The sequence below is a fragment of the Geodermatophilus sp. SYSU D00742 genome (genome assembly GCF_054049935.1).
In genome coordinates this window covers 55523-113193 of the sequence record NZ_JBJGYJ010000012.1, presented here as the reverse complement: position 1 = coordinate 113193, position 57671 = coordinate 55523, and the positions used below count along the sequence as shown (strand labels likewise).

Annotated in this window: 47 protein-coding genes, 2 tRNA genes and 1 pseudogene; 19 read left to right on the top strand and 31 right to left on the bottom strand. The window is 74.2% G+C overall.

Annotated elements, in window-relative coordinates; genetic code table 11:
* The first annotated feature begins 12 nt into the window (after positions 1 to 12).
* The 6 genes from ACI78V_RS10805 to pknB all read left to right on the top strand — a co-directional run bounded on the left by ACI78V_RS10805 (position 13) and on the right by pknB (position 8598).
* Positions 13 to 474, top strand: coding sequence for an FHA domain-containing protein FhaB/FipA (locus ACI78V_RS10805; RefSeq protein ID WP_456850899.1), 462 nt, complete (start codon positions 13 to 15; stop codon positions 472 to 474).
* Positions 474 to 1886, top strand: coding sequence for a PP2C family protein-serine/threonine phosphatase (locus ACI78V_RS10800; RefSeq protein WP_456850898.1), 1413 nt, complete (start codon positions 474 to 476; stop codon positions 1884 to 1886). The genes ACI78V_RS10805 and ACI78V_RS10800 overlap by 1 nt, the downstream gene beginning before the upstream one ends.
* Positions 1883 to 3301 (top strand): FtsW/RodA/SpoVE family cell cycle protein, encoded by a 1419-nt coding sequence (locus ACI78V_RS10795; RefSeq protein ID WP_456850897.1) that lies wholly within the window; start codon positions 1883 to 1885, stop codon positions 3299 to 3301. The genes ACI78V_RS10800 and ACI78V_RS10795 overlap by 4 nt, the downstream gene beginning before the upstream one ends.
* Positions 3298 to 4743: a peptidoglycan D,D-transpeptidase FtsI family protein gene (locus ACI78V_RS10790; RefSeq protein ID WP_456850896.1), complete on the top strand. Its 1446-nt coding sequence runs from the start codon at positions 3298 to 3300 to the stop codon at positions 4741 to 4743. The genes ACI78V_RS10795 and ACI78V_RS10790 overlap by 4 nt, the downstream gene beginning before the upstream one ends.
* A complete protein-coding gene (locus ACI78V_RS10785; protein WP_456850895.1) occupies positions 4743 to 6551 on the top strand; it encodes a protein kinase domain-containing protein in 1809 nt (602 codons plus the stop codon). The genes ACI78V_RS10790 and ACI78V_RS10785 overlap by 1 nt, the downstream gene beginning before the upstream one ends.
* Before the next feature lie 133 nt (positions 6552 to 6684).
* Complete coding sequence (gene pknB, locus ACI78V_RS10780) at positions 6685 to 8598, top strand: Stk1 family PASTA domain-containing Ser/Thr kinase (RefSeq protein WP_456850894.1); 1914 nt, start codon at positions 6685 to 6687, stop codon at positions 8596 to 8598.
* Between the two features lie 69 nt (positions 8599 to 8667).
* On the opposite strand, the gene ACI78V_RS10775 is transcribed toward pknB, so the two are convergent.
* Together ACI78V_RS10775 and ACI78V_RS10770 are read right to left on the bottom strand one after the other, a co-directional pair.
* Complete coding sequence (locus tag ACI78V_RS10775) at positions 8668 to 9324, bottom strand: aminodeoxychorismate/anthranilate synthase component II (protein WP_456850893.1); 657 nt, start codon at positions 9322 to 9324, stop codon at positions 8668 to 8670.
* 72 nt (positions 9325 to 9396) lie between these two features.
* Entirely contained in the window at positions 9397 to 10164 is a 768-nt protein-coding gene (locus tag ACI78V_RS10770; RefSeq protein ID WP_456850892.1) for a DUF881 domain-containing protein, read from the bottom strand.
* A 69-nt stretch (positions 10165 to 10233) separates the two neighbouring features.
* Between ACI78V_RS10770 and crgA the strand changes: the two genes are divergently transcribed.
* A complete protein-coding gene (gene crgA, locus ACI78V_RS10765) occupies positions 10234 to 10506 on the top strand; it encodes a cell division protein CrgA (protein WP_456850891.1) in 273 nt (90 codons plus the stop codon).
* A gap of 513 nt (positions 10507 to 11019) precedes the next feature.
* On the opposite strand, the gene ACI78V_RS10760 is transcribed toward crgA, so the two are convergent.
* Positions 11020 to 12177, bottom strand: coding sequence for a thiolase family protein (locus ACI78V_RS10760; RefSeq protein WP_456850890.1), 1158 nt, complete (start codon positions 12175 to 12177; stop codon positions 11020 to 11022).
* Between the two features lie 105 nt (positions 12178 to 12282).
* Between ACI78V_RS10760 and ACI78V_RS10755 the strand changes: the two genes are divergently transcribed.
* Positions 12283 to 12684, top strand: coding sequence for a PH domain-containing protein (locus ACI78V_RS10755; RefSeq protein ID WP_456850889.1), 402 nt, complete (start codon positions 12283 to 12285; stop codon positions 12682 to 12684).
* 81 nt (positions 12685 to 12765) lie between these two features.
* On the opposite strand, the gene ACI78V_RS10750 is transcribed toward ACI78V_RS10755, so the two are convergent.
* The 4 genes and pseudogenes from ACI78V_RS10750 to ACI78V_RS10735 form a co-directional block, all read right to left on the bottom strand.
* A complete protein-coding gene (locus ACI78V_RS10750; RefSeq protein WP_456850888.1) occupies positions 12766 to 13524 on the bottom strand; it encodes a rhomboid family intramembrane serine protease in 759 nt (252 codons plus the stop codon).
* A gap of 6 nt (positions 13525 to 13530) precedes the next feature.
* Positions 13531 to 13665: pseudogene (locus ACI78V_RS10745) on the bottom strand (hypothetical protein); the annotation flags it as partial.
* On the bottom strand, positions 13662 to 14195 hold the full coding sequence (locus ACI78V_RS10740) for a peptidylprolyl isomerase (RefSeq protein WP_456850887.1): 534 nt from the start codon (positions 14193 to 14195) through the stop codon (positions 13662 to 13664). The gene ACI78V_RS10740 and the pseudogene ACI78V_RS10745, both read right to left, overlap by 4 nt.
* 61 nt (positions 14196 to 14256) lie before the next feature.
* Entirely contained in the window at positions 14257 to 14751 is a 495-nt protein-coding gene (locus ACI78V_RS10735) for a DUF1059 domain-containing protein (protein WP_456850886.1), read from the bottom strand.
* Positions 14752 to 14985: 234 nt separating this feature from the next.
* Between ACI78V_RS10735 and ACI78V_RS10730 the strand changes: the two genes are divergently transcribed.
* Complete coding sequence (locus tag ACI78V_RS10730; RefSeq protein WP_456850885.1) at positions 14986 to 17319, top strand: glycoside hydrolase family 65 protein; 2334 nt, start codon at positions 14986 to 14988, stop codon at positions 17317 to 17319.
* Between the two features lie 71 nt (positions 17320 to 17390).
* On the opposite strand, the gene ACI78V_RS10725 is transcribed toward ACI78V_RS10730, so the two are convergent.
* The 7 genes from ACI78V_RS10725 to ACI78V_RS10695 all read right to left on the bottom strand — a co-directional run bounded on the left by ACI78V_RS10725 (position 17391) and on the right by ACI78V_RS10695 (position 25216).
* Positions 17391 to 17466 (bottom strand) — tRNA-Ala (locus ACI78V_RS10725).
* Between the two features lie 25 nt (positions 17467 to 17491).
* Positions 17492 to 17635 carry a DLW-39 family protein gene (locus ACI78V_RS10720; RefSeq protein ID WP_456850884.1) on the bottom strand — a complete coding sequence of 48 codons (144 nt, stop codon included), beginning with the start codon at positions 17633 to 17635 and terminating at the stop codon, positions 17492 to 17494.
* A gap of 103 nt (positions 17636 to 17738) precedes the next feature.
* A tRNA-Ile gene (locus tag ACI78V_RS10715) sits at positions 17739 to 17812 on the bottom strand.
* A 65-nt stretch (positions 17813 to 17877) separates the two neighbouring features.
* Entirely contained in the window at positions 17878 to 18636 is a 759-nt protein-coding gene (locus ACI78V_RS10710; protein WP_456850883.1) for a DUF3566 domain-containing protein, read from the bottom strand.
* A gap of 171 nt (positions 18637 to 18807) precedes the next feature.
* Positions 18808 to 21276, bottom strand: a complete 2469-nt coding sequence (gene gyrA, locus ACI78V_RS10705) for a DNA gyrase subunit A (RefSeq protein ID WP_456850882.1) — start codon at positions 21274 to 21276, stop codon at positions 18808 to 18810.
* A gap of 103 nt (positions 21277 to 21379) precedes the next feature.
* Positions 21380 to 23416: a DNA topoisomerase (ATP-hydrolyzing) subunit B gene (gene gyrB, locus ACI78V_RS10700; RefSeq protein ID WP_456850881.1), complete on the bottom strand. Its 2037-nt coding sequence runs from the start codon at positions 23414 to 23416 to the stop codon at positions 21380 to 21382.
* Positions 23417 to 23800: 384 nt separating this feature from the next.
* Positions 23801 to 25216, bottom strand: a complete 1416-nt coding sequence (locus tag ACI78V_RS10695) for an APC family permease (protein ID WP_456850880.1) — start codon at positions 25214 to 25216, stop codon at positions 23801 to 23803.
* Between the two features lie 149 nt (positions 25217 to 25365).
* Here ACI78V_RS10695 and ACI78V_RS10690 point away from each other — a divergent pair, with 149 nt between their 5' ends.
* Positions 25366 to 26895, top strand: a complete 1530-nt coding sequence (locus ACI78V_RS10690; RefSeq protein WP_456850879.1) for an SDR family oxidoreductase — start codon at positions 25366 to 25368, stop codon at positions 26893 to 26895.
* Positions 26896 to 26979: 84 nt separating this feature from the next.
* Here the strand turns inward: ACI78V_RS10690 and ACI78V_RS10685 are convergent, their stop codons facing one another.
* The 7 genes from ACI78V_RS10685 to dnaA form a co-directional block, all read right to left on the bottom strand.
* The gene (locus tag ACI78V_RS10685) at positions 26980 to 28821 is read right to left on the bottom strand and encodes an ABC transporter ATP-binding protein (protein WP_456850878.1); all 1842 of its coding nucleotides are present in this window, start codon (positions 28819 to 28821) and stop codon (positions 26980 to 26982) included.
* A complete protein-coding gene (locus tag ACI78V_RS10680; protein ID WP_456850877.1) occupies positions 28818 to 29822 on the bottom strand; it encodes a hypothetical protein in 1005 nt (334 codons plus the stop codon). Before ACI78V_RS10680 ends, ACI78V_RS10685 begins: the two co-directional genes overlap by 4 nt.
* A 42-nt stretch (positions 29823 to 29864) precedes the next feature.
* Complete coding sequence (locus ACI78V_RS10675; RefSeq protein ID WP_456850876.1) at positions 29865 to 30377, bottom strand: DUF721 domain-containing protein; 513 nt, start codon at positions 30375 to 30377, stop codon at positions 29865 to 29867.
* Positions 30374 to 31576, bottom strand: a complete 1203-nt coding sequence (recF, locus tag ACI78V_RS10670) for a DNA replication/repair protein RecF (protein ID WP_456850875.1) — start codon at positions 31574 to 31576, stop codon at positions 30374 to 30376. The genes ACI78V_RS10675 and recF overlap by 4 nt, the downstream gene beginning before the upstream one ends.
* Before the next feature lie 65 nt (positions 31577 to 31641).
* Entirely contained in the window at positions 31642 to 32574 is a 933-nt protein-coding gene (gene gnd, locus ACI78V_RS10665) for a phosphogluconate dehydrogenase (NAD(+)-dependent, decarboxylating) (protein ID WP_456850874.1), read from the bottom strand.
* Positions 32575 to 32728: 154 nt separating this feature from the next.
* Positions 32729 to 33889, bottom strand: coding sequence for a DNA polymerase III subunit beta (dnaN, locus tag ACI78V_RS10660; RefSeq protein WP_456850873.1), 1161 nt, complete (start codon positions 33887 to 33889; stop codon positions 32729 to 32731).
* A gap of 768 nt (positions 33890 to 34657) precedes the next feature.
* The gene (dnaA, locus tag ACI78V_RS10655) at positions 34658 to 36442 is read right to left on the bottom strand and encodes a chromosomal replication initiator protein DnaA (RefSeq protein ID WP_456850872.1); all 1785 of its coding nucleotides are present in this window, start codon (positions 36440 to 36442) and stop codon (positions 34658 to 34660) included.
* Positions 36443 to 37027: 585 nt separating this feature from the next.
* On the opposite strand from dnaA, the gene rpmH reads away from it, so the two are divergent.
* The 8 genes from rpmH (at position 37028) to ACI78V_RS10615 (ending at position 42590) form a co-directional block, all read left to right on the top strand.
* Complete coding sequence (rpmH, locus tag ACI78V_RS10650) at positions 37028 to 37165, top strand: 50S ribosomal protein L34 (RefSeq protein ID WP_089305879.1); 138 nt, start codon at positions 37028 to 37030, stop codon at positions 37163 to 37165.
* 1 nt (position 37166) lies between these two features.
* Complete coding sequence (gene rnpA, locus ACI78V_RS10645; RefSeq protein WP_456850871.1) at positions 37167 to 37550, top strand: ribonuclease P protein component; 384 nt, start codon at positions 37167 to 37169, stop codon at positions 37548 to 37550.
* Positions 37551 to 37609: 59 nt separating this feature from the next.
* Positions 37610 to 37894, top strand: coding sequence for a membrane protein insertion efficiency factor YidD (gene yidD / locus ACI78V_RS10640; RefSeq protein WP_456850870.1), 285 nt, complete (start codon positions 37610 to 37612; stop codon positions 37892 to 37894).
* Positions 37887 to 39017: a membrane protein insertase YidC gene (gene yidC, locus ACI78V_RS10635; protein ID WP_456850869.1), complete on the top strand. Its 1131-nt coding sequence runs from the start codon at positions 37887 to 37889 to the stop codon at positions 39015 to 39017. The genes yidD and yidC overlap by 8 nt, the downstream gene beginning before the upstream one ends.
* Before the next feature lie 94 nt (positions 39018 to 39111).
* Positions 39112 to 39747, top strand: coding sequence for a Jag family protein (locus ACI78V_RS10630; RefSeq protein WP_456850868.1), 636 nt, complete (start codon positions 39112 to 39114; stop codon positions 39745 to 39747).
* Positions 39744 to 40403: a 16S rRNA (guanine(527)-N(7))-methyltransferase RsmG gene (rsmG, locus tag ACI78V_RS10625; RefSeq protein WP_456850867.1), complete on the top strand. Its 660-nt coding sequence runs from the start codon at positions 39744 to 39746 to the stop codon at positions 40401 to 40403. The genes ACI78V_RS10630 and rsmG overlap by 4 nt, the downstream gene beginning before the upstream one ends.
* Positions 40404 to 40485: 82 nt before the next feature.
* Positions 40486 to 41550, top strand: a complete 1065-nt coding sequence (locus tag ACI78V_RS10620; protein ID WP_456850866.1) for a ParA family protein — start codon at positions 40486 to 40488, stop codon at positions 41548 to 41550.
* Positions 41547 to 42590 (top strand): ParB/RepB/Spo0J family partition protein, encoded by a 1044-nt coding sequence (locus ACI78V_RS10615; protein WP_456850865.1) that lies wholly within the window; start codon positions 41547 to 41549, stop codon positions 42588 to 42590. Before ACI78V_RS10620 ends, ACI78V_RS10615 begins: the two co-directional genes overlap by 4 nt.
* 124 nt (positions 42591 to 42714) lie before the next feature.
* On the opposite strand, the gene ACI78V_RS10610 is transcribed toward ACI78V_RS10615, so the two are convergent.
* From ACI78V_RS10610 to ACI78V_RS10570, 9 genes are all read right to left on the bottom strand, one after another.
* Positions 42715 to 43707, bottom strand: a complete 993-nt coding sequence (locus tag ACI78V_RS10610) for a D-alanine--D-alanine ligase family protein (RefSeq protein ID WP_456850864.1) — start codon at positions 43705 to 43707, stop codon at positions 42715 to 42717.
* A complete protein-coding gene (locus ACI78V_RS10605; protein ID WP_456850863.1) occupies positions 43704 to 45101 on the bottom strand; it encodes an aminotransferase-like domain-containing protein in 1398 nt (465 codons plus the stop codon). The genes ACI78V_RS10610 and ACI78V_RS10605 overlap by 4 nt, the downstream gene beginning before the upstream one ends.
* Positions 45102 to 45169: 68 nt before the next feature.
* The gene (locus ACI78V_RS10600) at positions 45170 to 46324 is read right to left on the bottom strand and encodes an N-acetylmuramoyl-L-alanine amidase (RefSeq protein WP_456850862.1); all 1155 of its coding nucleotides are present in this window, start codon (positions 46322 to 46324) and stop codon (positions 45170 to 45172) included.
* Positions 46325 to 46445: 121 nt separating this feature from the next.
* Positions 46446 to 46772 (bottom strand): thioredoxin, encoded by a 327-nt coding sequence (gene trxA / locus ACI78V_RS10595; RefSeq protein ID WP_456850861.1) that lies wholly within the window; start codon positions 46770 to 46772, stop codon positions 46446 to 46448.
* A 115-nt stretch (positions 46773 to 46887) separates the two neighbouring features.
* Entirely contained in the window at positions 46888 to 47862 is a 975-nt protein-coding gene (trxB, locus tag ACI78V_RS10590) for a thioredoxin-disulfide reductase (RefSeq protein WP_456850860.1), read from the bottom strand.
* A gap of 118 nt (positions 47863 to 47980) precedes the next feature.
* A complete protein-coding gene (locus ACI78V_RS10585) occupies positions 47981 to 49630 on the bottom strand; it encodes a hypothetical protein (RefSeq protein WP_456850859.1) in 1650 nt (549 codons plus the stop codon).
* A 71-nt stretch (positions 49631 to 49701) separates the two neighbouring features.
* Positions 49702 to 51447 carry a murein biosynthesis integral membrane protein MurJ gene (gene murJ, locus ACI78V_RS10580; protein WP_456850858.1) on the bottom strand — a complete coding sequence of 582 codons (1746 nt, stop codon included), beginning with the start codon at positions 51445 to 51447 and terminating at the stop codon, positions 49702 to 49704.
* Between the two features lie 341 nt (positions 51448 to 51788).
* Positions 51789 to 54161 carry a DUF6049 family protein gene (locus ACI78V_RS10575; RefSeq protein ID WP_456850857.1) on the bottom strand — a complete coding sequence of 791 codons (2373 nt, stop codon included), beginning with the start codon at positions 54159 to 54161 and terminating at the stop codon, positions 51789 to 51791.
* A gap of 73 nt (positions 54162 to 54234) precedes the next feature.
* Complete coding sequence (locus ACI78V_RS10570) at positions 54235 to 54711, bottom strand: NUDIX hydrolase (RefSeq protein WP_456850856.1); 477 nt, start codon at positions 54709 to 54711, stop codon at positions 54235 to 54237.
* 42 nt (positions 54712 to 54753) lie between these two features.
* Here ACI78V_RS10570 and ACI78V_RS10565 point away from each other — a divergent pair, with 42 nt between their 5' ends.
* Complete coding sequence (locus ACI78V_RS10565) at positions 54754 to 56271, top strand: CCA tRNA nucleotidyltransferase (RefSeq protein ID WP_456850855.1); 1518 nt, start codon at positions 54754 to 54756, stop codon at positions 56269 to 56271.
* 28 nt (positions 56272 to 56299) lie between these two features.
* On the opposite strand, the gene ACI78V_RS10560 is transcribed toward ACI78V_RS10565, so the two are convergent.
* Positions 56300 to 57598 (bottom strand): MFS transporter, encoded by a 1299-nt coding sequence (locus tag ACI78V_RS10560; RefSeq protein WP_456850854.1) that lies wholly within the window; start codon positions 57596 to 57598, stop codon positions 56300 to 56302.
* Positions 57599 to 57671: the final 73 nt, after the last annotated feature.

The window sequence follows — 57671 nt, the reverse complement described above, 5'->3', positions numbered from 1 at the left end:
GCGGGTTCCACGATGACCGCCGAGATCGTGTTGCAGATCTTCCGCTTCGGCTTCCTGCTGCTGCTGTGGCTGTTCATCTTCGCCGCGTTCCGGGTGGTCCGCGCCGACCTGTTCGGTGGCCGGGCCGGCCGGGTGGCGTCGGTGCCCCCGCGCGCGGCGGCCGCCGGCAGGCAGAAGAAGAACCGCGGACCCAAGACGCTCGTCGTCACCGCGGGGCCGCTCACCGGCACCAAGATCACTCTGGGTGACCAGCCGATCCTCATCGGCCGCGCCGACGACTCCACCCTCGTCCTCACCGACGACTTCGCCAGCTCCCGCCACGCCCGGCTGACCAACCGCGGCGGCCAGTGGTACGTCGAGGACCTCGGCTCCACCAACGGCACCTACCTCGACCAGCAGCGGGTGCAGGGCCCGCTGCTGATCGGCCCGGGCCAGCCGATCCGCATCGGCCAGACGGCTCTGGAGCTGCGCTGATGACCCTCGTGCTGCGCTACGCGGCCCGGTCCGACCGCGGCCTGGTCCGGGGCAACAACCAGGACTCGGTGTACGCCGGGCCCCGGCTGCTCGCCGTCGCCGACGGCATGGGCGGCCACGCGGCCGGCGACGTCGCCAGCAAGGTGGTCATCGCCGCCCTGGAGCACCTGGACGACGACGCCCCCTCCGGCGACATGCTGCAGGCCATGCGCGAGGCCGTCTTCGACGGCAGCGAGCACCTGCGCGAGGTGATCCGCGAGTCGCCCCACCTGGAGGGCATGGGGACGACGCTGACCGCGGTCCTCTTCGCCGGTGGCCGGCTGGCCCTGTGCCACATCGGTGACTCCCGCGCCTACCTGCTGCGCGACGGCGTGCTGACCCAGATCACCCACGACGACACGTTCGTGCAGACGCTGATCGACGACGGGCGGATCACGCCCGAGGAGGCCAACCACCACCCCCAGCGCTCCCTGCTGCTGCGCGCGCTCAACGGGCAGGAGGTCGACCCCTACCTCTCGATGCGGGAGGCCCGCGCCGGCGACCGCTACCTGCTGTGCTCCGACGGGCTGTCCGGGGTCGTCAGCGAGGAGACGCTGGCCTCCGCGCTGGAGGACCCCGACCCGCAGTCGACCGCCGACCGGCTCGTCGAGCTGGCGTTGCGCAGCGGTGGCCCCGACAACATCACCGTCATCGTGGCCGACGTCGTCGAGGACGGCGGGCACGGCACGGCTCCGGTGGACCCCGTGGTCGACGGCGCGGCCGGCGACAACGTCGGCCAGCGCGAGGTCGACCCCCGCTCCGCGGCCGGCCGCGCCGCGCTGCACGACCCGCCACCGGCCCCGCCGGCACCCCCGCAGATGGCCTCCGCCCCGCCGCCGCGGCGCGGCCGGCGCCGTCTGCTGTGGGGCCTCGGTGCGCTGCTGCTGGTGCTCGCGGCCGCCGCCGGCGCCTACGTGTGGCTGCTGTCCAACTGGTTCATCGGCGTCCAGGAGACCTCCGCGGGCGAGCGGGTGACCGTCTTCCGCGGCATCGACACCGCGCTGCTGGGCGTCGATCTCAACCGGGTGTCCGACGTGACCGACCTGTCCGTCGCCGACCTCACCCAGGCCGATGCCAGCAAGGTCCGCCGCGGCATCGAGGCCGACGACGGCGACCACGCCGACCGGATCGTCGCGATGCTGCGGGACCAGCGCCTGCCCGTGTGCCCCGCCGAGGACACCACCGGAGGACGGTCGGCCTCGGCGTCCGCGGCGCCGACGCCGTCCACCCTGGCGCCCGACGGCGGCGCCCTGCCGGCGCCCGGGGAGCCCGTGCCGCCGACCGTCCCTGCCGAGACGACCTCCGAGGCGACCACGTCCGAGCGGTCGGCGCCGGCGCCCGAGCCCGGAGTGGACTGCCGGGAGGCGAAGTGACGACCGGCCCCTCCACGGACCCCCGGGCGACCGCGCCGGGTGCGGCGCCACCGACGCGGCGGGGCACCGAGCTGGCGCTGCTGGCCTTCGCGGTCCTCATCACGCTCGTCGCGCAGAGCATCGTCGACCTGACCATCACCGGGTCGCTGCGCTCCGAGCTGCTCACCTTCGGTGGCTGGTTCACCGCGCTGTGGGCGGTGGTGCACCTCGTCGTCCGCAAGCTGGCGCCCTACGCCGACCCGCTGCTGCTGCCGGCGGTCGCGCTGCTGACCGGGCTGGGGCTGTCGGTGATCCACCGGCTGGACCTCGCCGCCGAGCAGGTCGACAGCACCGTCACCCGCGAGGACGCCCCGGTCCAGCTGGTGTGGGCGACCCTCGGCGTGGCGCTGTTCGTCGCCGTCCTGGTGGTCCTGCGCGACCACCGGGTGCTCTCCCGCTTCGCCTACACCCTGGCCCTGGTCGGCCTGGTGCTGCTCGCGATCCCCGCGGTACTGCCCTCGTCCCTGTCGGAGGTCAACGGCGCCAAGATCTGGATCCGGGTGGCCGGCTTCAGCATCCAGCCCGGTGAGTTCGCCAAGATCTGCCTGATCGTCTTCTTCGCCGCCTACCTGGTCGACAAGCGCGACGTCCTCGCCCTGGCCAGCCGCCGGGTGGCCGGCCTCGAGCTGCCCCGCCCCCGCGACCTCGGTCCGGTGCTGGTGGCCTGGGCCCTGTCGATCCTCGTGCTGGTGTTCGAGCGCGACCTCGGCAGTTCGCTGCTGCTGTTCGGCATCTTCGTGGTGATGCTCTACGTCGCCACCGAACGGGCGAGCTGGCTGCTCATCGGCCTCGGCCTCTTCGCCGGCGCAGCGCTCATCGCCTACCGGGTGTTCGACCACGTCCAGGCCCGCGTCGACGTCTGGCTGAACCCCTTCGAGTACCGGGACGGCGCCGGGTACCAGCTGGTGCAGTCGCTGTTCGGGCTCGGCACCGGCGGCCTGTTCGGCGCCGGCCTCGGCGGCGGCCGGCCGGACCAGGTGCCGGTCGCCAAGAGCGACTTCATCGCCGCGGCGATCGGCGAGGAGCTCGGCCTGTTCGGCCTGGTCGCGGTGATCATCGTCTACCTGGTGCTGGTGGAGCGCGGGCTGCGCACGTCGTTGATCGTCCGGGACGCCTTCGGCAAACTGCTCGCCGCGGGCCTGGCCTTCGCGATCGCCTGGCAGGTCTTCGTCGTCCTGGGCGGGGTCACCGGCCTGCTGCCGCTGACCGGCCTCACCACCCCGTTCCTCGCCTACGGCGGGTCCTCGCTGGTGGCCAACTTCGTCCTGGTGGCCGTCCTGGTGCGGATCAGTGACGCCGCCCGCCGTCCGGCCGCCCCCGCCGGTCCGCCGAAGCCGGCGCTGGGCGACGCGCCCACCGAGGTGGTGACGCCGTGAACGCCCCCCTCCGCCGGGTCGCCATCAGCGTGCTCGTGCTGTTCACGCTGCTGATCATCAACGTGAACTACATCCAGGTGGTCCGCTCCGACGAGCTGCGCAACGAATCGGGCAACACCCGGGTGCTCTCCGAGGAGTACGACCGCGAGCGCGGCTCCATCGTGGTGGCGGGCACCGAGATCGCCACCTCGGTGGCCACCGACGACCGGCTGACCTACCTGCGGCAGTACCCGCAGGGCGAGCTGTACGCACCGGTCACCGGCTACTACTCGCTGGTCTACGGCGACGCGCAGGTCGAGCGGTCGATGAACGAGTTCCTCGCCGGCAACGACGCGCGGCTGTTCGCCCGGCGGATCGCCGACCTGTTCACCGGCCGGGACCCCTCCGGCGGCGACGTCGTCCTCACCCTCGACCCCGCCGTCCAGGAGGCCGCGATGGCCGGGCTGGAGGGCCTGACCGGCGCCGTGGTGGCCCTCGACCCCTCCACCGGCGCGGTCCTCGGCATGGGGAGCACGCCGACGTACGACCCGAACCTGCTGTCCAGTCACGACCCGCAGGGGATCCGCGACTACTGGGAGCAGCTCAACGGGGCCGAGCGCGACCCCCGGCTGAACCGGGCGATCGGCGACAACTACCAGCCCGGCTCGGTGTTCAAGGTGATCGTGTCGGCGGCGGCGCTGGCCGACGGGTACACCCCCGACACCGTCATCCCGGCGCCGGACACCATCAGGCTGCCGGGCACCTCCACGGAGGTGGAGAACTTCGGCGGCTCCCGCTGCAGCAGCAGCGGGGAGCAGACCCTGCTCGACGCGCTGACGGTCTCCTGCAACACCGCCTTCGTGCAGCTGGGCATGGACCTCGGCGAGGACCGCGTGCGGGAGATGGCCGAGGCGTTCGGGATGGACGGCCAGAAGCGGCAGATCCCCCTGACGGTGCAGCCCAGCACCATGGGCGACCCGGAGAACGACGCACAGCTCGGCGTCAGCTCGATCGGCCAGCAGGACGTCCGGATGACCCCGCTGCAGGCGGCGATGATCGCCGCGGCGGTCGCCAACGACGGCACGCTGATGTCGCCGCACCTGGTCGACCAGCTGCGCGCCCCCGACCTGTCGGTCATCGAGGAGACCGACCCGGAGGAGCTCGGGCAGCCCGTGACCCCTGAGGTCGCCGAGCAGCTGACCGAGATGATGACCAGCGTGGTCGCCAACGGATCCGGCCGGGCCGCCCGCATCCCCGGCGTCACGGTGGCGGGCAAGACCGGGACGGCGGAGGTGGCCGAGGACGTGCCCGACCACAACTGGTTCATCGGGTTCGCCCCCGCCGACGACCCGCAGATCGCCGTCGCGGTCTTCGTGGCCAACGGCGGGGGTACGGGTGGGGACGTGTCCGCCCCGATCGCCCGTGAGGTCATGCAGGCCCACCTGGACGGGCAGGGCGGCTGATGGCCCTGTCCACCGGCACGATCCTCGCCGGCCGCTACGAGATCACCGCCCCCATCGCCACCGGCGGCATGGGCGAGGTGTGGCGTGCCCGCGACCGCGTGCTCGACCGCGTCGTCGCCGCCAAGGTGCTGCGCAGCGAGTTCACCGGCGACCCCAGCTTCGTCGCGCGGTTCCGCAACGAGGCCCGGCACACCGCGGCGCTCAGCCACCCGAACATCGCCTCGGTCTACGACTACGGCGAGACCGAGGACGAGCGCGGCGGCCAGCTGGCCTTCCTCGTCATGGAGCTGGTCGAGGGCAAGCCGCTGGTGACGATCCTCCACGAGGAGGGCAAGCTGCCGGTCGACTGGACCCTGCACGTGCTGGGTCAGTCCGCCGACGGCCTGTCCGCCGCCCACGAGGCCGGTGTCGTGCACCGCGACATCAAGCCGGGCAACCTCATCGTGCGGCCGGACGGCGTGGTGAAGCTGACCGACTTCGGCATCGCCCGCGCCCGCGACGCCACTCCCCTGACCCGCACCGGCATGGTGGTCGGCACCGCCCAGTACCTCTCCCCCGAGCAGGCCCAGGGCTTCGAGGTCACCGCCGCCTCCGACGTCTACTCCCTCGGCGTGGTCGGGTACGAGTGCCTGACCGGTGGGCGCCCCTTCGACGGCACCTCACAGGTGGCGGTGGCGCTGGCGCACATCAACCGGCCGCCGCCCCCGCTGCCGGGCAACGTGCCGGCCCCCGTGCGGCTGCTCATCGAACGGGCGCTGGCCAAGGACCCCGCCGACCGCTTCCCCGACGGCGGCGCGTTCGCCGCCGCCATCCGCTCCGTGGCCGCCGGCAACGGGCTGGCGGCCGCACCCCTGGCCGCGGGCCCCGCCACGGCGGCACCGGTCCGTCCCCGCCCGACGCCCGTGCCCGCAGCCGCCGACCCGGCGACGGCGCGGACCGAGCTGGTCACCGACATCTCCGACAGCCGCACCCGGGTCCTCGGCGCCGCCTCCGCCGGCGGCACGGGCGGCCCGGGCACCGCACCGGGCACCATGCCCCCGCTGCGCCGGCCGTCCGAGGACGACGAGGGAGGCTGGGACGGGCCGCGCCACGCGGAACGGTCCCGCGGCCGCAACCGCTGGGTGTGGCTGGTCGCCGGCCTGCTGCTGCTCGCCCTGCTGGGCGGCGGCACGTGGTTCCTGCTGGCCGGCGACGACGACCCCGCGGCCGGTGGCCAGCAGCAGACCAGTGCGCCCGCCACCAGCGCCACGACGGCGGCCGGCACGTTCACGGTCAACACCGACGAGTTCGTGGGGCAGGACGTCGACGAGGTCGAGGAGTACCTGGTCGGCAACGGCCTGCAGGTCAGCCAGCGCGAGGCGAACGCCGCGCAGGTGGCCGCACCCGGCCGGGCCTTCGACGCCGACGACGTCGTGGCCTCCGACCCCGCCAACCGGGCGGTGCCCCTGGGCACCGTGGTCACCCTGTACTACGCGCCCGAGGACTACACCCCCGACACCGGGGACGACGGCAGCGAGGACGACGGCGGTGACACCCAGCCCCAGCCGACGACCGCCGCCCCGACGCCCACCGCTCCCACGAGGAGCACCACCCCGCCCGGCAACACCCAGGGGAACGACCCGGGTCAGGACGAGGGTGACGACGAGGGCTCGGCCGACACGGGCACGCCTCCCCGCACCGCCTCGCCCTCTCCGACGACGACCGCGCCGATCCCCGGGGTGCCGGCGCCGGAACCCCCGGTCACGGAGCCCCGCCCGTCGGGCCCCGAGGGCCCCCGGGCGGGCGAGCAGGCGCCCGGTGCGGAGTGATCCCGCTCCCCCGCGTCGCCCCGGTCGGCGCCGTCCCAGCGGTTAGGCTCCCGGCCGGCCCATCCGTCCGCCGCCGTTCCCCGTGCTCCGCTGCCGCCCGGACGCAGGACCGCACCGCCCGAGAGGACCCCCGATGACCACGCCGCAGGTGCTCGGAGAGCGCTACGAGATCGGCGGGGTGCTCGGCCGTGGGGGGATGGCCGAGGTGCACCGGGGCCGCGACCTGCGGCTGGGTCGCGAGGTGGCGGTCAAGGTGCTGCGCAGCGACCTGGCCCGCGACCCGTCCTTCCAGGTGCGCTTCCGGCGTGAGGCCCAGGCCGCGGCCTCGCTGAACCACCCGGCGATCGTCGCGGTCTACGACACCGGCGAGGACCGCTCGGCCAGCGGGGCCACCCCCTACATCGTCATGGAGTACGTCGAGGGCCAGACCCTCCGCGACGTCCTGCGCGGTGAGGGAGTGCTCTCCCCGGAGCGCGCCATGAGCCTGACCGCCGACATCTGCGGTGCGCTGGACTTCAGCCACCGCAACGGCATCGTGCACCGGGACGTGAAGCCCGGGAACGTGATGATCACGCCGCAGGGCTCGGTCAAGGTCATGGACTTCGGCATCGCCCGTGCGGTCTCCGACTCCGCGGCCACGATGACCTCCACGGCGGCGGTCATCGGCACCGCCCAGTACCTCTCCCCCGAGCAGGCCCGCGGCGAGGGGGTCGATGCGCGCTCCGACGTCTACTCGGTCGGCTGCCTGCTCTACGAACTGGTCACCGGAGCACCGCCGTTCACCGGCGACTCCCCGGTGGCGGTCGCCTACCAGCACGTGCGGGAGGACCCCCGCCTCCCCTCGTCGATCAACCCGGCCATCCCGCCGGAGCTCGACGCGATCCTGCTCAAGGCGATGAGCAAGAACCCGGCCAACCGGTACCAGTCCGCCGCGGACATGCGCAACGACCTGCTGCGGGCGCTGGCCGGCCAGCAGGTCGAGGCCACACCGGTGATGAACGACGCCGAGAAGACCACCATCCTCGGCGCCACCCCCGGCTACGCCGGCGGGGACTGGGACGCGGGGGACGACGAGGCCGCCCGCAAGCGCCGGCGCACCCGGGTGGTCGTCGCCGTCGTCGCCGCGGTCCTGCTGCTGGGCGGCGTGATCACCGCGGCCCTGCTGCTCGACTCCGGCGCCGAGGAGGAGGCACCGGTGGCCCGCGAGGTCGCGGTGCCCACGCTCGTGGACCTCCCCCGGGCGGAGGCCGAGGCCGCGATCACCGACGCCGGCCTGGTCGTCGGTGCTGTGACCACCGAGGTCACCACCGACGAGGCCCGGGTCGGCACCGTCCTGTCCAGCACCCCGGCCAGCGGCGCCCGGGTCGACGAGGGCACCAGGGTCGACCTCGTCGTCGGCGCGGCTCCGGACAGCATCGCCATCCCGCCGGTGGTCAACCTCGACGAGGACGACGCGCGGACGGCGCTGGAGAACGCCGGCCTGACCGGGAACATCAACCGGGACACCGTCGACTCCCTCGAGCCGGAGGGGACGGTCGTCGCCGTCGACCCCGAGCAGGGCACCCAGGTGGCCCCGGACGTGACGATCACGCTCTCGGTGTCCGACGGGGACGCCGAGGTGCGCGACGTGGTCGGCCAGCAGCAGGACGCCGCCACCCAGGCCCTGCGCACCGACGGCTTCACCAACGTCCAGGTGGAGCAGGTCGAGGACGAGCGGCCCGCGGGCACCGTCGTGGCCACGTCCCCCACCGGGGGCAGCCAGGCGACCGCCGACACCCGGATCACCCTCCGGGTCTCCAGCGGGCCGGCCGAGCCGGAGACGGTCCCCGTGCCGAACGTCGTGGACCAGCCCCAGGCGGCCGCGACCAGCACGCTGCAGGGGCTGGGGCTGGTCGTCAACGTCGTCCAGCAGGACAGCGACCAGGCCGACGTCGGCCTCGTGATCTCGCAGAACCCGTCGGCGGACACCGAGGTGCAGCCGGGTTCGACGGTGACCATCACCGTCGGCCGGGCTCCGCAGGGAGGTGGTGAGACCGGCACACCCTGACCGGTCCGAGCCGACGGAGGGCCGCGCTCCCCACGTGGGGAGCGCGGCCCTCCGTCGTCCCTCGGGGCCTCAAGCGGGCGTGGCGACCGTGGTGAGCCGGCGCGCCGCGGCGGTGGCCGCCTCGACCGCGGCGGGGTCGGGTGCCAGGCCGCAGGACTCCAGCCACGTCGCCAGCATCCGGTGCCCCCCCTCGGTGAGCACCGACTCGGGGTGGAACTGCACGCCCTCGACGGGCAGCTCCCGGTGCCGCAGGGCCATGACGATCCCCGACGGCGTCTCACCGGTCACCTCCAGCTCGTCGGGCACGGAGGAGCGCTCGACGGCCAGCGAGTGGTACCGGGTGGCGGTGAACGGCGAGGGCAGCCCGGCGAGGACGCCGACGCCGGCGTGCACCACCTGGCTGGTCTTGCCGTGCAGCAGCTCCGGCGCCCGGACCACCTCGGCGCCGAAGGCCTCGGCGATCGCCTGGTGGCCCAGGCACACCCCGAGGACCGGCGTCCCGGCGTCCGCGGCGGCCCGCACCATCGGCACGGTCACGCCCGCGTCGGACGGCGTCCCGGGCCCCGGGGAGAGGAGCACGCCCGCGACGCCGAGGTCGGCGAGCTCGTCGACGGTGACGGCGTCGTTGCGGCGGACGATGCAGCGCACGCCCAGCTGGCCCAGGTACTGGACGAGGTTGTAGACGAAGCTGTCGAAGTTGTCGACGACGAGGACGGGGCGGTTCACGGTCCCTGTGTACCAAAGGGACCCCCCGCCCCCCACCACTCGCTGACTCGCAGCAGGGCGCTGCACCGGGCCTCACCCGTCAGCGGCGGTGGCGTGCTCCATGTCGAGCGGGCCCTCGTAGGCCGGCAGCGTCAGCGAGGGGCGGTCGCGGACGGCGAAGCCCAGCCCGAAGTCCTCCACGGCCTGCTGGAACACCGCCACCTGGGGGGAGGCGGCCAGCTGGGCCCGGATCGCGTCGGTGTCCCCGACCGCGGTGACGACGAACGGCGGCGAGTAGGTGCGGCCCTCCAGGAGGAGCACGTTGCCGACGCAGCGGACCGCGCTGGTGGCGATCAGCCGCTGGTCCATGATCGCGACGGCGTCGGCTCCGGCGGCCCACACCGCGTTCACCACCGCCTGCACGTCGGACTGGTGGATCACCACGTCGTCGGGCCGGGCGCCGATGGGCAGCGAGCCGTCGGGCCGGCGTGGGGCGTCGTCGAGGACGATCTCCACACCGCGGCCGGTCAGCGCCACCAGCCCGGCCGAGAGCTCCGCGCCGGCGTCCTGGACCTGGGCGGCGGCCACGGCGCCGTCCCGGGACGCCGCCTGGTCGGTCAGCGCCTGCGTCTGCTCGCGGAGCGCGGCCAACTGCTCCTGCTGCTCCCGCAGGACCTCCTCGCGCGCCGCGATGAGGGCCGACAGCTCGGTGACCTCCCCACCCCGCAGGTCGGTCCCGCCGGCGGTCTGGCTGGACGTGGCGAAGAGCAGGCCGGCCAGGAGTGCCACGACGGGCACGAGCGCCGCCCAGGCGGCGCCACGGCGGCTCCCCCGGTGGGGCAGGGTGCGGGCTCCGGCCACGTCCTCAGCTTAGGCTGGGGTTCTGTCACGGCCGGCAGCGACGATCCGGCCCCGGAGGGAGTCCGCACGGTGCCCAAGTCCAAGGTGCGCAAGAAGTCGGTGTACACACCGCCGCAGGGCACGCTGCAGGCCGGGACGCCGGCCGCGCGGGTCGCCCAGCCCAGCCCGCGCTGGTACGCGCCGCTCATGGTCACGCTCATGGTGCTCGGCCTGCTGTGGATCGTCGTCTTCTACGTCGCCGGCGAACGGATCGGCTTCATGAACGGCATCGGCCCGTGGAACTTCGCCGTCGGCTTCGGCCTCATGGTCGCCGGTCTGGTCATGTCGATGCGCTGGCGCTGAAGCGCGCCCGCACTGCGTCGCGGCCCTCGTCCCCGCCCGGGGACGAGGGCCGTTGTCATGTGAGTGGCCGAACACCCACCGTGTTGTCCACAGTCGACGCTGTGCACAGCCGAGTGCTGCGTCCACAGGTCGACAAAGCGCGATACCCCCAGAGTTGTCCACCGTGTGTGGAGAACGCATGTTCGACCACACGCCACTGACCTGGGGAGATCCCACGGGTGAGGCAGGTGTGACGGGAAGGGCACCCGAGTAACTACATGCCTGTGACTCCATCCCCAGCTGTGCACACAGCTGTGGACGAATCGACATGGCGGCAGGCTCGGGACGGCGACCGGAGCCCGCCCCTACCCCGCGCCGGGCACCACGACACGCGCTCTGACCACGGCAGATGCCCGGGCCCGACGCGTCGTGCCCGGACACGACGACGGCCCCCGGTCCGTGAGGGACCGGGAGCCGTCTGTGCACAGCCGCGGAACGGCCCGGTGCACATCCGCGGACGTGCACCGGGTGGGGTCAGGCGTCGATCAGCTCCAGGATGGTCGCGTTGGCCATCCCGCCGCCCTCGCACATCGTCTGCAGGCCGTAGCGGGTGCCGGTCGCCAGCATGCTGTGGACCAGCGTGGTCATGATGCGGGCGCCGGAGCCGCCCAGCGGGTGGCCGAGCGCGATCGCACCGCCGCGGGGGTTGACCCGGTGCATGTCGGCACCGGTCTCCACCTGCCAGGCCAGTGGCACCGGGGCGAACGCCTCGTTCACCTCGAAGATGCCGATGTCGTCGACCGACAGCCCGGAGCGCTGCAGCACCTTGTGGGTGGCCGGGATCGGCGCGGTGAGCATGATGACCGGGTCGTCGCCGGCCAGAACGGTCGTGTGGACGCGCACCAGCGGCCGCAGGCCGAGCTCGCGGGCCTTCTCCGAGGTGGTCACCAGCAGCGCGGCCGAGCCGTCGGAGATCTGGCTGGCGTTGCCGGCGCTGATGACACCGTCGGCCTTGAACGGGGTCTTCAGGGAGGCCAGCTTCTCCAGCGTGCCGCCGGGCCGGACGCCCTCGTCGGCCCGCACCACGGTGCCCTCAGGCGTGGTGACCGGCGCGATCTCCTCGTCGAAGGCGCCGTCGGCCTGGGCCTTGGCGGCCTTCTCGTGCGAGGCGAGGGAGAACTCGTCGAGCTGGGTGCGGGAGAAGCCCCACCGCTCCGCGATCATCTCGGCGCCCACACCCTGGTTGGGGGCCACGCCGTACCGCTCCATGAAGCGCGGGCCGAGGGGGCGGCCGGCAGAGCCGTCGCCCACCGAGGAGCCCATCGGCACCCGGCTCATCGACTCCACGCCACCGGCGACGACGACGTCGGCCTGTCCGCTGACGACACTGGCCGCGGCGAAGGCGACCGCCTGCTGCGAGGAGCCGCACTGCCGGTCGATGGTCGTGCCGGGCACCGTCTCGGGCCAGCCGGCGGCCAGCGCCGCGTTGCGGGCCACGTTGTAGGTCTGCTCGCCGATCTGGCTCACACAGCCCCAGATCACGTCGTCGACCACCGCCGGGTCGATGCCGCTGCGCTCCACCAGCGCGTCCAGCACGTGCGCGGAGAGGTCGACGGCGTGCACACCGGACAAGCCCCCGCCGCGCTTGCCCACCGGGGTCCGCACCGCGGCACAGATGACGGCATCTCGCATGACCACTCCTCGTCCACGTCGGCGGCCTCCCGCCGTCCCTGGCCGCATGGTAGGACGTCCGAGCATCTGTGCCCCAGGGGCGCCTGGGAGGCTGGACGCCGTGGAGTGGTCGGCCCGCCGGGCGCAGACGGGGTCCTGGCCGCCGGTGGCGCCGTCCTCGCGCTGATCGCGGTCCTGCTCGACCCGGCGGGGCGGGTGCTCGTGGGCGGCGCCGCCCTCCTGCTGCTCGCGCTGGCCCTGCGGGACCTGCTGCTGCGCCCGCGCCTGTCGGCCGGACCCGGCGGAGTCGCCGTCCGCACGCTGACCGGCACGGTGGCGCTGCCGTGGCCGGAGCTGCGGGTCCGGCTGCGCGAGACCCGGCGGCTCGGCGTCCGCTCGCGGCTGCTGGAGCTGGACACCGCCCCGGGTGCCGACGACGACGGCGTCCTGCTGCTGCTCGGCCGGCGGGACCTCGGCGCCGACCCGGAGGACGTCGCCCGGGCCCTGCACGCGCTGCGGCCCGGGTGACCGGCGCCGCCGGCCCGCCCCGGGAGCCCTCCTGCGGTGTCCCGCCGCGTACTCGTGCGGTGGGTGCAGGGGGCCCCGTCGCTAACCCAGGACGACGACGGTCGGCACGGTCAGCGCCACCACGACCAGGGCCGCGGCCAGCAGCATGAGCCCGAGGACCTGCAGCTCCGTGCGCCGGCGGGCCAGGACGACCAGGCCCGTGGCGGCGAAGCCGGCGACCAGCCCGCCGAGGTGGCCGAGCAGCGAGACGCCGGGCAGGAAGCTGATCGCCACGTTGATCGCCAGCAGGGTGAGCAGGCCGCGCAGGTCCTGCTTCCGGGAGATCATCACGACCGCCAGGCCGCCCAGCAGGCCGTAGATGGCCGCCGAGGCCCCGGCGACCGCGCGGAAGGGGTCCCCGAACAGCTGTAGCGCCACCGCCCCGCCGAGCAGCGAGACCAGGTAGACGGCGAGGTACCGCCAGCGGCCGAGCTGCCGCTCCAGCTCCGAGCCGAAGACCAGCAGGGCGAGCATGTTGAGCACCAGGTGCAGGAGCCCGATGTGCAGGAAGGCGGCGGTCAGCAGCCGCCAGTCCTCCCCCAGCTCGACCAGGATCGGGATCTGTGCCAGCCGGGCGAACAGCGGCGAGAACTGGTTGTCCAGGGGGTTGGCGCCGGCCACGCCGGCGGAGACCGCCGTCGCGGCGAACATGGCGACGTTGAGCGCGATGAGGCTGACGGTGACCGCGCCGAAGCGGCTGCTGGCCCGCCGCAGCAGGGGTGCCTGGCGCGGCCCGCGCACGCCGGCCTGCCCCTCGCGGACGCACTCGGGGCACTGGAAGCCGACCGAGGCGGGGGTCATGCACTCCGGGCAGATCGGCCGTCCGCAGCGCGTGCAGGAGATGCGGGTGGGCCGGTCGGGGTGCCGGTAGCAGGTGGTCGTCGGGGGCGCCGGCTGCGGCTGGCCGGGGCCGGCGCCCCCGTCGTCGGGGCCGGTGGTCAGCTGCGCTGCACCTCGACCGACTGCAGGACGACGTCCTCGACCGGCCGGTCACCGCGGGCGGTGGGCACCTTGGCGATGCGGTCGACGACGTCGCGGCTGGCCTGGTCGGCCACCTCGCCGAAGATGGTGTGCTTGCCGGTCAGCCACGTGGTCGGGGCGACGGTGATGAAGAACTGGGAGCCGTTGGTGCCGGGGCCGGCGTTGGCCATGGCCAGCAGGTAGGGCTTGGTGAAGGCCAGCTCCGGGTGGATCTCGTCGCCGAACTTGTAGCCGGGCCCGCCGATGCCCTGACCGAGCGGGTCGCCGCCCTGGATCATGAATCCGTCGATGATCCGGTGGAAGACGGTGCCGTCGTAGAGCCGGTCGGTGGTCTTCTCGCGGGTCTGCGGGTGGGTCCACTCCCGGCGGCCCTCGGCGAGGTCGGCGAAGTTGGCGACCGTCTTCGGGGCGTGGTCGGGGAAGAGGTCCACGGTGATGTCGCCGTGGTTGGTGTGCAGCACGGCGCGGCGTGCGGGAGTCGATTCGGTCACGACGTCCACTCTCCCACTGGTCCGCTCCCCGCGAGTCGCGGGGAGCGGGCACCGGTGGCACTCAGATGCGCACGAGCTCCACGACGTCGAGGTTGCGGAACGACGCCTCCCCCTCGGTGACCTCCTGCATCCTCTTCGAGATGTCGGTGGTCACCGGGTGCTCGGAGTTGCGCATCGCCGAGGCGTGGTCGGGGAAGCCGACCATCTGGACGTAGGTGTGCGGGCGGTCGCGGTCGGAGGTGACCACGATCCACCGGGCGGTCGTCTCGCGACCCATCCTCTCCCGCCACTCCTCGCCCAGTCGCCGGAACCCCTCGAGGTCCCGGGCGTGGAACTCGATGAGCTGCACGAAGGCGCCCTGCTCGACCTGCAGGGTCTCCTCGTCGCGCAGGGCGGCCCGGAGCCCGTCGCGCAGCTCCGGGCCGTCGGTGTGCCCGTGCGCGGCGACCGCGTGCGCCGCCGCCAGCTCGAGGACCTCGTCCTCCTCGCCGGAGATCTGGACCGTGCAGTTGCTCTCGCTCGGCACCGTCCGGCAGTCCATGGTCTTCCGCGCCATGGCTCCTCCTCACACCAGAGCCCCGGCCCGCCCGGCCGGTGGGCCAGCGGCGCGGCCGACAGTGGCCCGGCGGCGGTCGCGCGTCCAGTGACGGAGGTCCCTGCGGCTCACGCCGGACCCGTGCTCCGGTCCCGCTCGGATCGCGGCGGGAGGTGCCGGCCGGTAGGACAGGGAGCGGGACGCCGCTGCCGGGCGTGCCGCCCCGCCCCCCGACGACGCGAGCGAGGACCCTGCGTGACCGCTCCGACCCTCGAGACCGCCCCGTGGGCCGTCCGCGAGCCGCACGTCGACACCGGGACCCTCGGGGTGGCCGAGTCCGTCTTCAGCCTCTCCAACGGCTACCTCGGGGTGCGGGGGACGCTCGACGAGGTCGAGCCCGCCGTCATGCGGGGCACGTACCTCTCCGGGGTCCACGAGACCCACCCGCTGTCCTATCCCGAGGGCGGCTACGGCCTCCCCGAGGAGGGGCAGGCGATGCTCACCGTCATCGACGGCACGCCCCTGCGTCTCCTGGTCGACGGGGTCCCGCTCGACGTCCGCGAGGTCCGGCCGCAGGTCCACGAGCGCACGCTGGACCTGCGCGCCGGCACGCTCGACCGTCGCGTGCGCTGGACGACGCTGTCGGGCACGACCGTGGAGGTGACCTCGCGGCGGCTGGTCTCCCTCGTCGAGCGGTCGGTGTGTGCGGTGCGGTACGAGGTCCGCGCCCTGGACGGGCCCGCGCACGTCGTCGTGCGGTCGGAGCTGGCCGCGGGGAGGGTCACGCCGACGGGCGTGGTGAACGACGACCCGCGCGTCGCCGAGGTCCTCGAGAACGCCTTGGAGCCGCTCGCCCACGTCCGGGGGGACAGCGGCGGCGCGCTCGCGGAGCGGACGCGGCGGTCGGGCATCACGATCGCGGCTGCGATGGGCCACCGGGTCGACGGCGGTCGGGAGAACACCCACGTCGACGAGCGCGCCGTCGTCACCACGGTCGCCGCCGACCTGCGCCCGGGCGAGCACGTCACGATCGTCAAGCTCGTCGGGTACAGCTGGTCGTACGACGCCGCGTCCGACTCCGTCATCGGCGAGGCGTCGGCAGCAGTGAGCTCCGCACTCGACCTCGGCTGGGAGGGCCTGCTCGCCGCGCAGCGGGCCGCTCTGGACGAGCTGTGGGCGACGGCGGACGTCGAGGTCGACGGCGATCCCGAGCTGCAGCAGGCACTGCGGTACTCCGTCTTCCAGCTGTTCTGCTCCGCGGCCTGCATCTCCGATGCCCCCGTCGGCGCCAAGGGACTGACCGGCATGGGGTACAGCGGCCACACGTTCTGGGACGTCGAGGGTTTCGTCCTGCCCGCTCTGACGCTGCTGCGCCCGGACGCGGCGGCCCGGCTGCTGCGGTGGCGCGCCAGCACGCTGGACCACGCCCGGGAGCGTGCCGGGACACTGGGCTGGGCGGGTGCGGCCTTCGCCTGGCGCACGATCAGCGGACCGGAGGTCTCCGCGTACTGGCCGGCGAGCACCGCGGCGCTGCACGTCAACGCCGACATCGCCCGCGCCTTCTGGCTCTACGAGAACGTCACCGGCGAGGACCTCGACTCCGTCGGGGGCCTGGACGTCCTGGTCGAGACGGCGCGGTTGTGGATGTCGCTGGGCCACCAGGACGCGGCCGGTGGCTGGCACCTGTTCGGCCTGACGGGGCCGGACGAGTACACCGGCATCGTCGACGACAACGTCTTCACCAACCTCATGGCCCAGGCCAACCTCCGGCGGGCCGCCGACGCGTGCCGGCGCCTGGCGTCGCGCGCGTCGCAGCTGGGCGTGGACCACACCGAGACCGCCGCGTGGCGGTCGACGGCCGACGCCGTCCACGTCCCGTGGGACGAGGGCCTGCGCGTGCACCCGATGAACGCCAACTTCACGTCCTACGGGGAGTGGCCGTTCGAGGACCGGCGCGACTCCTACCCGGTCCAGGAGCACCAGCACTACGCCACCTTCTACCGGCGGCAGGTGCTCAAGCAGGCCGACCTCGTCCAGGCGCTGTGGTGGTGTCGCGACGAGTTCTCCCCCGAGGAGGTGGCCCGGGACCTCGAGTACTACGAGGCGCGCACCGTCCGGGACTCCTCGCTCTCGGCCGCTGTGCAGGCCGTCGTGTGTGCCCAGGCGCAGCACCTGGACCTCGCACTGCGCTACCTGCGGGAGGCTGCGCTGGTGGACCTGCGGAACGTCCACGGCGGGAGCGCGGAGGGCCTCCACCTCGCCTCGGTGGGAGGGACGTGGCTGGCGTTCGTCGCCGGGCTGGGTGGCCTCCGGGAGGACCGGGAGGACCTCGAGCTGGCCCCGCGGCTGCCGTCCTCGCTCACCCGCACCGCGTACTCCCTGACCTGGCGCGGGCGGCTGCTCCACGTCAAGACGACGCGGGAGGGCACCACGGTCACGCTGGTGCGCGGTGAGGGGCCGGTGACCGTCGTCGTGGACGGCACGCGGCTGTCGGTCACGGCGGCCGCGCCCGTCCAGGCGCCGCTGCGTGCCCCCGCCCCGCTGCTCGACGAACCGGGGCAGCCCCCCGGTCGCGAGCCACGGACGTAGGGCGTCACCGGGCTGGAGGCGGCTCGCACGGCTGCTGCCGGCCGGGGCCGCGGGTCATGTCCTGAGCGGCCTGGTGGAGACGAGGGGAATCGAACCCCTAACCCCCGCCTTGCAAAGGCGGTGCTCTGCCAATTGAGCTACGTCCCCGGGTCGGGGCTGGTGCCCCGGTGGGTCAGCGTGCCGTGGGGGTGCTGACCGCCTGCGGGCCGCGGGTCGCCTCGGCCCACAGGTCGGCCTCGGCCCTGCCGGCGGACCGCTTGCGGACCAGTGCCAGGGCCGCTGCCCCGGCTGCCGCCAGAGCCAGCTTCTTCAGCACGCGGTGTACCTCCTCGACGGGAGTTCCCCCGGCTCCGACCGGCGGAGCGGTCCGACCCGTCCGGAGGACGGGCCGGGTGGCGCGCTGGGCGCCGGGACACGGGTGGGCCTGGGAGGACTTGAACCTCCGGCCTCATCCTTATCAGGGATGCGCTCTAACCGCCTGAGCTACAGGCCCGTGAACCTCGACCAGCGTACCTGGCTGGTCCGAGGCGGTCGGAGGGGGGTCGGCTCCCCCTCCGCTCAGTCGCGCTCGGAGAGGGTCACCTCGAGGCCACCGACCAGGTCGGAGCACATGTTGTAGATGAACGCCGCGACGGTGCACAGCGCGGTCATGAGCACGATGTTGATCGCGCCGATGACCGCCGCACCACCGAAGACGATGCCCGGGGTGATGACCTCGGTGCTGCCGTCGGCGCCGGAGGCGGTGCCGAGCTGGCCGAACAGGTCGTTGAGGGTCTCGAAGACGCCGAGACCGGAGAGCACGCCGTAGAGCACCCCGACGGCGACCATCCAGATGAAGAACATCGCGATGGACAGCACCAGCGAGATCTTCAGCGCCGACCAGGTGTCGATGTGCCGCAGCTGCAGCCGGGCCCGGCGGGGGCCGCGGGCGGCCTTCTGCTTGCCGGGCTTGCCAGCCGACCCCGAGGTCGCGGCGGGAGCCGCCGCGGGGGCGGCGGAGGTGGGCGCGGTCGTCGTCGCGACGGCGCCGGTGCCGGCCGCGCCACCGGTGGCGGCCGTGGTGGGGGCGACCGTGGCGGGGGCGGTCGTCGTGGGCTCGCCGGCGACCGGCGCCGCGCTCACGGGCGCCGACGCGACCGGTGCGGTGCCGTCGACGGGAGCCACCCGCTGGGTGCCCGTGGCGGGTGCCGGTGCAGCGGCCGCGGCCGGCGTCTGGCCGTCCGTGGCGGGCTGCTGGCCGGTCGGCGTCCCCTTCGAAGCGGTGGCGCCCCCAGGCCGGGACCCGGTGCGCACCGAACCCTGCGTCCGGTCGCTCATGCGAGTCTCCCGTTCCCCAGCGGCCCTCGCCGCTCCCTCGTGCCCAGGAGTCCCGGCTCGCGGCCGAGGGCGCCCGGGCGCCGGTCAGATCCGTGGTGGCGTGATCGGAGGAGGTGCGACATCTCGACCCGGGTGCCCGGGCGCCGCACCTCCTCCGTCATCACGTCCAGACTAGGCGGCAGGCTCGTCGTTGTCCGTCGTCCGCGCGATCGCCACGATCGACACGTCTTCCGGCAAGTTCATGAGCTTGACGCCCATGGTGGCGCGGTCCTTGTTGTGCCGGACGCCGTTGACCGGCGTCCGGATGACCCCGCCACCCGAGGTGATCGCGTACAGCTCGTCGCCGAGCCGCACCGCCAGCGCCCCGACGAGCGAGCCCTTGCGCGCCTTGGGGTCGGCGGTGAGCACGCCCTTCCCGCCGCGACCCTGGTTCGGGTAGTTCTCGATGCCGGTCCGCTTGGCGAAGCCACGCTCGGTGGCGACGAGGACGTCGACCCCCTCCTCGACGACGATCATCGACAGCAGCTGGTCGTCGGGGGCCAGCGAGATGCCGCGGACACCCTCGGTGGCCCGGCCCATCGGCCGCAGCGCGGCGTCGTCGGCCTTGAACCGGATCGACATCGCCTTGCGGGTGACCAGCAGGAGGTCCTGCTCGGGGTCGATGAGCGCCGCACCGACCAGCTCGTCACCGTCGCGCAGGTTGATGGCGATCACGCCGCCACTGCGGGGGGAGTCGAAGTCGGTCAGCCGGGTCTTCTTGACCTGCCCGTTCGAGGTGGCCAGGACCAGGTACGGGGCGACCGAGTAGTCCTTGATCTGCATGACCTGGGCGATCCGCTCGTCGGGCTGGAACGCCAGGATGTTCGCCACGTGCGCGCCACGCGCGGTGCGGTTGGCCTCGGGCAGCTCGTAGGCCTTCGCCCGGTACACCCGGCCCTTGTTGGTGAAGAACAGGATCCAGTCGTGGGTGGACCCCACGAAGAAGTGGTCGACGATGTCGTCCTGCTTCAGCGCCGCACCCATGACGCCCTTGCCGCCGCGCCGCTGCGACCGGTAGAGGTCGCTCTTGGTCCGCTTGGCGTAGCCGGTGCGGGTGATGGTGACGACGACCTCCTCCTCGGCGATGAGGTCCTCCATGGAGACGTCACCGTCGTTGGCCACGAACTTCGTGCGCCGGTCGTCGCCGTACTTCTCCACGATCTCGGCGAGCTCGTCCTTGATGATCTGCCGCTGCCGCTCGGGCGAGTCGAGGATCGCCTGCAGGTCGGCGATGCGGGCCTCGAGCTCGGCCAGCTCGTCGAGGATCCGCTGGCGCTCCAGGGCCGCCAGCCGGCGCAGCTGCATGTCGAGGATGGCGGTGGCCTGGATCTCGTCGATGTCGAGGAGGTCCATGAGGCCACCGCGGGCGGCGTCGGCCGACGGGCTGTTGCGGATGAGTGCGATGACCGCGTCGAGCTGGTCGAGGGCCTTGGCCAGCCCGCGCAGGATGTGCGCGCGCTCCTCGGCCTTGCGCAGCCGGTAGCGGGTCCGCCGCTGGATGACCTCGACCTGGTGGGCCACGTAGTGGCGGATGAGCTCGTCGAGGCGCAGCGTCCGCGGGACGCCGTCGACGATGGAGAGCATGTTGCAGCCGAACGTCGTCTGCAGCTGGGTGTGCTTGTAGAGGTTGTTCAGCACCACCTTGGCCACGGCGTCGCGGCGCAGGGTGATGACCAGCCGGCGGCCGACGCGGTCGGAGGACTCGTCGGCGATCTCGCTGATGCCCTGCAGCCGGCCGTCCTTGACCGCCTCGGCGATCGCCTCGGCCAGGTTGTCGGGGTTGACCTGGTAGGGCAGCTCGGTGACGACCAGCTGCACCCGGCCCCGGGCGTCCTCCTCGACGGTGACGACGGCGCGCATGCGCACCGAGCCGCGGCCGGTGCGGTAGGCGTCCTCGATCCCCTCCCGGCCGACGATGAGACCGGCGGTCGGGAAGTCGGGGCCGGGGATGCGCTGCATGCAGGCGGTGAGCGCCTCCTCGGGCTCGGCCTCGGGGTGGTCGAGCATCCAGAACACCGCCTCGGCGACCTCGCGGAGGTTGTGCGGCGGCATGTTGGTGGCCATGCCGACGGCGATGCCGGCCGAGCCGTTGATGAGCAGGTTCGGGATGCGCCCCGGCAGGACCAACGGCTCCTGGTTCTTGCCGTCGTAGTTGGGCTGGAAGTCGACGGTCTCCTCGTCGATGTTGGCCAGCATCTCCATGGCCAGCGGGGTCAGTCGGGCCTCGGTGTAGCGCATGGCCGCGGCGGGGTCGTTGCCCGGGGAACCGAAGTTGCCCTGCCCGTCGATGAGCGGGTAGCGCATCGCCCAGGGCTGGGCCAGGCGGACGAGGGCGTCGTAGATCGCCGAGTCGCCGTGCGGGTGGTAGTTACCCATGACCTCACCGACGACGCGGGCGCACTTGACGTAGCCGCGGTCGGGGCGGAAGCCCTGGTCGTACATCGCGTACAGCACACGCCGGTGCACGGGCTTGAGGCCGTCGCGGACCTCGGGCAGCGCGCGGCCGACGATGACCGACATCGCGTAGTCGATGTAGCTGCGCTGCATCTCCTGCTGGAGGTCGACCGGCTCGACGCGGTCACGGGCAGGGGTCTCGGTCACGTTTCAGGTCTCTCCGGTTCGGTGCTCGGTGTCGCAGGCCGCGGCCCCCTCGCAGGGGCCCGCGCCGAGCGGAGCGAGGCGTGGGGGGCGAGGGGGTCCTTCTTCAGACGTCGAGGAAGCGGACGTCCTTGGCGTTGCGGGTGATGAAGCTGCGGCGGGCCTCGACGTCCTCGCCCATGAGCACGCTGAACAGCTCGTCGGCGGTCGCGGCGTCCTCGAGGGTGACCTGCAGCAGGATCCGCGTCTCCGGGTTCATCGTGGTCTCCCACAGCTCGGTCGCGTTCATCTCGCCGAGGCCCTTGAAGCGCTGGATCGCGTCGTCCTTGGGCAGCTTGCGGCCGGCCTCGGCACCGGCCTTGAGGACGGCGTCGCGCTCCTTGTCGCTGTAGACGTACTCGTCCCCGGTCTTCCCGCCCCACTTGATCTTGTACAGCGGCGGCTGCGCCAGGTAGACGTAGCCGGCCTCGACCAGCGGCCGCATGAAGCGGAAGAGCAGGGTCAGCAGCAGGGTGCGGATGTGCTGGCCGTCGACGTCCGCGTCGGCCATCAGCACGATCTTGTGGTACCGCAGCTTCGAGACGTCGAACTCGTCGTGGATGCCCGTTCCGAAGGCGGTGATCATCGACTGGACCTCGGCGTTCTTGAGGACCCGGTCGATGCGCGCCTTCTCGACGTTGATGATCTTGCCGCGGATCGGCAGGATCGCCTGGAACATCGAGTCGCGGCCGGACTTCGCCGAGCCGCCGGCCGAGTCGCCCTCGACGATGTAGATCTCCGAGGCGCGCGGGTCGGTGGAGCGGCAGTCGGCCAGCTTGCCCGGCAGCGAGTTGTTGCTGAGCAGGTTCTTGCGGGCCAGCTTGCGGGCGTCCTGCGCCGCACGCCGGGCCCGGGCCGCGGACGAGGCCTTGTTGATGATCGTCTTGGCCTCGGTCGGGTTGGCCTCGAACCAGTGCGCGATCTGCTCGTTGCAGACCTTCTGGACGAAGCCCTTGACCTCGGTGTTGCCGAGCTTGGTCTTCGTCTGGCCCTCGAACTGCGGGTCGCCGATCTTCACCGAGACGATGGCGGCCAGGCCCTCGCGGATGTCCTCACCCGTGAGCTTCTCGTCCTTGGCCTTGAAGAGCTTCTTGTCCTCGGCGTAGCGGTTGACGATCGAGGTCAGCGCGGTGCGGAAGCCCTCCTCGTGGGTGCCGCCCTCGTGGGTGTTGATCGTGTTGGCGAAGGAGTAGACCGACTCGGAGTAGGCGTCGGACCACTGCATCGCGACGTCGACGCTCATCCGCATGTCGTTCTTGCCGAGGCCCTCGGCGCCGAAGCTGATGATCGAGCGGTGGATCGGCGACTTCTTGCTGTTGATGTGCTTGACGTAGTCCTCGAGGCCGCCGTCGTAGCGGTAGGTGATCTCGGTGGCCTCGAACGCCTGGGCCTCCGCGCCCGGCTCGGGGGCGGCCTCGGCGAGCGTGATCTCCTCGGCCATGCCGGTCTCGGCCTTGCCGTGACCGGGCCGCTCGTCGCGCAGCACGATGGTCAGGCCCTTGTTGAGGAAGGCCATCTCCTGCAGCCGGCGGCTGATGGTGTCGAACGAGTAGGTCGTCGTCTCGAAGATGTCGCCGTCGGCCCAGAAGGTGATCTGGGTGCCGCGCTTCTTCGTCGGGCCGATCTTCTCCAGCGGACCCGGCTTGGCCATGTCGTAGGACTGGTGCCACTCGGTGCCGTCGCGCCAGATGCGCACGTCCAGCTTGGTGGACAGCGCGTTGACGACCGTGACACCGACGCCGTGCAGACCGCCGGAGACCGCGTAGCTCTTGCCGTCGAACTTGCCGCCCGCGTGGAGGATGGTCATGACGACCTCGACCGTGGGCCGCTTCTCCACCGGGTGCATGTCGACCGGGATGCCACGGCCGTTGTCCTCCACCCGGACGCCGCCGTCGGCCAGCAACGTGACGCGGACGGTGTCGCAGTGCCCGGCGAGGGCCTCGTCGACGGAGTTGTCGACGACCTCCCACACCATGTGGTGCAGACCCCGCTCACCGGTCGAGCCGATGTACATGCCGGGGCGCTTGCGGACGGCCTCGAGGCCCTCGAGGACCGTGATCGAGCTGCCGGAGTACGCGTTGTCAGTCTGGGGTCGAGCGACCACGTGGGGCCCTTCTGTCGCGCAACCGGCGCACGGCTCCCCACCTCGCGGGAGGGGGCTGGACGCGGGACGGCGTCGCACCTTCAGGGGCGCAGAACGACGCTGAGCCGGTTGCTGGCGGTTTCTCGTTCCCAGGATACCGGGTGGGACGACAGGAATGCCGCCGTCCACGCCCTGAGCGCGTTCCTGTGCCGTTCCCGGTGCGCTCGCCACCCCCGATGGTGGCCCCCCGGGTCGACATGCCGTCCCGGGCTGCCTGACGGCCGGAGGGAGGACCCCCCGCCCCCCTCCGTGGGAGGACCGCGTCCCCTCGTCCCCCGCAGGCCCGGGGCGCGCCTCCGCCCGGGACCGCGACGCGGACCCGTACGGGCGGGAGGGGGCCCGTGCTCAGTTGACCGGGCCGCCCTTGGTGAACCGGTCGGGGTCCAGGGGCGGGACGGCGGGGCCGGTCCGGCGGTTGAGGAGCACTGTCACGCCCCAGAGGACGACGCCGATGACCAGCAGCACCCCGGCGATCCGGTACTGCTCGGCGGGCCGGCCGGCCCACGGCGTGGCCAGGAAACCGCAGGCCAGGGCCCCGATCACCGGTAGGACGGTGGGAGTGCGGAAGTGGTCGGCCTCGACGCGGTCCTTGCGCAGCACCAGGACGGCGACGTTCACCACGGTGAAGACGACCAGCAGGAGCAGCGCCGTGGTGCCGCCGAGGGCCGGCACGGCACCGACGAAGGTGATCAGACCGAAGGCCAGCGCGGTGGTGAAGAGGATCGCCGTGGTGGGGGTGCGCCGCCGGGGGTGGACCCTGCCCAGCAGTGGCGGCAGCACGTGCTGCCGGCTCATCCCGTAGACCAGCCGGCTGGCCATGAGCATGTTGATCAGCGCGGAGTTCGCGACGGCGAACATGGTGATGACGCCGAAGATGCCGATCGGGAAGCCGGGGGCGCCGGCCTCCACCACCTGCAGCAGCGGGGTGTCGCCCTGGCTGAGCTCGCCGGCCGGCACCAGGGCGATCGCCGAGATCGACACCAGCACGTAGATCAGCCCGGTGAGGCAGAGACCGAGCAGCAGCACCTTCGGGAAGATCTTCCGCGGCTGCTTGCACTCCTCGGCCATGTTCACCGAGTCCTCGAAGCCCACCATCGCGAAGAACGCCAGCCCGGTGGCCGCGATCACCCCGCCGACGACCGACCGGTCACCGGTGTCGAACTCGGTCACCCGGGAGAAGTCCCCCTCGCCCAACCCGAGCGCCCAGAGGCCGACGCCGATGACGATGAGCAGGCCGGAGAGCTCCACGCAGGTGAGCACGACGTTGGCCTTGACGCTCTCGCCGACGCCGCGGTGGTTGACCAGTGCGACCAGCGACATGAAACCCAGGCCGATCAGGGTGATCCCGATGCCCTCCTCGATGCCCAGCCCGAAGACGCTGGCCGCGTTGGCGCTGAACGCCCGGGCGGCGGTGGACGCCGACGTGATCCCGGAGCTCATCACCGCGAAGGCGACGAGGAAGGTGACGAAGTGGATGCCGAACGCCTTGTGCGTGTACAGCGCCGCCCCCGCGGCCTGCGGGTACTTCGTCACCAGCTCCAGGTAGCTGAACGCGGTGACCAGCGCGACGAGGAACGCGACGAGGAACGGCAGCCACACGACCCCGCCCACCTGGGCCGCGACCTGGCCGGTCAGCGCGTAGATCCCGGTGCCGAGGATGTCGCCGACGATGAACAGCAGCAGCAGGCCGGGGCCCATCACCCGCTTGAGGGTGGGCTGACCGTCCTCGGTCCGTTCCGGGGCCTCGGTGGTGTCGGCCATGGAGGGCCTCCCGCTCGACTGGAGAAGGACCCCGCTGCCCCCGGCAGGAGGGTCGGGATCGACTGCACTGCCCGGCACGCCGATCGTCGCGGCCGGCGGGGCCTACCGCGACCCGAGCGCGGCCCCGCCGGACGGCCGACACTCGGGGCATGGCCGAGACCCCCGCCGCCAGGACCTGCCTCGTCACCGGGGCCACCGGCTACATCGGCGGGCGGCTGGTGCCCGAGCTGCTCGCCGCCGGGCACCGCGTGCGGGTGATGACCCGCTCGCCGGAGCGGCTGCGCGACCACCCGTGGGCCGGGAGCGTGGAGGTGGCCCGCGCCGACGCCGGGGACGCCGAGGCGGTCGCGGCCGCCTGCGCCGGGGTGGACGTCGTCTACTACCTCGTCCACGCCCTGGGCACCGGGCGGGAGTTCGAGGAGACCGACCGGCGGACGGCGCGGGTGGTGGCGGGCGCCGTCCGCGAGGCGCGGGTGGGGCGGCTGGTCTACCTCGGTGGGCTCGAGCCGGCCGACGAGGAGCTCTCCCCGCACCTGCGGTCCCGCGCGGAGGTGGCCCGGATCCTGCTCGGGTCCGGCGTCCCGACCGTCGTCCTGCGGGCCGCGGTGGTGCTCGGGTCGGGCTCGGCGTCGTTCGAGATGCTGCGGTACCTGACCGAGCGGCTGCCGGTGATGGTGACCCCACGGTGGGTGCACAGCCGCATCCAGCCGATCGCCATCCGCGACGTGCTGCGCTACCTGGTCGGCTGCGCGACCCTGCCGTCCGACGTCCACCGGTGCTTCGACATCGGCGGGCCGGACGTCATGGACTACGCCGAGATGATGCAGCGGTTCGCGGTCGTGGCCGGTCTGCCGCGGCGGCGGATCCTCCCGGTGCCGTTGTTCACGCCGTCCCTGTCCAGTCACTGGGTGGGGCTGGTCACGCCGGTGCCGGCCGGCATCGCGCGGCCGCTGGTCGAGTCGCTGCGCAACACCGTGGTCTGCGGCGAGCACGACATCGCGCGGTACGTGCCGGACCCGCCCGGCGGGCTGCTCGGGTTCGACGAGGCGGTGCGGCTGGCGATCCAGCGGGTCAGGGAGGCCACGGTGGCCACGCGGTGGTCGTCGGCGTCCGTGCCCGGGGCCCCGTCGGACCCGCTGCCGACCGACCCCGACTGGGCCGGGGGCACCCTCTACGTCGACGAGCGCACCCGGGAGACCGGCGCCGAGCCGGCCGCGTTGTGGCGGGTGGTCGAGGGGATCGGCGGGGACAACGGCTGGTACTCCTTCCGCCTCGCCTGGGAGGTCCGCGGCTGGCTGGACCGGGCGGTCGGCGGCGTCGGCCTGCGCCGGGGACGGCGGTCACCGTCGCAGCTCTACGTCGGCGACGCCCTGGACTTCTGGCGGGTCGAGGAGCTCGCGCCCGGCCGGCTGCTGCGGCTGCGCGCGGAGATGCGGGTGCCGGGGTTGGCCTGGCTGGAGTTCCACGTGGAACAGGACGGCGGCCGCACCCGGCTGCGGCAGAAGGCCACCTTCCGACCGCACGGGCTGTTCGGCCACGTGTACTGGTGGGTGCTCGTCCCGTTCCACGGCTTCGTGTTCGGCGGCATGCTCCGCAACATCTGCCGCGCCGCCGAGGCGATGACACCGTCGGCCTCCCGGCCGACACCGCGCCCAGGTGCCGTCCCCGCCCGACGCTGAGCCCCACCGGGCACTCGACCGCGGGAGCCCGGGGCCCCACTCCTCGCACCGCCCCGCGGGGCGCCCGGCCTCGGGCGGGGGACGTCACACCAGCAGCTGGGCGGCGGCGAGCTCCCTGTAGAGGGGGCTGGACTCGACGAGCTCCGCGTGGGTGCCGCGGGCGACGACCCGGCCGGCGTCGAGCACGACGATCTGGTCACTGTCGAGGACCGTCGACAACCGGTGCGCCACCACCAGCAACGCGCGGTCCTCGGCAGCGGCGGCGAGGGTCTGCCGGAGCAGCTGCTCGTTGCGCGCGTCGAGGCTCGCGGTCGGCTCGTCGAGCAGCAGCAGCGCCGGGCGGGCCAGCAGGGAGCGCGCGATCGCCAGCCGCTGCCGCTCCCCGCCCGAGAGCAGCACGCCCTCGTCCCCCACCGGGACGTCCAGCCCGCGCGGTGAGCGCTGCACCACCTCGGTCAGCCCGACGTCGGCCAGCACCGCCCACAGCTCGGGGTCGCTGGCGTCCGGGGCGGCGAGCAGGAGGTTGTCGCGCACCGAGCCCGCGAGCACCGGGGCCTCCTGCTCCACGTAGCCCAGCCGCGCCCGCAGCCCGGCGCGCGGCAGGTCACGCACGTCGGTGCCCGCCCACCGGATCGCCCCGCCGGTCAGCGGGTAGAAGCCCTCGACCAGCGCGAGCACCGTCGACTTGCCCGCACCCGACGGCCCCACGAGCGCCACCCGGCCGCCGGCCGGCACCGCCAGCGACACCCCGCGCAGCACCTCGGTACCGTCCGGGTAGGCGAAGGTGACGTCGGCCAGCTCGAGCAGCGGGACCTCACGGGACGGCGGCACCGGGGGCACGGCGACGACCGTGCTCCCCCGCTCGGGCCGGGCGTCCTCCTCCGGCGCGAGCCCGAGCACCTCCTGGATCCGGGCCAGCGCACCCAGGCCGGTCTGCAGCTGGGTCCACGCGCCGATCGCCTGGCCCAGCGGCATGACCAGCAGGAACAGGTACAGGATGAAGGCGACCAGGTCGGCGACGGCGATCGTGCCGGCGGCCACCCGGTACCCGCCGAGCCCGAGGACGGCGAGGAACGCGCCCTGGACGGCGATCGAGCCGGCCGGGGACACCAGCGCCTCCAGCCGGGCCACCCGGACGCCGGCCGCGTACGCCCGGCCCGCGCTCGCGCCGAAGACGTCCACCTCGCGGGCCGTCGCCCCGCTGGCACGGATCGTCCGCACCGCCGACAACGCCCGCTCCACGGCGGCACTCATCGCGCCGACCTCCTCCTGCGCCTGCCGCGAGAGCCTGCGCACGCCCCGGGCCACCGAGGCGACGACGGCGACGCCGACGGCGACCGCGACCACGGTGACCAGCAGCAGCCAGCCGTCCACCAGCGCCATCGCCACCAGCGCGCCGACCCCCACGACCACCGAGCCGACGATGTCGACGACACCGGAGGTGACCGTGGCCCGCAGCAGCGTGGTGTCCGCACCCACCCGCGACATGAGGTCACCGGTGCGCCGCCGGTCGTACTCGGCGATCGGCAGCCGCAGCAGCCGGTCGGCCACCGTCCGACGGGTGGTGAGCACCACCGCCTCCGCGGTGCGCTGGAGCAGGTACTGCTGGAACGCCGACAGCGCCGAGGCCGCGACCAGGACGACGACCAGTGCCACCACCGCGGGCAGCAGCGCCCGGCCGGCCCCGACCGCCTCGATCACGCGGGCCACCAGCGCCGGCTGGGCCAGCGCGCCCGCGGCCGCGACGAGCGACAGCGCCGCGGCACCCAGCAGCGGCCCACGGTGCGGGCGCAGCAGCGGGAGCAGCTCGCGCAGTCCGGCCGCCGGGGCGGCGGTGGAGTGGGCCGTGGCCGGATCGGCCGGGGCGGTGGCCGGATCGGCCGGGGCGGCGGCCGGATCGGCCGGGGCGGCGGCCGGGTCGGTCACGAGACGCCGGCGAGGGCGCCGACGATCGCGGTCAGCAACCGGGCGTGGTGCTCGATGAGCTCGGGGCGGTGGCCGTCGGGGCGGATCGCGGCGACGAAGCCGCCCGCCAGGCTGCCCGCCTGACCGGCCGACGTCCAGAACTCGTCGCCGTCGTCGGTGCCGAGCAGCAGCCCGCGCACGGTCGCGTCCTCGACCAGCCGCCGCGGCACCGGACCGTCCTCCGACGACAGCAGCACCCAGCGCGCGTCGAACTCCGGGTCCCCGCTGGGCACCTGGACCAGCCCGCCCGTGCGGTGCTTCCAGAACCGGGCCGGCGACAGGCGCAGCGTCGGCACGGGGACCAGCACCGGGGCGGCGGTGATCGCGTACTCGGGCACCGCGTAGCGCCCGGAGGCGTAGAGGACGTCGAAGGCGACCAGCTCGGTGGAGCCGTAGCGGCCGCGCATCACCCCGGCCGGCCGGTGGTCCCTGGTCGCCCGGACCGGCGCGGAGGCGACCAGCTCGGCGAGGGCGGCGTCCTCCGGGCCGGTGCCGTCGGAGATCTCCCACCCGTGCTGGACCGCCCAGGCCTGCGCGCCGACGAGATCGCCCTGGTAGGCGAAGACCCGCTCCACCTCGCCGGGCCGGCGCGGTCGCCGCCCGCCGAACAGCCCACCGCGCACCGGCTGGTCCGCCGGCGGCGACTGGCCCCAGGGGTCGCCGGACGACGTCCGGTCGTCCCACGGCTGTGCCGGGGGCGGGGGACCGGGCTCGGCGGGGGCCGAGGCGCCGGGCTCGGCGCGCGGCGGCGTCGGCCGGGCCGGCTCGGCGGCCGGCAGGTCCCAGCCCGGCGGCTGCCAGGGGGCGCCGCCGGCGTCCGGCGACTGCGCGGGACCGTCGGCCGGCCGCCCGGAGGCGGGGGACTGCGGGGCGTCGCCCTCGCCCAGGTGGGAGGGCTCCCGCCAGCTGCTGCCGTCGTCGGGCCGGTCGTCGAAGCCGTCGCGGTCGCGGGGGCTGGTCATCGCTGCATCGTCCTCCCGGAGCGGTCCGGCGCGGACCGGCTCCTATCCGTACGTGTCCCGGGGCCCCCGCCCGCGGACCGACCGCGGGCCCTTCTTCCAGCTGGGGGCCGTCGGTCCGACAACGCGCAGGCGGGTCACGACGTCCCCGCCCACCTGGGCGCGCAGCCGCCCGAGGATCGTGGGGGCCAGCAGCCGCAGCTGCGTGGCCCACGCGGTGGACTCCGCGACGACCAGCAGCTCGCCCTCGGTGAGGGTCTGCGGGGTGCAGTGGGCGGCGATGTCCGGGCCGACCAGCGCCGACCAGCGGCCGAACACGGCGCCGACCTTGGTGTGGGCGCTCCAGTCCTGAGCCGTGACCAGGGAGTCGACCAGCCTGCCCAGCGGCTGGGGATCGTCGTCCCCGGGGCGCGGGCCGGTCCAGGTGCGGCGGGGACCGGCGATCCGCCGCCGGGTCGGGCGCGGCCGGGCGGCCGACGCCGCGCGCGCGGCCTCCAGCGCCGCGCGGGCGATGTCGCTGGGCCGGGCCGGCGGCTGCCCGGACGACTCGGCACTCACCGGACCTCCTCCTCCAGCACCGCGGGGTCCACGGCCCCATCCTCGGCTGCCGCCGGGGTCAGCGGAACCGCCTGCCCGCCGGCGACCTGGACGACGGTGCTGCGCAGCTCGGCCGGGACGTCGTCGAGGACCGCGGCGGTGATGAGCGTCTGCTCCGCGGAGCGGGCCACCGTGGCCAGGGCCGCGCGCCGGTCGGCGTCCAGGGTGGCGAAGACGTCGTCGAGGACGAGCACCGGTTCCTCCCCGTCGGCCCGCAGCAGCGCGAAGCAGCCGAGCTTGAGGGCGAGCGCCAGCGACCAGGACTCCCCGTGGCTGGCGAACCCCTTGGCCGGCAGCGTCCCCAGCGAGATGACCAGGTCGTCGCGGTGCGGCCCCACCAGCGTCATCCCCCGGTCCACCTCCTCACCGCGGCGCTCGGCGACACGTTCGCGAAGCGCGGTGCTCAGCTCCGCGGCGTCGGGCAGGCGCGCCCCCTCGGCCAGCGGCGTGCCGTCGCCGGCCAGCGGCACGGTGCTCGCGTAGCCCAGCGCCGCCACGGCGGCGTCGGCCCCCGCCACCCCGGCGTAGGCGCGGGCGACGTGCGGGCCGAGGGCGGCGACCAACCGCAGACGGGCGGCCAGCAGCTGCCCGCCGAGGTCGATCAGGTGCCCGTCCCACACATCGAGGGTGGCCAGGGCGTTGCCGCGGGCCAGCCGGGCGGTCTTGAGCAGGGCGTTGCGCTGCTTGAGCACCCGGTCGTAGTCGCTGCGCACCCCCGCCAGCCGTGGCGTCCGGCTGACCAGCAGGTCGTCGAGGAACCGTCGCCGCTCGGCGGGGTCGCCCCGGACCAGCACGAGGTCCTCCGGCGCGAACAGCACCGACTTCACCAGCCCGAGCAGCTCCCGCGGCCGCGGCAGCGGGGCACGGTTGACCCGCACCCGGTTGGCCCGGCCCGGGTTGATCTCGATCTCCACCAGGAGCTCGCGGTCCTCGCGCCGCAGTGCCGCGCGCACCACCGCCTGGGCCGCCCCCTGGCGGACCAGCGGGGCGTCGCTGGCCACCCGGTGGCTGCTCATCGTGGCCAGGTAGCCGACCGCCTCGACGAGGTTGGTCTTCCCCTCGCCGTTGCGGCCGACGAAGACGGTCGGCCCGGGGCGCAGGGCAACGTCCACCCGCTCCCAGTTGCGGAACGAGCCGAGCTGCAGGTGTCGCAGGTACACCTGTCAGGCCCCCGAGGGGCAGGGACGGCCTCTCCTGCCCCTCGGGCAGGCCGGGTGGAGCGTGCTCACGCCGGGCGCTCGGCCTCCTGCTGCTGGACCGCGTGCACCGCGTGCCCGCCGAACTGCTGGCGCAGCGCGGCGACGGCCTTCATCGTCGGCGAGTCCTCCTGGCGCGACGAGAACCGGGCGAACAGCGAGGCGGCGATCGTCGGCATGGGGACGGCGTTCTCGATGGCCTGCTCCACGGTCCAGCGGCCCTCGCCGGAGTCCTCCGCGTACCCCCGGATGCGGTCGAGCTGCGGGTCCTCCTCCAGCGCGCGGACCAGCAGGTCCAGCAGCCAGGAGCGGATGACGGTGCCCTGCGTCCAGGACTTGACCACCCCGGGGACGTCCTCGATCAGGTCGACGGCGGCCAGCAGCTCGTAGCCCTCGCCGTAGGCCTGCATCATCGCGTACTCGATGCCGTTGTGGACCATCTTCGAGAAGTGCCCGGCGCCCACCGGCCCGGCGTGCACGAAGCCGGCACCCGGCAGCTCCTGACCGGACTCGTCGACCGGCGACGGCGGCTTGAGCGCGTCGAACACCGGTTGCACCTTGGCGACGTCGTCCTTGGTGCCCCCGACCATCAGCGCGTAGCCGTTCTCCAGGCCCCACACGCCCCCGGAGACCCCCACGTCGATGTAGCCGATGCCCTTCTCGCGGCACAGCACGTCGTGGATCTGGTCGTCGGTGTACTTGGAGTTGCCGCCGTCGACGATCACGTCGCCGGGGCTGAGCAACTCGGCCAGCTCCTTGACCGTCGCCCGGGTCGGCTCACCCGCCGGGACCATCACCCACACCACGCGCGGGGCCGAGAGCACCTCGACCAGCGCGGGCAGGCTGTCGACGTCCCGCTTGTCCGGGTGGTGGTCGAAGCCGACGACCTCGTGGCCGGCACGGCGCAGCCGCTCGGCCATGTTGCCGCCCATCTTGCCCAGCCCGATCAGCCCCAGCTGCACGGCTTCCGTCCTCTCGTCGCGGTTCAAGGGGTGTCCTGCCGTCACCGGCCCCGTGCCGAGGCCCGCCCCGAGCCTGCGAGAGGTGGGGAGGACGGGGTCGGCCCCCCTGCAGGAGGGCCGGCCCCGGCACGGGCCGGGGCACGCGGATGATCCTTCACCCGGGCAGGCGCACCGGCATGATGAGGTAGCGGTAGCTGCCGGGCCGCTCGGCCGGCGTGGCGGCCGCACCGTCGTCGGTCGCCGGCTCCTCCACCCCGGACAGGACGGCGGGCTTCAGCGGACTGGTGAAGTCCATCCGCGCGCGGGGCGTGTGCACCGCGGCCAGGCCGTCGAGCAGGAACGTCGGGTTGAAGCCGATCGTCAGCGGCTCGCCGTCGAACTCCACGTCGCAGCGCTCCTCGGCCTGCCCCTCGTCGTCGCTGCCGCCGGCCCGCAGGGTGACCTGCCCGGGGGTGAACTCGCAGCGCAGGGGGGTGCCACGGTCGGCGACGAGGGCCACGCGCTTGGCCGCGTCGGTGAACAGGCCCACCGGGAGCACCGCGTTGGCGTGCGACTCGTTCGGCATGATCGCGCGGTACTTGACGAACTCGGCATCGAGCAGCCGGGTGGTGGTCTGACGGTCCTTGCCCGACAGGCCGAGGATGCCCTCCCCGGAGCTGCCCGAGGACAGGGAGATGGTGATCTCCGGGCCGCTGGTGAGGGTCTTGGCCGCGTCGGCCAGGGTGCGGGCCGGGACGAGCACCGCCGCCGACAACCCCGGGGTCTCCGGCCGCCAGGCGAACTCCCGCACCGCCAGCCGGTAGCGGTCGGTGGCCGCGAGGGTGACCAGGTCGTCCTCGATCTCCAGCCGGACGCCGGTGAGCATCGGCAGGGTGTCGTCACGACCGGCGGCGACGGCGACCTGGCCCACCGCCTCGGCGAAGACGTCGCTGTCGACCACCCCGGCCGACGACGGCATCGACGGCAGGGAGGGGTAGTCCTCCACCGGCAGCGTCGGCAGGCTGAACCGCGCGTTGCCGCAGGCGATCGACAGCCGCGGCCCCTCGGCGGTGATGTCGACCGGGTGGGGCGGCAGCGCCCGGGTGATCTCGGCGAGCAGCCGGCCGGGCACGAGGGTGCGGCCGCTCTCGGTGGCCTGCACGTCGACCTCGGCCCGGGCGGAGACCTCGTAGTCGAAGCCGCTCACCGACAGCTGGCTGCCGTCGACCTCGAGCATGATGCCGGCCAGCACCGGCACCGACGGCCGGGGCGGCAGGCTGCGCGCCGTCCATGCGACGGCATCGGCGAGCACCTCACGTGCCACCCGGAACTTCATGACCCGATCCACCCCAGCTCTGTGCGTGCTCCTCCTACTGCGGTGCTCATCGTGCCTGCTGCGGCCGACATGCGGGTAACTGCTTCCCCGATCAGGTGTGCTCCCGCCCCTGCAGACCCTGCTTCCCCACCCTGAATGTGGTTCGAGAACTCATCGAGAGAACTCCCTCATCCTCGTCATCACTGGTGTGGAAGCTGGGGATCGAGGCCCTCTGCGCAGGTCAGGGCCGGAGTCGACATGTTGGCCGACTGTGGGTGCAGCAGGCGTCCCTGTTGTCGACACGTGGACATCTCGACGTCCGTGCACACCGACCGTCGTCTCTCCACGTCCTGTCCCCTGGTTCCCCCAGTACGCATCCCCAGGTCCTGTGCACGGGCGGCGACCTCGCGAGGGGACGGCGACCCCAGCGGAGCGGGCCCCGGTGCATAGCAGCAGGTCAGCAACGAGCGGACGACGGGAGAGCGGCGGGCGGACGGCGACGCGCCCACGGCCCGGCGTCACGACGCGTGAGGTCGTCGGTACGAGATACCCCCAGACTGTGCACATCCCTGGGGACAACTCGTCGACGAGTCGACCGACGTCGGACCGGTGATGACGCCTTCTCCGCACCGGCCGCGGCCTGACGCCATGCACACGGTTGCCCACAGGTGTGGAGAAGTCGACTCCGTGTCCGTCGTCGACGACATCCCGGTCCCCCGGACCGCCCCGCGGCGACCGGCCGTCCCCGGCCGCCCGGCCGCCCGGACAGCCGGCGCGGCCGGCGGCGGACTACTGGCGGGCGCGGCTCTTGATGCGCGCGGTCAGCTCCGTGACCTGCGTGTACGTGGCCCGGCGCTCGCTCATCAGGTTGGTGATCTTCTTGACCGCGTGCATGACCGTGGTGTGGTCCTTGCCGCCGAAGGAGGCGCCGATCCGGGGCAGGGAGAGCTCGGTGAGCTCCCGGCACAGGTACATCGCGATCTGACGGGCGTTGACCAGCGTGCGGCTGCGGTTGGAGCCCTGCAGCTCCTCCATGGTCACGGAGAAGTACTCCGCGGTCGCCGCCATGATGATCGCCGCGGTGATCTGCGGACCCTGCTCGTCGCTGATCAGGTCCTTGAGCACCAGCTCGGCCAGCGGGAGGTCGACCTGCTGCTTGTTGAGGCTGGCGAACGCGGTCACCCGGATGAGGGCGCCCTCGAGCTCGCGGATGTTGGTCTGCACCTTGCTGGCGATGAACTCCAGCACCTGGTCGGGCACCTGGAGCCGCTCGCCGTAGGCCTTCTTCCGGAGGATCGCGATGCGGGTCTCCAGGTCCGGGGCCTGGACGTCGGTGATGAGGCCCCACTCGAAGCGGGTGCGCAGCCGGTCCTCCAGCGTCGTCAGCTTCTTCGGCGCCCGGTCGGAGGTGATCACGATCTGCTTGCTGGCGTTGTGCAGCGTGTTGAACGTGTGGAAGAACTCCTCCTGCGTCCGCTCGGCGCGTTCCAGGAACTGGATGTCGTCGATCAGCAGGAAGTCGATGTCGCGGTAGCGGCGGCGGAAGTCCTCGGCCCGGCCGGAGTGCACCAGGTTGATGAACTCGTTGGTGAACTCCTCCGTGCTCACGTAGCGGACCCGCACGTTGGGGAACATGCGCGCCGCGTAGTGGCCGATCGCGTGCAGCAGGTGGGTCTTGCCCAGCCCGGAGTCCCCGTAGATGAACAGCGGGTTGTAGGCCCGCGCCGGCGCCTCGGCGACCGCGACCGCAGCAGCGTGGGCGAACCGGTTGCTGTTGCCGATGACGAAACTGTCGAAGACGTACTTGGGGTTGAGCCCCGGGTCCTGCGCACCGGTCGCGGCCCGGCGGTCACCGAACAGGGGGACGGCGTCCCCACCGCGCCCGCCCGGCCCGCGTCCCTCACCCCGGCGCCCGCGACCCGTGGCGGGCGGCACCTCCTCGTCGCGTCCGGCGGGCTCGAGGTCGAAGGGGAGGACGGCGGCGCCGTTCTCGTCCACGTCCCCGCCGCCCCAGTCGCGGTCGGCGCCCCGCGTGCCGCGGCCGGCGGTCCGGCGCGCCGGGGGGCTCCAGTCGGTGGCCGGCAGGTCCTCGTCGTCGCGGTCGGGCACCGGCTGCTCGAGCGGGTCAGGACGCTCGGCGGTGTCGCGCTCCCAGGTGAGCGGCCGGGTCACGTCCGCCCGGACGCCGAAGGCGCTGCGCCCGTCGTCGGTGCGGTCCCGGGTCTCGCGGTCCTCCTCGGCGCGCTGCGCCTCGACCGCGGACCAGGGCCGCCGCGTCGGGACCTCGCGGCGCGGCTCCTCGTCGGGCGCTGCCGGGGTGTCCTCCACCTGGACCGCGACGCGGATGTCGCGACCGAGCTGCTCCGACAGCGCCTCGGCCAGCACCCGCCGCATGCGCGACTCGAGCACCGTCTGGGTGAACTCGTTCGGCGCCGACAGGACCGCGGTGTCCTCGAACACCCCGACCGGCCGGGTGAGGTTGAGCATCGCGTTCTGCTGCGGCGACAGACTCGTCGCCAGCCGCTCGCGGATCTGGTCCCAGACCGTCGCCAGGTCCACCGTGGCATCGGCCATGACCGTGTCCTCCCCAAACCGTGTGTTCGTCGCCACTACCGCGAGTGCGCACCGCCGCGCCCGATCCCTCGGCAGTTCCCCGCTGTGGACATCCGGACACGCGGTGTCCACACCGTCGTCCACAGGCTGTGCACGGTCGGCGACGCGCTCGTCCGGCTTCCGCTCGTGCGGACCGGGCAGGGACGTCGTCGCTGGTCAGGGAGGGGATGGAGAGCTCGTTCGGCGGGCGCGGTGGTCGGTCGACCCAGCGGGGCGGCCCCTGCGCCGGACGCGGACGTCCGGTGTGGAGCGACGGCGACGCTAACAGCCCCGTCCACAGCCCGGCAACGAGACCGGCGGCTCCGACCGGTGCGCGGCGGGGTGTGTCGCCGGCGGCGACCGGCGCGCCGTCCCGTCCCGTGCAGGGACGAGGCCGAACCTGAGGAGTCGGTGTCCGGACGGGCCCTCCGGCGCTGGGGATTCCTCGGCTATGCTGGTGGGAGTCTGTGGACGGGGAGCCGGTTCCGCCGTGCTCCAACCGTCCCTCCGCGCGTGCCTGCCCGCCGGCCGGTACGCATCGTCGATGTCGTGTAGTGGGAGTACCTCGTGAGCAAGCGCACGTTCCAGCCGAACAACCGCCGCCGGTCCAAGACCCACGGCTTCCGGCTGCGGATGCGCACCCGCGCGGGCCGGGCGATCATCGCCGGCCGTCGGCGCAAGGGTCGCGAGAAGCTCTCCGCCTGAGGTGCTGCCCGCGCAGGCACGCCTGCGCCGGCGTCCGGAGTTCACCGCGGTCGTCCGGTCCGGTCGGCGTGCCGGACGGCCGACCATGGTGCTCCACTACCTCCCCGAACGGCCCGTGACCCCGGCCCCCGGCGACGCCGGGACGGTCGGCGGTCCACGGGCCGGCTTCGTGGTGGGCAAGGCCGTGGGCAACTCCGTGGTCCGCCACCGGGTGACCCGGCGACTGCGTGCGGTCGTCCTCGGCGAACTGCACCGGCTGCCCGCCTCGGCCGACCTCGTCGTCCGGGCGCGTCCGGAGGCGGCGACGGCCAGCTCGGTCGACCTGCGGCGCGACCTCGCCGCGGGGCTGGACCGGGTCCTCGGCTCCCGGGCCCGCGCGTCGTGACCGGCGTCCCGGCACCCTCCGGCCCCGCCGCCGCACCCGGACGCGGCCCCGTCGGCCGCATGCTGCTCGGCGCGGTGCGCTTCTACCAGCGGGCGATCAGCCCGGCGCTGCCCCCGCGCTGCCGGTTCGCACCGACGTGCAGCAGCTACGCCGTCGAGGCGATCGAGGTGCACGGCGCCGCCCGCGGCACCTGGCTGGCCCTCCGGCGGTTGCTCAAGTGCGCGCCGTGGCACCCCGGCGGGTTCGACCCGGTGCCGCCGGCCCGTACCGCACCACCGGGATCAGACCGAGCTCACCCTCCGGCACACCGCCGGGCCGCGCAGCAGGAGGCTGGCGTTGCTTGACTGGCTGTACACCGCCATCTCCTGGGTCATGGCCCGGTGGCACTCGCTGTGGAACAGCGTCTTCGGGGACCCCGAGGCCGGGAGCGGCCTCTCGGGCCTGGCGTGGGCGCTGTCGATCGTCTTCCTGGTCGTCACGATCCGGCTGATCCTGTTCCCGCTGTTCGTCAAGCAGATCAAGTCGCAGCGGGCGATGCAGGAGATCCAGCCGGAGATCCAGAAGCTGCGCAAGCAGTACGGCAGTGACAAGCAGGGCTTCAGCCAGGCGATGATGGCGCTGCAGAAGGAGCGCGGGGTCAACCCGCTGGCCGGCTGCCTGCCGATCCTGCCGCAGATCCCGGTCTTCCTCTCCCTCTTCCACGTGCTGCGCCGGCTGGCACCGGACGCGCAGGGCCTCTACAGCTGGAGCGACGAGCTCACCGACGAGGCGGCCCGCGCGCCGCTGTTCGGCGCCCCGATCTCCTCGTCGTTCAACATGACCGGCGCCAAGGAGCAGGCGATCCTGGCCCTGCCCGGCGTCAGCTACACCAGCATCCGCATCGTCGCGTTCGTCCTGATCGTGATCATGTGCGCGACGACGTACGTCACCCAGAAGCAGACGATGAAGCGCTCCGGCCCGGTCGAGGGGCAGGCGGCCATGGTGCAGAAGCTGCTGCTCTACGGCATGCCGATCAGCCTCTTCGTCACCGGCTTCTTCTTCCCGGTCGGCGTCCTGCTGTACTGGTTCACGAACAACCTGTGGACGCTGGGCCAGCAGTTCTTCATCCTGCGGAAGATGCCGCCGCCCGGCTCGCCCGCGGCCCTGGCCAAGTCCGCCACGGACAAGCCCGCGGTCGACCCGAGGACGCTCGCGCCGAAGCCCGGCGCCAAGCCGGTCCGTCCGAGGCCCGGCCGCCCCGTGGCGCCCTCGAGCACGGTCGACCCGGTCGACCCCACCGGCGACACCACCGCGTCGAGCAGCCCGCTGTCCGACGGCGCGCCGGCCGACGGGGCGACCGGCTCCTCGGCCGCCGGCTCCAACGGCCAGGCGCCCGGCGGCAAGGGCTCGACCAGCCGGCCGCGCGGGAACGCCGGCCGGGGCGGAAGTCCGGGTCCGGCGAACAGGGGCAAGCGCAAGCGCCGCTGACGGCGCCCACGGTGTCCCCCGCGGACGCCCGCCGGCTCGCGCCGGCCACCGACCACCGGGGAAGCCCGGACGCCCATCTACGGGAGGAGACGCCATGAGCGCCCCGCAGCACCCCACCGACACGGCCGCGACCGCCGAGGCCACGTCGGGTGCGGTCCTCAGCCCCGTGCCCGGCGACGCCGGACCGGCCCAGCCCGACCTGCCCGACCCGGACGCCGACAGCGCCGACGCGGTCGTGGAGCCGACCGACGACGACGAGGACGGCGGCGACGACCTGCTGGTCCGCGAGGGTGACGTCGCGGGGGACTACCTGGAGCGGCTGCTCGACATCCTCGACGTGGACGGCGACATCGACCTCGATGTGGAGGGCGACCGGGCTTCGGTCGCGATCGTCGGCGGCGAGCTGCAGGACCTCGTCGGCCCGGACGGCTCGGTGCTGGAGGCGTTGCAGGAGCTGACCCGGCTGGCCGTCGCCCAGTCCACCGGCGTCCGCAGCCGGCTGATGCTCGACATCAGCGGGTTCCGCGCCAAGCGCCGCGCCGACCTCACCGCCCTGGCCTCGGAGGCGGCGCGCCGGGTGGCGCAGAGCCGGCAGCCCGAGCGCCTGACCGCGATGAACCCGTTCGAGCGCAAGGTCGTCCACGACGTCATCGCCGGCGTCGCGGGGGTGCGCAGCGAGTCGGAGGGCGAGGAGCCCAACCGCCGAGTCGTGGTCCTGCCGGATCGGTGAGCGCGCCCGCCGACGTCCCGGCCGCCCCACCGGCCCCACCCGTCGCGCGGCAGGTCTTCGGGGAGGCGCTCCCCGACGCCGAGCGCTACGTGGCCCGGCTGGCCACCGACGGCGTCACCCGCGGGCTGATCGGCCCGCGGGAGGTGCCGCGGCTGTGGCAGCGGCACGTGCTCAACAGCGCGGCCGTGGCCGAGGCCGTCCCGTCGGGCGCCCGGGTGGTGGACGTCGGCAGCGGCGCCGGGCTGCCCGGGATCCCGCTCGCGCTCGCGCGGCCCGACCTCCGGCTGACGCTGGTGGAGCCGATGGCCCGGCGCGTGGAGTTCCTCGAGGAGGTCGTCGCCGAGCTGACCGCCCCGTGGCGCGTCGTCCGCGGCCGGGCCGAGGAACGCTCCGTGCGGAGCGCGGTGGGGCCGGTCGACGTCGTCACCGCACGTGCGGTCGCCGCCCTTCCCCGGCTGGTGACCTGGTGCCGCGGTCTGATGCGCCCCGGCACGCTGCTCGTCGCCCTGGTGGGGGCGCGGGCGGTCGAGGAACTCCCGGCGCTGGTCCCGGAGCTGGAGGCCGCGGGGATGCGCGACATCCACGCACGGGCTGTCGGCGCGGACCTCGGCGAGGCTGCCACTACCGTGGTGGTCATGACGCGTGGGCAACGGTGAGTCCCGCCCCCTGTTCCACGTGGAACCCCGACGTCTTCCCGAGCCCGTTCCACGTGAAACGGATCGGCAGGAAGGACCCGAGATGACCGACCCGGGCCAGCGGCTGCGGAGCAGTCTCGCCGCCGACCAGGCGGGCGCCGGAGCGGACTTCGACAGCCCGATCGCCATGGAGGCCATGCGCGCGACCCGCGTGCTGCACGCGGCCAACCAGGAGCCCTTCCCGCGGCCGGGTCGCATCCGGGTCATCACGATCGCCAACCAGAAGGGTGGCGTCGGCAAGACCACGTCGGCGGTCAACCTCGGGGTGGCCCTGTCGCTCTACGGTCTGCGGACGTTGGTCATCGACCTCGACCCCCAGGGCAACGCCAGCACGGCCCTCGGCGTGGAGCACAGCGTCGGGACGCCGTCGGTGTACGACGCCCTCGTCGGTGACAGCTCGCTGTCGGAGGTCGTCCACCCGACGACGGCCAGCCCCCTCCTGCTCTGCGTACCCGCGACCATCGACCTCGCCGGCGCGGAGATCGAGCTGGTCTCCGTCGTGGCCCGCGAGTACCGGTTGCGCCGGGCGATCGAGGCGTACCTGACCGCCCTCCCGCCCGAGCAGCGACCGCAGTACGTCCTGGTCGACTGCCCGCCGTCCCTCGGCCTGCTCACCCTGAACGCACTCGTGGCCGGCGACGAGGTGCTCATCCCCATCCAGTGCGAGTACTACGCGCTGGAGGGCCTGGGGCAGCTGCTCAACAACATCGACCTGGTCCGCCAGCACCTCAACCCGGGCATCGCCGTCCGCACCATCCTGCTGACCATGTACGACGGGCGTACCCGGCTCGCCGACCAGGTGGCGGAGGAGGTCCGCAACCACTTCGGCGAGCTGGTGCTGGACGCGGTGATCCCCCGCAACGTGCGGGTCTCGGAGGCACCGGGCTACGGCCAGTCGGTGCTCACCTACGACCCCGGCTCGCGCGGCTCCACCAGCTACGTGGAGGCCGCCCGCGAACTGGCCGAGCGGGGTGTCTCCCTGCCGCCCCTCGCCTCCCGTTCGGGCCCCGGGATGCCCGCCGCTCCCCCGGCGCCCCTGGGCACGGCGTTCCCCGACACCGACGCGGCCACCGTGCCCGTCCCCCCTTCCCCTGAGGAGCGAGCATGAGCAAGCGCGGTGGCCTGGGCCGGGGGCTCGCGGCACTGATCCCCACCAGCGCTCCGCCCGTCGAGCAGCCGACGCTGCCCGACACCGGGGCCGGCGACGGCGCGGGGACCGCTGCGCCGGCGCCTGCCGAGGCCCCGACTGCCGCCCCGGTGCACCTGCTGCCGCCTGCGGCGCAGGCGGCGGAGACGGTGGCGCGGCAGCGGGAGGAGGCCGCGGTCGGTGTCCCCGGGGCGCAGTTGCGCGAGGTCGCCGTCACCGACGTCGTCCCGAACCCGAAGCAGCCCCGGCAGGTCTTCGACGACGAGGCCCTGGAGGAGCTCACCCACTCGGTGCGCGAGTTCGGCCTCCTCCAGCCGATCGTCGTACGCGAGCGGAGCGAGGGCGGCTACGAGCTCATCATGGGTGAGCGCCGGCTGCGCGCCTCGCGTGCGGCCGGGCTGGACACCGTGCCGGCGATCATCCGGGACACCACCGACGACGCCCTGCTCCGTGACGCGCTGCTGGAGAACATCCACCGTGTCCAGCTGAACCCGCTCGAGGAGGCCGCGGCCTACCAGCAACTGCTGGAGGAGTTCGGCGCGACCCACGAGGAGCTGGCCAACCGGATCGGCCGCAGCCGGTCCCAGGTCACCAACACCATCCGGCTGCTGAAGCTGCCGGTGAAGGTGCAGACGCGGGTGGCTGCCGGGGTCATCTCCGCCGGGCACGCCCGGGCGCTGCTGGGCCTGGCCGACGCCGAGGCCCAGGACGCGCTGGCCACCCGGATCGTCGCCGAGGGGCTGTCGGTCCGGGCCACCGAGGAGGCCGTCGCGATGGCCGCCGCCGAGCAGCCGTCGGCCAGGCGGCGCGCCCGGCGGATCAGTGCCCCGGGGGTGGAGGACCTCGCCGGTCGCCTGTCGGACGCCTTCGAGACCAAGGTGAAGATCCAGATCGGCCGGGCCAAGGGCCGCATCGTCGTCGAGTTCGGCTCGGTCGACGACCTGCAGCGCATCATCGGCCAGATGGCCCCGGACATCAACGGGCGCAGTCCGGAGGACTGAGGCCGCCACCGACGACGAGGGCCGGGTTCTGTCAGTGACGGAACCCGGCCCTCGTCGTTCTGCACGCGCCCGGCGTGGGCGCCGCCCCCGGGCCCGCGACGGGTGGGGACGACGGGGTCCTCCGTCAGCGGGTGGACGTCGCCCGGCGCGTCAGCAGGCGGGCGAGGACGTCGCCCAGCGAGTGGCCGGCCGCCTCGACCGCCATCGGGAACATCGACGTCTCGGTCAGCCCCGGGGAGACGTTCACCTCGAGGAAGTGCACCTCGCCGTCGGGGCTGACGATCGCGTCGGTGCGGGAGAGGTCGGCCAGCCCGAGCACCCGGTGCACCTGGACGGCGAGCGCCGCGGCCTTCGCCGCCACTTCGTCGGGCACCCGCGCCGGGGCGTGGTACTCGGTCAGGCCGGGGGTGTAGCGCGACGTGTAGTCGAAGACACCGGACTCCGGCGCGATCTCCACCGCCGGCAGCGCCTCGGGGCCCTCCCCCAGGTCGACGACGGCCAGCGCGAGCTCCACGCCGTCGACGAAGCGCTCCACCAGCACGGTGTCCCCGTAGGCGAAGCAGCTCACCATCGCAGCCGGGAGGTCCTCGACCCGGGCGACCTTCTGCGCTCCGAGCGCGGAGCCGCCCGATGCCGGCTTGACCATGAGCGGCAGGCCGAGCCGCGCCACGATGAGGTCGAGCACCGCACCGGCGCCCAGTTCGCGGAACGTGCTGTGCGGCAGCGCCACCCAGTCCGGTGTCGTGACACCCGCGGACCGCACCACCGACTTCGCGGCAGGCTTGTCCCACGCCAGGCGGCAGGCCGCTGCCGGGGAGCCCACGTACGGGACGCCGGCCAGGTCGAGCACCGCCCGCAGTGCGCCGTCCTCGCCGGTGGCGCCGTGCAGGGCGATGAACAGCGCGTCGGCGGGCGAGGCGGCGAGTCCCGGCAGCAGCTCGGCGTCGGCGTCGCGGACCTCGGCGTCCACGCCGGCGCGGGTGAGCTCCTCCCACACCTGGGTGCCGGAGGAGAGGCTGACCTCGCGCTCGAAGTTCAGCCCACCGGCCAGGACGACGGCGCGCAGCGGGTGCGGGGTCGCGGTGGGCTCCGCAGCGGGTGCGGCCGACTCACTCATGCGCGTCCGTCCTCGTAGGTGTCGCTGTTGGCCGGGCCGACGATGTTCTCGGCCTCGTGGGTGGGCCGCGCCACGGCGCGGAAGGCGCCGGTGTCCACCGCGCCGAAGGTGGAGTGCAGCTCCAGCTCCGCCTCGATGACCCGGGCCAGCCGGCGCACGCCCTCGCGGATCTGGTCCGGCTCGGGGTAGCAGTAGGACAGCCGCATGTACTCCCGGCCGCTGCCGTCGGCGTAGAAGCCAATGCCCGGCACGTAGGCGACGTGCGCGTTGACCGCGCGGGGCTGCATGAGCTTGGCGTCCAGGCCGTGGGGCAGCTTGAGCCACACGTAGAACCCGCCGTCCGGCCGGGTCCAGGTGGTGCCGGCCGGCATCAGCTGCTCCAGGGACTCCAGCGTGGCGTCGCGGCGCTCGCGGTAGAGCTCGACGAAGTGCTTGATCTGCTCGCGCCACGGCTGGGTGTCCAGGTACCGGGCGACCGCGTACTGGGTGAGCGACGGCGGGCAGAGCACCTGCGCCTCGGTGGCCAGCACCAGCTTCTCCCGCACGGCGAGCGGCGCGAGCACCCAGCCGACCCGCAGACCCGGGGAGAAGGTCTTGGAGAACGAGCCCAGGTAGATGACCCGCCGGCTGTCGCGCGCCCGCAGCGCCCGCATCGGCTCGCGGTCGAAGCCCAGCAGCCCGTAGGGGTTGTCCTCGATCACGAGCAGGTCGTATCGCTCGGCGATCTCCATGACGGCCTGCCGGCGCGGCTCGGAGAGCGTCACGCCGGCCGGGTTGTGGTAGTTGGGCACCGTGTAGAGGAACTTCACCCGGTCGCCGTTGGCCCGGCACTCGAGCAGGGCCTGCTCCAGCGCCTCGGGGATCAGGCCGTCGTCGTCCATCGGGACGTGCCGGACCCGCGCCTCGGAGGCCTGGAAGACCCCGAGCGCGCCGACGTACGACGGCCCCTCGGCCAAGACGACGTCACCGGGGTCGCAGAACACCCGGGTCACCAGGTCCAGCCCCTGCTGGGAGCCCACGGTGACGACGACCTCGCTGGGCGAGGCGTCGGTGATGCCCTCGAGCGCCATGACGTCGCAGATGCGCTCGCGCAGCCGGGGGTCGCCCTGGCCGGAGCCGTACTGCAGGGTCTGGGCCCCCATGCCGGAGACCAGCTCGCCGATCATCGAGCCGACGGCGTCGAGCGGGAGCGCCGTGACCGCGGGCATGCCCCCGGCCAGCGAGACGACCTCCGGCCGGCTGACGACGGAGAACAGCGCGCGGATCTCCGAGCTCTTCATCCCGTGCGTGCGTGCTGCGTACCGGTCCGCCAGCGGGTCCAGCCGCGGGTGGCGCGGAGCCGGGTGGGGGTTCACACCGGGGCCCGGAGGCGTGCCGGGCGGGAGAGTGACCACCCGTCGAGTGTAGGGAGCGACGGGGAGCGATCCGCCGCGGACACGGCGAACAGGACGGACCAGTCCCCTCACACCCGGCTGGGCAGGACGAAGGTGCCGGTCGGCGGGTCGGCCTCCGCGGGCAGGAACAGCCGCTGGACGGCGGCGAGGACGGCGCTGGCCACCGTGCTGCGCAGCCGGGCGTCGAGCAGCAGCAGCCGGTCGACCGGGTGCGAGAGGTAGCCGCAGTCCATGCGGACCGCGGGCATGCGGGTCATCCGCAGCAGGTCCCAGGTCTTGGGGTGCGAGCCCAGGTCGAGCAGGCCGGTGCGGGCCACCACCTCGCGGCGCACCAGGTTGGCGAACTGCTCGCCGGCGGTGGACGACGGCCCCGACCCCGTGCCGTAGTAGTAGCTGGCGACCCCCCGGGCGTGCTCGGAGGGGTACGCGTCGATGTGCAGGGAGAGGAACAGGTCGGCGCGGGCGTCGTTGGCGAAGGCGGTCCGCTCGGCCGGTGTGGGGTTCTGGTCCCGGCCACGGGTGAGGTAGACGGTGGCGCCGGCGGCCGCCAGCCGGCCCTCGATGCGGGAGGCGAGGTCGAGCACGAGGTCGGCCTCGGTGGTCTCCCCGGCGGTGAAGCCGGGGTCGGACCCGCCGTGCCCCGGGTCGATGACGATCCGCCGGCCGATGAGGTGCGGGCCGCTCTCCACGAAGCTGGCGCTCTGCCGCAGCAGCTGCGGCCGGCCACCGGTGACCTTGCGGCCGAGCTGGCGCAGGGCGCGCAGGGTGGCCGGCCCGCAGGTGCCGTCGGAGGTCAGCCCGTAGTCGCGCTGGAAGGCCCGCAGGCCGACCTCCGTCTCGGGCCCGAAGACGCCGTCCACCGGGCCGGCGTCGTAGCCGAGCTCGTGCAGGCGGTCCTGGAGGTTCGTGACGTCGTCCCCCCGGATGGGCCGCACGGGGTCGTGGTGCAGCAGCCGGTCGCCCAGCGACCAGCGGGCCTCGGAGAGGGCCCGGTAGGTCTCCTCCCCCACCCGGCCGTCGACGGACAGGCCCCGGACCTGCTGGAAGTGCCGGACGGCGAGCTCGGTGGCCGGGTCGTAGACCGCGTCCTCGAGTGTTCCGTCCTCGGTGCGGCCGTCCCCGGAGGGCAGCAGGCCGAGCGCCCGCAGAGCGGCGTGCACGTCGGCCACGGCGGGGCCGCGGTCACCGGGGCCCAGGGGGTGCATGCGGCTGTCGGTTCCCATCGTGGGTCGATTGTGGTCCTCGGCCGCCGCCGCGGCCCGCCGGGGGGCACCCGGACGCGCGAGGGCCTCCCCGGCCGGTGGCCGGGGAGGCCCTCGAAGCGCCCCTGCGGAGGGGTGTTCCTCAGATGTAGTCGGCGAGGTCCGAGAGGATCGCGCCCTTCGGCTTGGCCCCGATGATGCTCTTCACCGGCTTGCCGCCCTGGAAGACCGTCATGGTCGGGATCGACATGACCTGGTAGTCACGCGCGATCTGGGGGTTCTCGTCGATGTTCAGCTTGGCGATCGTGAGCTTGTCGCCGTGCTCGGCGGCGATCTCCTCGAGGACGGGAGCGACCATCTTGCACGGCCCGCACCACTCCGCCCAGAAGTCGACGAGCACGGGCTTGTCGCTGCCCAGCACGTCGTCGGCGAAGCTGGCGTCGGTGACCGTCACGGTGTTGCCTGCCATGGTCGTTCTCCTCGTGGTTCGTGGCTGGGATGTGGCCCGGCAGGGGTAACCGACGGCACCCGCCGTCTATGCCCCTGGTCGCGGGGTGCCCTGGATCACCCGGTGGCGAACGCGCTCAGCGCTCGCCGAAGGCCTCGGCCAGGTACCGCTCGGCGTCGATCGCCGCCGCGGCGCCGGTCCCGGCCGAGGTGATGGCCTGCCGGTAGATGTGGTCGACGACGTCGCCGCAGGCGAACACCCCGTCGATGTTGGTCCGGGTGGTGGGGTGCTCGACCTGGATGTAGCCCTCCTCGTCCAGCTTCAGCTGGCCGGCGAAGATCTCGCTGCGCGGGTCGTGCCCGATCGCCACGAAGACGCCGGTGACCGGGACGGTCTCGGTCGTGCCGCTCTCCACGTCGGTGAGCTCGACGCCGGAGACGGTGTCCCCACCGAGCACGTCGGTGACCTGCTTGCCGAGGGCCCAGCGGATCTTCTCGTTGTCCTGGGCGCGCTTCTGCATGATCTTCGAGGCGCGCAGCTCCTGCCGGCGGTGCACCACGGTGACGGTCTTGGCGAAGCGGGTGAGGAAGGTCGCCTCCTCCATGGCGGAGTCGCCGCCGCCGACCACGACGATGTCCTGGTCGCGGAAGAAGAAGCCGTCGCAGGTGGCGCAGGCGGACACGCCGCGGCCGAGCAGGCGGGCCTCGTTGTCCAGACCCAGGTACCGGTACTTCGAGCCGGTGGCGACGATGACGGCGTGGGCCCGGTGGACCTCGTCGCCGACCTTGACGATCTTCGGCTCCGCGGTCAGGTCGACCTCGCTGACGTCGCGCGCCACGAGCTCGGCGCCGAAGCGCTCGGCCTGCTGGCGCATGTCCATCATCAGCTGCGGGCCCTGGATGCCCTCGGCGAAGCCGGGGAAGTTCTCGACCTCGGTGGTGGTCATCAGCGCGCCGCCGAACTGGGAGCCCTCGAACACCAGGGGGTGGAGGTTGGCTCGGGCGGCGTAGATGGCGGCGGTGTAGCCGGCCGGGCCCGACCCGATGATGATCAGGTCTCGGACGCCGTCGTGCTCGGCCGGCGGGATCGCGGGGTTCCCGTCGGTGGTCACAGCGGGGCCGGGGGTCGGGTGGTCTGAGGTCACGGGCGGCACAACGTGGATCGTAGGAGCCGCATTCCCCCGTGAGCAGGGCCGCATTCCAGCCGGCGGAAGCCCGGCCGGGTGTCCGTCAGCCGGCCGGCTGGGGGGCGACCTCGGCGATGTCGGCGGAGAAGCCGTCGTCGGAGGGCACCAGACCGGTGATCCACACCAGTACGTAGCGCGTGGTGACCGGCTCGTCGAAGGAGAGGTCGGTCGTCTCGTCCAGCTCGCCGGAGGCGACCACGTCGAAGGCCTCCAGGTCGTCGTCGGGCTGCTCGCCGACGCGCACCTCGACCGACGCGCCCGGGGTGGTGGTCGTCAGCGAGACGCCGGCCAGCGCCTGCTCGGAGCCGAGGTCGTAGACGACGCCGACGCCGTCCTTGAGGTTGCCGAACGCCGGCGAGCCGCGGTAGGTCAGCGTCGACCAGGCGGTGGCGGGGTCGCCGTCGAACGACAGCGGGACGTCGTCGGCGTTCTCCGGCTCGCCGTCGCCGCCCGGGTCCAGCACGGTGCCGTCGACGATCGTCGCCGGCGGCCCCTCCGTGGCGGGGGCGCCGTCGTCCTCGGCCGGGGCAGTGCCGGCCGGCGGGGTCGGCGCCCCGGCGTTCTCCGCGTCGACGGACCCGGCGACCGACAGCACGCTGGAGCCGAACCACCACGCGAGCGCGACGACGATCGCCAGTGCGGCCAGCGGCAGACCGATGACCAGCAGCCGGCGGCGGGCGGGCGAGGGCTCGTCGCCGTCCTCCGGGTGGAACGCGGCGTCCCCGTCGTACCCGTGGTCGTCGTCCTCGTCGACGCCGAAACCGCCGGCCAGCGGCAGGAGGTCCTCCTCGGCGTCGTCCGTGCGCGGGGCGGGCACCGGCGGGCGGCCCCGGGCGTCGAGGCGTCGCGGGGCGCCCGGTCCGGTGGCGTTCATGGTCGGCGCGGGGTCGTCGCCCACGTCGTCCGCGTCGCCGTCCCGGCGCTCCCGCAGCCGGCGCAGCCAGCCGCTGTCGGTCTCGTCGGTGCCGCGCACCGGCTCGGAGACGTGCCCGCGCGGCCGCTCGGCGAGCAGGGCGGCCATCGCCGCCACGCTGGACAGGCCCGCGCCGGGCTCGGTGGAGCGGGCGCGGCGCACCAGCGCGGCCAGGTCGGGTGCCATGGCCGGTGCGCGCCCCGGGACGGGCCCCTCGCCCGGACGACGGCCGGTGACGCAGTACTCGAGCAGCTCGCCCAGCGCCGCGATGTCGCCCTGCATCGTGCCGGTGGCGGCCGGGACCGCGCGCAGGCCGACCAGCCCGTTGGGCCGCAGGACGACGGTCTCGGGGGTGAGCCCGCCGACGGCCAGCCCGACGCGGTGCGCCTCGGCCACCCCCTCGGCCAGCCGGCGCAGGACGGTGCGGGCCTCGCGGTCGGGCATGGGGCCCTCGGTCAGCCGCTCGCTGAGGGTCTGCCCCTCGATCCACTCGTTGACGACGTAGGCGGCGCCACCGGGGGCCGGGCCACCGCTGCCCTCCGCCGCGTCGTAGACCATGGCCAGGGCGGGGGTGGCCAGCCCGCCGGCGGTCAGCGCCCGGGTGATCCAGTCGCGGGCGGCGGCGCCACCGGGGGTGTGCACGCGGATGGCGACGTCGCGGTTGAGGATGCGGTCCTTGGCGCGCCAGCAGCGGATGACGCCGGTGGCGGTCTTCTCGGCAGGACCGACCTCGTCGAGCGGACGGTACCGGTCGGGGAGACCGGTGGTCGTGGACGTCATCGACGCAGCCGACCCCCAGTCCACTCCCGGCCGGCGGCTGGGTTGCCCCGGCGACGGCGTCGCGGGGGTGGTCACCCGCGCCCCAACCGGGCCCTGACGGCGGCCAGGGGTTCACGGACCTCGGGAACTCGGGTGAGCACCAGCCCTGCCAGGGCCACGACGCCGATGACCACGGTACCGATCAGCAGGGTGCCGAGCGAGCCCGCCAGCGACGAGCCCAACGCGTCCTCGGTCACCCGCACCGTGCCCCAGCCCAGCAGGGCCGCGACGGCGGAGGCGGCGGCGATGCGCAGCACCGGACCGAGCGTCTCGCGGGCGTGCAGGGCACCCATCCGCCGCCTCAGCGCGACGTGGCCCAGCACCCACCCGGCCACGTAGGTGACGCTCGTGACCAGCATCAGCCCGGCCACCACGTGCTCGGGGCCGACGACGACCGGGACCAGCAGCAGCAGGGGCACGCGCACGGCCACCATGCCCAGCTGGACGAGGGTCGGCGTGCGGGCGTCCTTCATGGCGTAGAAGACGCGCAGTTGGAGCAGCGTGACGGCCATCGGCAGCAGGCCGAAGGCGCCGACGGCCAGCGCGGCCCCGATGGCCTGGGCCTCGGCGACGCTGGTGTTGCCCCGGGCGAACGCGACCGTCGCCAGCGCGGGGCCGAGGACGGTGAGGGCGGCGGTGACCGGCAGCAGGCCGAGCGCCGACAGGCGGGTGCCGAGGCCGAGGTCCTGCACCACGCCGGGGACGTCGGCCCGCGCGGCCGCCCGGCTCATCCGCGGCAGCAGCGCGGTCAGCAGCGCGACACCGATGATCCCGTAGGGCATCTGGAACAGCAGGCTCGCGATGGCGAAGGCGCTGGAGCCCAGCCCGTCCGCACGGCCGGCCGCGTTGGCGATCCGGGTCGCGACGGCGACACCGACCGCGCTCACCGCGCTGTAGGCGATCACCCACAGGCCCAGCGTGCCGGCCTCGCGCAGGCCGGTGTCCCGCAGACCCCAGCGCGGCCGCAGGGGCACCCCGGCCCGGCCCAGCAGCGGCAGGAGCACCAGTGCCTGCACGGCGATGCCCAGCGTGGTGCCGACGCCGAGCAGCCACACCTGGCCGGGGGTGATGGTGGCCGGGGTGAGCTCGCCGGGCCCGGCGGCGGCGACGAAGAGGATCCCGGTGGCGATGACGACGACGTTGTTGAGGACCGGCGCCCAGGCCGGCGGCCCGAACACCCCGCGGGAGTTGAGGATCGCCTGCGCCAGGGCGCCCACGCCGTAGAAGACGATCTCCACCAGCAGGATGCGGGCCAGCCAGTTGGCCAGCCGGACCTGCTCGGCGTCGCCCTGGATGCCGTAGAGCGCGGTGAGGGCCGGGGCCAGCGCCACGGCCAGCGCGGTCACGACCACCAGCCCGGCCACGGCGATCGTGACCAGCCGCTGGGCGTAGGCGGTGCCGCCGTCCCGGTCGCGCTCCTGGGCGTGCACCAGCAGCGGCACGATGACCGAGGTCAGGACGCCGCCCAGCAGCAGCTCGTAGACGATGTTGGGCAGCGTGTTGGCGGTGTTGTAGGCGTCGTTGACCAGACCGACACCCAGGGCGGCGGCGAGCACCATCGTGCGGAGCAGGCCGGTGACCCGCGAGACGAGGGTGGCCACCGCCATCGTCCCGGCGGCGCGCAGGATGCCCCGGCTGGCGCCCGGCGCCCCCTCCCGCGCCTCGACGTCCTCGTCGCTCTCGTCGACGGGGCGCGGCACCGCGGGCAGCACCGGGATGAGCTGCGTGTCGTCCGGCCCGGGCACCCAGCGCGCGGCACGCGGGCGCGGCGGCGGCACGGGGGGCAGCCGCCGGGCCCGCGGGGGGCCGGAGGGCCGGGCCTGCGCGGTCGACGACGGTGCGGCGGCCGGCGCTGCCGGGGCGGGGGCCGAGGGCGCCGGGGCCGCTGCGGGCGCTGCGGGCGCCGGGGGCGCCGGTCGTGCCGCCGGTGCGGGGCGGTCCGACGCGGGTCGGCGCGGGTACGGCGGCGGGGGCAGTGGCAGCGCGGGCGGCGTGCCGGGTCCGGGCACCGGCGGCGGGCCCGCCGGTCGTCCGGTACCGGGCCGCGAGGTCGGGGGGACCGGCGGCAGGGGGACCCGGCGCCGCTCCTCGACGGGCCCGTCGCCGCGACCGGCCGCGCTCACACCGGGCTCCGCGTCGGCGGCAGGGGTTGCGGCTGCTCGACGGCGTCGGCGGCGGCGCCGCGCCGGCGGCGGAGCAGGAAGAGCACCAGGCGGCGCAGGAACAGCAGCCCCAGCAGCGCGGCGGCGCCGATGGTGATGAACAGCGAGATCGACCCGTACGCGGTGCTCTTCACCTGCAGCTCCACCGGGTCGCCCAGTGGGCCGCCGTCGGGGGTGGTCAGCGTGGCGACGACGCCGAAGCGGCCGGACTGGCTCACCTCGGCCGGCACCTGGAGCGTCGTCCGCTCCCCCGGGGTGAGCACCTGCGCGCCGATGTCGCCGACGGTGAGTGCGGCGTTGCCCCTGGGCTGCACCCGCAGCAGCACCCGGACGGCGAACGGCAGGTCGTTGCGGACGGTGAGCACGAGCGGGGCGTCGCCCGAGGCCAGGCTGTAGGTGCCGTCGGCCGGCGCGAGCAGGGTCACCCGCTCCCGCAGCCCGCCGAGGGTGGCCAGCAGGTCCGCGGCGCCGGCGTCGAACCCGGCCGGGTCGTCCCGCCAGGCGGCGGACACGGCGCGGGCGACCGCGGCGTCGTAGGGCGCCAGGACGGTGCCCGGGTCGTCCACCGCCGCACCGGCGAGGTCGTCGCGCACGCCGACCGCCGTGACGACGTCGGCCACCCCGGCGGCCTCCAGCCCACCCGGCGCATCCGGCGACCCGAGCTCCCCGGTGGCCGCCGCGGGGCCGTCGCCCAGCTGGGCCACCGTCGCGGGCCGGAGCCACGGCAGCTGGGCGGAGGCGGCCATCATGGCCGCGGCGCCGCCGGGGTCGGGGTCGACCTCGCGGGTCGGGGCGACCAGGACGGTCTGCCCGGCCGGGTCGGCACCGGTGCGCAGGGCGAGCAGGGACAGCTCGGCCAGGTAGCGCTGCTCGGCGACCCGCGCACCGCCCGCGGCCCGGGCGTCCGCGCCGACGAGCCCGCTGAGGCCGCTGTCGGCGACCAGGGCGTCGACCCCGCCGCCGTCGACCGGCACCGTCGTCCGGGCCGCGGCGCCGCCGCCGTCCAGCCCGAGGGCCGCGGCGCCGTCGGTGAGGCCGTCGGGGGAGAGCACCAGCTCCCGTACCCCGCCGGCCTGCAGGGTCGCCACCGTGTCGGCGCGCACCGAACCGCCCACGGCCCACGCGAGGTCGGTGCGGGGCTCGATCCCCAGGGCGTCGCGGAGGATCTCCGCGCCGGCGCCGGTGGCGTCGTCGTCCTCCGCCGCCGGGGGTGCGGCCTCCCCCGTGGCCGCGGGCACGGGGGCGTCCGGGTCGTCCCGGGCGGTCCCGTCCGGGGTGCCGGGCAGGCTGCGGGTGACCACGTCCGGGAGGCCGGCGGCAGTGAGGGCGTCGGCGTCCACGTCGCCGTAGGGCAGGGCCACCACCGGGTGGTCGGCGGCGACCGAGCGCAGCCGGTCCAGGAACCCGGCGGCGTCCTCGGTGCCCTGGCCGGCGCCGTCCTGCCCGGCGACGTCGTAGGGCCCGGCGGCCATGAGCTCCAGCTCCTCGACCAGGGCGGGGTCGACGGCGAGGGTGACCTGCACCACCGGCTCGGGCTCCCCGCCCTCGGGCGGCGCGGTCTCGGGCAGCCGCTCGACGGCGGCCAGGACCCGGTCCAGCCGGCCGCCGTCCTCGACGGCCTCGGCCAGGCCGTCGTCGGCGAACCGGCCGGTGGCGTCGCGGTGGGTGCGCTCCACCAGCGGCCACAGCCAGGCGACGCCGGTCGCGGCGGCGGGCTGTGCCGGGAGCTGCACGAGGAAGGTGGACAGCTCGCCCACCCGTCGGCGCTCGCCGTCGGCGGCGGCCCCGTTGAGGTTCAGCAGCACGGGGTAGACGCCGTCCCGGTCGATCTGCAGCTCGGCGGCGGTGGTGGTGAGCGCGAAGGCGATCGACCCGCCGGGGGGCAGCTCCCCGGGGACGGCCTGGAACGGCGTGGCGACGTCGGTCATCGGGTCCCTGTCGGCGTCGGTGGCCTGCAGCTCGGCCCGGCTCTGGAGCAGCTCGCCGCGCTGGAGCCGGACCTCGAGGCCGGTGAGCGCCTCGGTGCCGGTGTTGGTCAGGGTGCCGCCGACGGTGACGACGGCGTCGGGGGCGAGGGTCCGGGGGTCGATGCGGGTGAGCTCCACCTGGACCGGCCGGGCGGCGTCGGTGGCGTCGTCCTCGCTGACCGGCGAGTGTTCCCGGGGCGCGGCCGCGGCCGTCGGCACCGGCGCCAGGCCGACGAGTGGGGCGGCGAGCAGCCCGGCCAGGACGGCGCACAGCGGCGCGGCGCGGCCGCGGGGCGGTGCGGGAGGCGAGAGGCGCGGTGCGGCGGAGCGGCCGCCGGCGCCCCCGGCAGCCGGCCGGGTCACGACAGTTCCTCGCCGACGCCCGGCGTGCCTGCGGCCCCGGTGGCGTGTCCCGCGCGGAAGGGTGCCCGCCCGCTCACGCGCTGTCGGCGAGGAGCGCCGGCGCCCGCTCGACGAGGGCCCGCTCGTCGGCGTAGGCCAGCCGGTCGCCGAGCTCGTCGAGGGGGACCCAGGCGACCTCGGTCACCTCGATGTCGGCGTCGGACAGCGCTCCTCCGATGGCGCGGAGCAGGAAGTGGTGCACCGTCTTGTGCACGCGGCGGCCGTCGGCGACGAACCAGAAGTCGATGATGCCCAGCGGCGCGACGACCTCGCCGATGATGCCGGTCTCCTCGGCGACCTCGCGGACGGCGGTGTCCTCGGGCGTCTCGCCCTCCTCGATGTGGCCCTTGGGCAGGGACCACAGGAGTCGGCCGCGGCGGTCGGTGCGGCCGATGAGGGCGGCGCGCGGCCCCGTGACGGGGTCGTCAGCCACCACCAGGCCCCCGGCGGAGGTCTCGTCGACCCGGCGCAACCGGCGGCCGGGGCGCCCTCGACCACCCGTCCCAGCCATGTCTGGAGGGTAGCGCGCGCCACGGCACTACCCTGGATCGTCGTGTCCGGTCAGCCCCAGAGTCGTCCCCCGGTCGCCGAACCGGTGCCGCCCGCCGTCCAGGAGACTGTGCGGGAGCTGGTCGACGTCTCCCCCGTGCTGACCCGCGTGGGGGAGCGGTTCACCGAGGCCGGCTTCGAGGTGCACCTCGTCGGCGGGTCGGTCCGCGACGCGCTGCTGGCCGCCGGGTCCGGCGCGCCGCGGGTCCCCGGTGACCTTGACCTGACCACCGACGCCCGCCCCGAGCGGGTGCTCGAGCTGCTGCGCGGCCTGGCCAGTTCCACGTGGAACACCGGCATCGCCTTCGGCACGGTGGGTGCGGAGGTCTCCGGCGTCCGGCTGGAGATCACCACGTTCCGGGCCGACCGCTACGACCGGGAGTCGCGGAACCCGGAGGTCGCCTGGGGCACCTCGCTGGTCGACGACCTCGCCCGGCGCGACTTCACCGTCAACGCCATGGCGGTGTCGCTCGGACCGGACCGCACGGTCACCGACCCCTACGGCGGCCTCGGTGACCTGCTGGCGCGGCGGCTGCGCACCCCGGGTGCCGCCGTCGACTCCTTCGCCGACGACCCGCTGCGGATGCTGCGCGCCGTCCGGTTCGTCGCCCAGCTCGGGCTGACCCCGGACGACGAGGTGGTGGAGGCGATGACCGCCCTCTCCGGCCAGCTGGCCCGGATCACGCCGGAGCGGGTGCAGGTCGAGCTGTCCAAGACGCTGCTGCAGGACGCCCCGCGCGCGGCGCTGGAGCTGTTCGTCTCCACCGGGCTGGCCGACGTCGTCCTCCCGGAGCTCTCGGCGCTGCGGATGGAGATCGACGAGCACCACCAGCACAAGGACGTCTACAGCCACTCGCTGACCGTGCTGGACCAGGCCATCGCGCTGGAGCAGGCCGAGGCCCGGGCGGGCGGGGCGGGAGACGGGTCCCCCGACCTGGTGCTCCGGCTGGCGGCCCTGCTGCACGACATCGGCAAGCCGGCCACGCGCCGCCACGAGGCCCGCGGCCGGGTCTCGTTCCACCACCACGAGGTGGTCGGGGCCAAGCTGGTGCGCAAGCGGCTGACCGCCCTGCGGTACCCCAAGGAGGTCGTCGAGGCCGTCGCCCGGCTGACCTTCCTGCACCTGCGCTTCCACGGGTACGGCCGTGGCGAGTGGACCGACTCCGCCGTCCGCCGGTACGTCACCGACGCCGGCGACCTGCTGCCCCGGCTGCACAAGCTGGTGCGCTCGGACTGCACGACCCGCAACAAGCGGCGGGCCGCGGCGCTGTCGGCCACCTACGACTCCCTGGAGCAGCGGATCGCCGAGCTGTCGGCGGCCGAGGACCTCGCCCGCGTGCGCCCCGACCTCGACGGCAACGCGATCATGGAGATCCTCGGCATCCCGCCCGGCCGCGAGGTCGGGGAGGCCTGGAAGCACCTCAAGGAGCTGCGCCTGGAGCGCGGACCACTGGAGCGCGACGAGGCCGAGGCGGAGCTCCGCGCCTGGGCCCGTGCGCGTGGGGTGGGACCGCAGGGCTGACGCCGACAGACCCGCACCCGGGCGGCGCTCACCCGCCCTGACGAGCGAGGGGGGCGCGTGACCCGCGCCGTGGCAGTCCGCTGAGGGCGGCGGTGAGGGCGTAGAGGACGCCGACGGCGACCACCAGGCCGGGGGAGACGCCGGAGGCGGGCAGCAGGAAGGCCGCGGCCACCAGCGCCACCACGTAGCCGACGTTGACCAGCGTGTCGTAGACGGAGAACACCCGGCCGCGGAAGTCGTCGTCCACCGCCTCCTGCAGGGTCGCGTCGACGCAGATCTTCACGCCCTGGCCGACGAAGCCGAGCACGAACCCCGCCAGCACGACGGTCGGCGGGAGCGCGGGCAGCCCCAGGGCGACCAGCAGCGGCCCGGCGGCGGCCAGCAGCAGCGTCACCCAGCGGGCCCGTCCCAGCCGGCGCACCGCCGCGGGGGTCACCGCGGCGGCGAGGAGGGTCCCGCCGGCACCGGCGGCCACGACCACCCCGAGCCCGCCGAGGCCGCCGGGCACCGACCCCCAGGCGCCGGGGGTGGTGCGGAACAGCAGCAGCGTCATGAGCGTGACCAGGCCGAGGCACAGCCGGTGGGCGGTGATCACCGCGAGCGCGACGACGGCCGGCGGGCGGGCCCACGCGTGCCGCGCACCGGCGACCATCCCGGCGCCCACCGCCCGCAGCGAGAGGGACGCCGACCGGGTCGCGGAGTCCGGCCCCAGGTACCCGCGGTCGAAGCCGGCGACCACCCGAGCCGAGGCCAGGTACGGCACCGCCGCCGCCAGCGCTCCGACCGCGTAGACGCCGTCGCCCGCGCCGGCGAGGGGCAGCAGCGCGACGGCGACCGCCCCGCCCACCACCGTGGCCACCGCGCCGGACGTCGTCGACAGGGCGTTGGCCGGCACCAGCGACGGCTCGTCGGTCGTGTGCGGCAGCGCCGCCGACAGGGCGGACAGGACGAACCGGTTGACGCTGAACACCGCCAGCCCGGTGAGCAGGAACGGCGCCCCGGACACCCCGGACCCGACCAGGACGGCGAGCACCGCCACCAGGGCGCAGCGGACCAGGTTGGCGCGCAGCAGCACCTGGCGGCGGCTCCACCGGTCCAGCCAGACGCCGGCGAACGGGCCGACGAGCGAGTAGGGCAGGAGGAGCGCGGCGAACCCGGCGGCGACGTCGAGGGGGTCGGCCGCACGCTGCGGGTTGAACAGCACCGTGCCCGCCAGCGCGGCCTGCAGCACGCCGTCCCCGAACTGCGCCGTGAGGCGGGTGGCGAGCAGCCGGCGGAAGTCGGGACGCACCAGCAGGTGGCGCACGGTCGTCCCCGCCTGGCGCACGCGGTCACCCTACGGTGGCCGTCCCCTCCCATCCGGTGGACGACGGGCCGCGGCAGCGCTCACACGGCGGGCG

Excerpts from the sequence above, each read along its gene's own strand:
- ACI78V_RS10805 (WP_456850899.1), top strand. The coding sequence starts at position 13 with ATGACCGCCGAGATCGTGTTGCAGATCTTCCGCTTCGGCTTCCTGCTG.
- ACI78V_RS10800 (WP_456850898.1), top strand. The coding sequence starts at position 474 with ATGACCCTCGTGCTGCGCTACGCGGCCCGGTCCGACCGCGGCCTGGTC.
- ACI78V_RS10785 (WP_456850895.1), top strand. The coding sequence starts at position 4,743 with ATGGCCCTGTCCACCGGCACGATCCTCGCCGGCCGCTACGAGATCACC.
- pknB (WP_456850894.1), top strand. The coding sequence starts at position 6,685 with ATGACCACGCCGCAGGTGCTCGGAGAGCGCTACGAGATCGGCGGGGTG.
- ACI78V_RS10760 (WP_456850890.1), bottom strand. The coding sequence starts at position 12,177 with ATGCGAGATGCCGTCATCTGTGCCGCGGTGCGGACCCCGGTGGGCAAG.
- ACI78V_RS10750 (WP_456850888.1), bottom strand. The coding sequence starts at position 13,524 with ATGACCCCCGCCTCGGTCGGCTTCCAGTGCCCCGAGTGCGTCCGCGAG.
- ACI78V_RS10735 (WP_456850886.1), bottom strand. The coding sequence starts at position 14,751 with ATGGCGCGGAAGACCATGGACTGCCGGACGGTGCCGAGCGAGAGCAAC.
- ACI78V_RS10710 (WP_456850883.1), bottom strand. The coding sequence starts at position 18,636 with ATGAGCGACCGGACGCAGGGTTCGGTGCGCACCGGGTCCCGGCCTGGG.
- ACI78V_RS10695 (WP_456850880.1), bottom strand. The coding sequence starts at position 25,216 with ATGGCCGACACCACCGAGGCCCCGGAACGGACCGAGGACGGTCAGCCC.
- ACI78V_RS10690 (WP_456850879.1), top strand. The coding sequence starts at position 25,366 with ATGGCCGAGACCCCCGCCGCCAGGACCTGCCTCGTCACCGGGGCCACC.
- ACI78V_RS10680 (WP_456850877.1), bottom strand. The coding sequence starts at position 29,822 with ATGACCAGCCCCCGCGACCGCGACGGCTTCGACGACCGGCCCGACGAC.
- dnaN (WP_456850873.1), bottom strand. The coding sequence starts at position 33,889 with ATGAAGTTCCGGGTGGCACGTGAGGTGCTCGCCGATGCCGTCGCATGG.
- dnaA (WP_456850872.1), bottom strand. The coding sequence starts at position 36,442 with ATGGCCGATGCCACGGTGGACCTGGCGACGGTCTGGGACCAGATCCGC.
- yidD (WP_456850870.1), top strand. The coding sequence starts at position 37,610 with ATGCTGCTCGGCGCGGTGCGCTTCTACCAGCGGGCGATCAGCCCGGCG.
- ACI78V_RS10630 (WP_456850868.1), top strand. The coding sequence starts at position 39,112 with ATGAGCGCCCCGCAGCACCCCACCGACACGGCCGCGACCGCCGAGGCC.
- ACI78V_RS10620 (WP_456850866.1), top strand. The coding sequence starts at position 40,486 with ATGACCGACCCGGGCCAGCGGCTGCGGAGCAGTCTCGCCGCCGACCAG.
- ACI78V_RS10615 (WP_456850865.1), top strand. The coding sequence starts at position 41,547 with ATGAGCAAGCGCGGTGGCCTGGGCCGGGGGCTCGCGGCACTGATCCCC.
- ACI78V_RS10610 (WP_456850864.1), bottom strand. The coding sequence starts at position 43,707 with ATGAGTGAGTCGGCCGCACCCGCTGCGGAGCCCACCGCGACCCCGCAC.
- ACI78V_RS10600 (WP_456850862.1), bottom strand. The coding sequence starts at position 46,324 with ATGGGAACCGACAGCCGCATGCACCCCCTGGGCCCCGGTGACCGCGGC.
- trxA (WP_456850861.1), bottom strand. The coding sequence starts at position 46,772 with ATGGCAGGCAACACCGTGACGGTCACCGACGCCAGCTTCGCCGACGAC.
- ACI78V_RS10585 (WP_456850859.1), bottom strand. The coding sequence starts at position 49,630 with ATGACGTCCACGACCACCGGTCTCCCCGACCGGTACCGTCCGCTCGAC.
- ACI78V_RS10570 (WP_456850856.1), bottom strand. The coding sequence starts at position 54,711 with ATGGCTGGGACGGGTGGTCGAGGGCGCCCCGGCCGCCGGTTGCGCCGG.